General features: G+C 60.8%; 57 protein-coding genes and 1 pseudogene (2 of these 58 running past the window's edge). 32 read left to right on the top strand and 26 right to left on the bottom strand.

From position 1 onward, the window contains the following. Positions 1-1,146: the 5' portion of an ABC transporter substrate-binding protein gene (locus OKW98_RS01320; RefSeq protein ID WP_265387659.1), read on the bottom strand. It extends 444 nt beyond the left edge of the window; only the first 1,146 of its 1,590 coding nucleotides appear in the window; its start codon is at positions 1,144-1,146; its stop codon lies off the left edge, out of view. A 363-nt stretch (positions 1,147-1,509) separates the two neighbouring features. On the opposite strand from OKW98_RS01320, the gene rpmB reads away from it, so the two are divergent. Both rpmB and rpmG read left to right on the top strand, forming a co-directional pair. After that, positions 1,510-1,746, top strand: coding sequence for a 50S ribosomal protein L28 (gene rpmB, locus OKW98_RS01315; RefSeq protein WP_265387658.1), 237 nt, complete (start codon positions 1,510-1,512; stop codon positions 1,744-1,746). 11 nt (positions 1,747-1,757) lie between these two features. Further along, the gene (rpmG, locus tag OKW98_RS01310) at positions 1,758-1,913 is read left to right on the top strand and encodes a 50S ribosomal protein L33 (RefSeq protein WP_062379766.1); all 156 of its coding nucleotides are present in this window, start codon (positions 1,758-1,760) and stop codon (positions 1,911-1,913) included. A 78-nt stretch (positions 1,914-1,991) separates the two neighbouring features. On the opposite strand, the gene OKW98_RS01305 is transcribed toward rpmG, so the two are convergent. Next, a complete protein-coding gene (locus OKW98_RS01305; RefSeq protein ID WP_265387657.1) occupies positions 1,992-2,354 on the bottom strand; it encodes a cupin domain-containing protein in 363 nt (120 codons plus the stop codon). Positions 2,355-2,612: 258 nt separating this feature from the next. Here OKW98_RS01305 and OKW98_RS01300 point away from each other — a divergent pair, with 258 nt between their 5' ends. Both OKW98_RS01300 and OKW98_RS01295 read left to right on the top strand, forming a co-directional pair. Continuing rightward, entirely contained in the window at positions 2,613-4,106 is a 1,494-nt protein-coding gene (locus OKW98_RS01300; protein WP_265387656.1) for an aldehyde dehydrogenase, read from the top strand. A gap of 109 nt (positions 4,107-4,215) precedes the next feature. Beyond that, entirely contained in the window at positions 4,216-5,361 is a 1,146-nt protein-coding gene (locus OKW98_RS01295) for an MFS transporter (RefSeq protein WP_265387655.1), read from the top strand. On the opposite strand, the gene OKW98_RS01290 is transcribed toward OKW98_RS01295, so the two are convergent. Together OKW98_RS01290 and OKW98_RS01285 are read right to left on the bottom strand one after the other, a co-directional pair. Then, positions 5,358-6,962 (bottom strand): phospholipase D family protein, encoded by a 1,605-nt coding sequence (locus tag OKW98_RS01290; RefSeq protein ID WP_416147848.1) that lies wholly within the window; start codon positions 6,960-6,962, stop codon positions 5,358-5,360. The genes OKW98_RS01295 and OKW98_RS01290 overlap by 4 nt on opposite strands. A 29-nt stretch (positions 6,963-6,991) precedes the next feature. Beyond that, the gene (locus tag OKW98_RS01285; RefSeq protein WP_265387654.1) at positions 6,992-8,419 is read right to left on the bottom strand and encodes a PLP-dependent aminotransferase family protein; all 1,428 of its coding nucleotides are present in this window, start codon (positions 8,417-8,419) and stop codon (positions 6,992-6,994) included. A 178-nt stretch (positions 8,420-8,597) separates the two neighbouring features. Here OKW98_RS01285 and OKW98_RS01280 point away from each other — a divergent pair, with 178 nt between their 5' ends. Beyond that, on the top strand, positions 8,598-8,831 hold the full coding sequence (locus tag OKW98_RS01280) for a DUF1127 domain-containing protein (RefSeq protein WP_265387653.1): 234 nt from the start codon (positions 8,598-8,600) through the stop codon (positions 8,829-8,831). Between the two features lie 37 nt (positions 8,832-8,868). On the opposite strand, the gene OKW98_RS01275 is transcribed toward OKW98_RS01280, so the two are convergent. Next, on the bottom strand, positions 8,869-10,179 hold the full coding sequence (locus OKW98_RS01275) for an NAD(P)/FAD-dependent oxidoreductase (RefSeq protein ID WP_265387652.1): 1,311 nt from the start codon (positions 10,177-10,179) through the stop codon (positions 8,869-8,871). Between the two features lie 153 nt (positions 10,180-10,332). On the opposite strand from OKW98_RS01275, the gene OKW98_RS01270 reads away from it, so the two are divergent. Then, complete coding sequence (locus tag OKW98_RS01270; protein WP_265387651.1) at positions 10,333-10,686, top strand: YkgJ family cysteine cluster protein; 354 nt, start codon at positions 10,333-10,335, stop codon at positions 10,684-10,686. Positions 10,687-10,720: 34 nt separating this feature from the next. Here the strand turns inward: OKW98_RS01270 and dadR are convergent, their stop codons facing one another. Continuing rightward, a complete protein-coding gene (dadR, locus tag OKW98_RS01265) occupies positions 10,721-11,209 on the bottom strand; it encodes a transcriptional regulator DadR (RefSeq protein ID WP_065988245.1) in 489 nt (162 codons plus the stop codon). A gap of 154 nt (positions 11,210-11,363) precedes the next feature. Here dadR and dadA point away from each other — a divergent pair, with 154 nt between their 5' ends. The 6 genes from dadA to OKW98_RS01235 all read left to right on the top strand — a co-directional run bounded on the left by dadA (position 11,364) and on the right by OKW98_RS01235 (position 17,283). Beyond that, positions 11,364-12,665: a D-amino acid dehydrogenase gene (gene dadA, locus OKW98_RS01260; RefSeq protein ID WP_265387650.1), complete on the top strand. Its 1,302-nt coding sequence runs from the start codon at positions 11,364-11,366 to the stop codon at positions 12,663-12,665. After that, positions 12,637-12,990, top strand: a complete 354-nt coding sequence (locus tag OKW98_RS01255) for a RidA family protein (RefSeq protein ID WP_265387649.1) — start codon at positions 12,637-12,639, stop codon at positions 12,988-12,990. Before dadA ends, OKW98_RS01255 begins: the two co-directional genes overlap by 29 nt. 170 nt (positions 12,991-13,160) lie before the next feature. Continuing rightward, the gene (gene alr, locus OKW98_RS01250) at positions 13,161-14,234 is read left to right on the top strand and encodes an alanine racemase (RefSeq protein WP_265387648.1); all 1,074 of its coding nucleotides are present in this window, start codon (positions 13,161-13,163) and stop codon (positions 14,232-14,234) included. Positions 14,235-14,394: 160 nt separating this feature from the next. Further along, positions 14,395-14,943 (top strand): cupin domain-containing protein, encoded by a 549-nt coding sequence (locus tag OKW98_RS01245; protein ID WP_265387647.1) that lies wholly within the window; start codon positions 14,395-14,397, stop codon positions 14,941-14,943. Between the two features lie 8 nt (positions 14,944-14,951). Then, complete coding sequence (locus OKW98_RS01240) at positions 14,952-15,254, top strand: DUF2845 domain-containing protein (RefSeq protein ID WP_265387646.1); 303 nt, start codon at positions 14,952-14,954, stop codon at positions 15,252-15,254. Positions 15,255-15,360: 106 nt separating this feature from the next. Continuing rightward, a complete protein-coding gene (locus tag OKW98_RS01235; protein ID WP_265387645.1) occupies positions 15,361-17,283 on the top strand; it encodes an acetyl-CoA hydrolase/transferase C-terminal domain-containing protein in 1,923 nt (640 codons plus the stop codon). Positions 17,284-17,739: 456 nt separating this feature from the next. On the opposite strand, the gene OKW98_RS01230 is transcribed toward OKW98_RS01235, so the two are convergent. The 4 genes from OKW98_RS01230 to rep form a co-directional block, all read right to left on the bottom strand. Continuing rightward, the gene (locus OKW98_RS01230) at positions 17,740-18,555 is read right to left on the bottom strand and encodes a sulfite exporter TauE/SafE family protein (protein ID WP_265387644.1); all 816 of its coding nucleotides are present in this window, start codon (positions 18,553-18,555) and stop codon (positions 17,740-17,742) included. An 82-nt stretch (positions 18,556-18,637) separates the two neighbouring features. After that, entirely contained in the window at positions 18,638-19,522 is an 885-nt protein-coding gene (locus OKW98_RS01225; RefSeq protein ID WP_265387643.1) for an MBL fold metallo-hydrolase, read from the bottom strand. Positions 19,523-19,653: 131 nt separating this feature from the next. Beyond that, positions 19,654-20,223: a xanthine phosphoribosyltransferase gene (locus OKW98_RS01220; RefSeq protein ID WP_065988254.1), complete on the bottom strand. Its 570-nt coding sequence runs from the start codon at positions 20,221-20,223 to the stop codon at positions 19,654-19,656. A 39-nt stretch (positions 20,224-20,262) separates the two neighbouring features. Next, on the bottom strand, positions 20,263-22,272 hold the full coding sequence (rep, locus tag OKW98_RS01215) for a DNA helicase Rep (protein ID WP_237250076.1): 2,010 nt from the start codon (positions 22,270-22,272) through the stop codon (positions 20,263-20,265). A 201-nt stretch (positions 22,273-22,473) separates the two neighbouring features. On the opposite strand from rep, the gene OKW98_RS01210 reads away from it, so the two are divergent. Continuing rightward, the gene (locus tag OKW98_RS01210; protein ID WP_265387642.1) at positions 22,474-24,144 is read left to right on the top strand and encodes a putative bifunctional diguanylate cyclase/phosphodiesterase; all 1,671 of its coding nucleotides are present in this window, start codon (positions 22,474-22,476) and stop codon (positions 24,142-24,144) included. A gap of 175 nt (positions 24,145-24,319) precedes the next feature. Here the strand turns inward: OKW98_RS01210 and OKW98_RS01205 are convergent, their stop codons facing one another. Next, positions 24,320-25,702 (bottom strand): NorM family multidrug efflux MATE transporter, encoded by a 1,383-nt coding sequence (locus OKW98_RS01205; RefSeq protein ID WP_265389619.1) that lies wholly within the window; start codon positions 25,700-25,702, stop codon positions 24,320-24,322. Between the two features lie 165 nt (positions 25,703-25,867). On the opposite strand from OKW98_RS01205, the gene OKW98_RS01200 reads away from it, so the two are divergent. Both OKW98_RS01200 and OKW98_RS01195 read left to right on the top strand, forming a co-directional pair. Further along, positions 25,868-26,788 (top strand): LysR substrate-binding domain-containing protein, encoded by a 921-nt coding sequence (locus OKW98_RS01200; protein ID WP_133773820.1) that lies wholly within the window; start codon positions 25,868-25,870, stop codon positions 26,786-26,788. 218 nt (positions 26,789-27,006) lie between these two features. After that, positions 27,007-28,983 carry a methyl-accepting chemotaxis protein gene (locus tag OKW98_RS01195; RefSeq protein WP_265387641.1) on the top strand — a complete coding sequence of 659 codons (1,977 nt, stop codon included), beginning with the start codon at positions 27,007-27,009 and terminating at the stop codon, positions 28,981-28,983. Positions 28,984-29,018: 35 nt separating this feature from the next. Here OKW98_RS01195 and OKW98_RS01190 read toward each other — a convergent pair whose 3' ends face one another. The 3 genes from OKW98_RS01190 to OKW98_RS01180 form a co-directional block, all read right to left on the bottom strand. Then, positions 29,019-29,303 carry a type II toxin-antitoxin system RelE/ParE family toxin gene (locus tag OKW98_RS01190; RefSeq protein ID WP_265387640.1) on the bottom strand — a complete coding sequence of 95 codons (285 nt, stop codon included), beginning with the start codon at positions 29,301-29,303 and terminating at the stop codon, positions 29,019-29,021. Beyond that, complete coding sequence (locus OKW98_RS01185; RefSeq protein ID WP_265387639.1) at positions 29,290-29,589, bottom strand: type II toxin-antitoxin system RelB/DinJ family antitoxin; 300 nt, start codon at positions 29,587-29,589, stop codon at positions 29,290-29,292. The genes OKW98_RS01190 and OKW98_RS01185 overlap by 14 nt, the downstream gene beginning before the upstream one ends. Before the next feature lie 61 nt (positions 29,590-29,650). Further along, complete coding sequence (locus OKW98_RS01180; RefSeq protein WP_265387638.1) at positions 29,651-31,144, bottom strand: YifB family Mg chelatase-like AAA ATPase; 1,494 nt, start codon at positions 31,142-31,144, stop codon at positions 29,651-29,653. Positions 31,145-31,260: 116 nt separating this feature from the next. On the opposite strand from OKW98_RS01180, the gene OKW98_RS01175 reads away from it, so the two are divergent. Both OKW98_RS01175 and OKW98_RS01170 read left to right on the top strand, forming a co-directional pair. Then, positions 31,261-31,794 (top strand): GNAT family N-acetyltransferase, encoded by a 534-nt coding sequence (locus OKW98_RS01175; RefSeq protein WP_265387637.1) that lies wholly within the window; start codon positions 31,261-31,263, stop codon positions 31,792-31,794. 18 nt (positions 31,795-31,812) lie between these two features. Beyond that, positions 31,813-31,965: pseudogene (locus OKW98_RS01170) on the top strand (helix-turn-helix transcriptional regulator); the annotation flags it as partial. Positions 31,966-31,985: 20 nt separating this feature from the next. Here OKW98_RS01170 and OKW98_RS01165 read toward each other — a convergent pair. Next, positions 31,986-32,270: an accessory factor UbiK family protein gene (locus tag OKW98_RS01165; protein ID WP_265387636.1), complete on the bottom strand. Its 285-nt coding sequence runs from the start codon at positions 32,268-32,270 to the stop codon at positions 31,986-31,988. 417 nt (positions 32,271-32,687) lie between these two features. On the opposite strand from OKW98_RS01165, the gene glnK reads away from it, so the two are divergent. From glnK to OKW98_RS01145, 4 genes are all read left to right on the top strand, one after another. Continuing rightward, positions 32,688-33,026, top strand: coding sequence for a P-II family nitrogen regulator (glnK, locus tag OKW98_RS01160; protein ID WP_002555808.1), 339 nt, complete (start codon positions 32,688-32,690; stop codon positions 33,024-33,026). A 34-nt stretch (positions 33,027-33,060) separates the two neighbouring features. Continuing rightward, positions 33,061-34,398 (top strand): ammonium transporter, encoded by a 1,338-nt coding sequence (locus tag OKW98_RS01155; protein WP_037016614.1) that lies wholly within the window; start codon positions 33,061-33,063, stop codon positions 34,396-34,398. A gap of 249 nt (positions 34,399-34,647) precedes the next feature. Further along, a complete protein-coding gene (locus OKW98_RS01150) occupies positions 34,648-35,079 on the top strand; it encodes a secondary thiamine-phosphate synthase enzyme YjbQ (RefSeq protein WP_265387635.1) in 432 nt (143 codons plus the stop codon). Positions 35,080-35,172: 93 nt separating this feature from the next. Continuing rightward, positions 35,173-35,502, top strand: coding sequence for a hypothetical protein (locus OKW98_RS01145; protein WP_265387634.1), 330 nt, complete (start codon positions 35,173-35,175; stop codon positions 35,500-35,502). A gap of 136 nt (positions 35,503-35,638) precedes the next feature. Here the strand turns inward: OKW98_RS01145 and OKW98_RS01140 are convergent, their stop codons facing one another. Genes OKW98_RS01140 through lptM form a run of 6 tightly spaced genes read right to left on the bottom strand, consistent with a single transcriptional unit; the run spans position 35,639 to position 40,239 of the window. Then, a complete protein-coding gene (locus OKW98_RS01140; RefSeq protein WP_265387633.1) occupies positions 35,639-36,334 on the bottom strand; it encodes an HAD family hydrolase in 696 nt (231 codons plus the stop codon). Continuing rightward, a complete protein-coding gene (gene xerC / locus OKW98_RS01135) occupies positions 36,324-37,229 on the bottom strand; it encodes a tyrosine recombinase XerC (RefSeq protein WP_265387632.1) in 906 nt (301 codons plus the stop codon). The genes OKW98_RS01140 and xerC overlap by 11 nt, the downstream gene beginning before the upstream one ends. Positions 37,230-37,231: 2 nt before the next feature. Next, positions 37,232-37,969: a DUF484 family protein gene (locus OKW98_RS01130; protein ID WP_265387631.1), complete on the bottom strand. Its 738-nt coding sequence runs from the start codon at positions 37,967-37,969 to the stop codon at positions 37,232-37,234. A 13-nt stretch (positions 37,970-37,982) separates the two neighbouring features. After that, positions 37,983-38,813, bottom strand: coding sequence for a diaminopimelate epimerase (dapF, locus tag OKW98_RS01125; protein WP_265387630.1), 831 nt, complete (start codon positions 38,811-38,813; stop codon positions 37,983-37,985). 4 nt (positions 38,814-38,817) lie between these two features. After that, positions 38,818-40,065, bottom strand: a complete 1,248-nt coding sequence (gene lysA / locus OKW98_RS01120) for a diaminopimelate decarboxylase (RefSeq protein ID WP_265387629.1) — start codon at positions 40,063-40,065, stop codon at positions 38,818-38,820. 9 nt (positions 40,066-40,074) lie between these two features. Further along, positions 40,075-40,239: an LPS translocon maturation chaperone LptM gene (gene lptM / locus OKW98_RS01115; protein WP_133773796.1), complete on the bottom strand. Its 165-nt coding sequence runs from the start codon at positions 40,237-40,239 to the stop codon at positions 40,075-40,077. Between the two features lie 288 nt (positions 40,240-40,527). Between lptM and cyaY the strand changes: the two genes are divergently transcribed. Both cyaY and OKW98_RS01105 read left to right on the top strand, forming a co-directional pair. Further along, positions 40,528-40,884 (top strand): iron donor protein CyaY, encoded by a 357-nt coding sequence (gene cyaY / locus OKW98_RS01110; protein ID WP_237250061.1) that lies wholly within the window; start codon positions 40,528-40,530, stop codon positions 40,882-40,884. After that, the gene (locus tag OKW98_RS01105; RefSeq protein ID WP_265387628.1) at positions 40,881-41,114 is read left to right on the top strand and encodes a DUF1289 domain-containing protein; all 234 of its coding nucleotides are present in this window, start codon (positions 40,881-40,883) and stop codon (positions 41,112-41,114) included. The genes cyaY and OKW98_RS01105 overlap by 4 nt, the downstream gene beginning before the upstream one ends. A gap of 1 nt (position 41,115) precedes the next feature. Here OKW98_RS01105 and OKW98_RS01100 read toward each other — a convergent pair whose 3' ends face one another. The 4 genes from OKW98_RS01100 to argH form a co-directional block, all read right to left on the bottom strand. Further along, positions 41,116-43,965 carry a class I adenylate cyclase gene (locus OKW98_RS01100; RefSeq protein WP_265387627.1) on the bottom strand — a complete coding sequence of 950 codons (2,850 nt, stop codon included), beginning with the start codon at positions 43,963-43,965 and terminating at the stop codon, positions 41,116-41,118. Between the two features lie 199 nt (positions 43,966-44,164). Then, on the bottom strand, positions 44,165-44,416 hold the full coding sequence (locus OKW98_RS01095; RefSeq protein WP_133773789.1) for a TIGR02647 family protein: 252 nt from the start codon (positions 44,414-44,416) through the stop codon (positions 44,165-44,167). A 170-nt stretch (positions 44,417-44,586) separates the two neighbouring features. Then, positions 44,587-44,880, bottom strand: a complete 294-nt coding sequence (locus OKW98_RS01090) for a hypothetical protein (protein ID WP_265387626.1) — start codon at positions 44,878-44,880, stop codon at positions 44,587-44,589. Between the two features lie 63 nt (positions 44,881-44,943). Further along, on the bottom strand, positions 44,944-46,338 hold the full coding sequence (gene argH, locus OKW98_RS01085) for an argininosuccinate lyase (RefSeq protein WP_265387625.1): 1,395 nt from the start codon (positions 46,336-46,338) through the stop codon (positions 44,944-44,946). A 146-nt stretch (positions 46,339-46,484) separates the two neighbouring features. Here argH and OKW98_RS01080 point away from each other — a divergent pair, with 146 nt between their 5' ends. The 8 genes from OKW98_RS01080 to rsd all read left to right on the top strand — a co-directional run bounded on the left by OKW98_RS01080 (position 46,485) and on the right by rsd (position 54,034). Then, positions 46,485-47,567: a sensor histidine kinase gene (locus tag OKW98_RS01080; protein WP_265387624.1), complete on the top strand. Its 1,083-nt coding sequence runs from the start codon at positions 46,485-46,487 to the stop codon at positions 47,565-47,567. Next, positions 47,564-48,310, top strand: coding sequence for a LytR/AlgR family response regulator transcription factor (locus OKW98_RS01075; protein WP_133773782.1), 747 nt, complete (start codon positions 47,564-47,566; stop codon positions 48,308-48,310). The genes OKW98_RS01080 and OKW98_RS01075 overlap by 4 nt, the downstream gene beginning before the upstream one ends. Before the next feature lie 157 nt (positions 48,311-48,467). Then, entirely contained in the window at positions 48,468-49,409 is a 942-nt protein-coding gene (gene hemC, locus OKW98_RS01070) for a hydroxymethylbilane synthase (protein WP_265387623.1), read from the top strand. Next, complete coding sequence (locus OKW98_RS01065) at positions 49,406-50,179, top strand: uroporphyrinogen-III synthase (protein WP_265387622.1); 774 nt, start codon at positions 49,406-49,408, stop codon at positions 50,177-50,179. The genes hemC and OKW98_RS01065 overlap by 4 nt, the downstream gene beginning before the upstream one ends. A gap of 49 nt (positions 50,180-50,228) precedes the next feature. Beyond that, positions 50,229-51,371 (top strand): uroporphyrinogen-III C-methyltransferase, encoded by a 1,143-nt coding sequence (locus OKW98_RS01060; RefSeq protein WP_265387621.1) that lies wholly within the window; start codon positions 50,229-50,231, stop codon positions 51,369-51,371. Further along, a complete protein-coding gene (locus tag OKW98_RS01055; RefSeq protein ID WP_265387620.1) occupies positions 51,368-52,615 on the top strand; it encodes a heme biosynthesis protein HemY in 1,248 nt (415 codons plus the stop codon). The genes OKW98_RS01060 and OKW98_RS01055 overlap by 4 nt, the downstream gene beginning before the upstream one ends. A gap of 251 nt (positions 52,616-52,866) precedes the next feature. Further along, a complete protein-coding gene (locus tag OKW98_RS01050; protein WP_265387619.1) occupies positions 52,867-53,394 on the top strand; it encodes a disulfide bond formation protein B in 528 nt (175 codons plus the stop codon). Between the two features lie 181 nt (positions 53,395-53,575). After that, on the top strand, positions 53,576-54,034 hold the full coding sequence (gene rsd, locus OKW98_RS01045) for a sigma D regulator (protein ID WP_265387618.1): 459 nt from the start codon (positions 53,576-53,578) through the stop codon (positions 54,032-54,034). Positions 54,035-54,129: 95 nt separating this feature from the next. Here rsd and OKW98_RS01040 read toward each other — a convergent pair whose 3' ends face one another. Further along, positions 54,130-54,807, bottom strand: a complete 678-nt coding sequence (locus OKW98_RS01040; protein ID WP_265387617.1) for an FKBP-type peptidyl-prolyl cis-trans isomerase — start codon at positions 54,805-54,807, stop codon at positions 54,130-54,132. A gap of 179 nt (positions 54,808-54,986) precedes the next feature. Here OKW98_RS01040 and OKW98_RS01035 point away from each other — a divergent pair, with 179 nt between their 5' ends. After that, positions 54,987-55,153, top strand: partial view of an AlgP family protein gene (locus tag OKW98_RS01035; protein WP_265387616.1) — the beginning only. Its footprint extends 823 nt past the window's final position; the window shows 167 of its 990 coding nt (coding positions 1-167); the start codon lies at positions 54,987-54,989; its stop codon lies off the right edge, out of view.

Below are 55,153 nucleotides of genomic sequence, written 5' to 3'. Positions count from 1 at the left end.
GTTGGGATTGAGCAAGCTGCCCGATGGCCGAGTCCAGATCGTCGTCTTGAATCCGTCTTTCAGACCGGCCTTGGCCAGCAGGTCCTTGGCTTTCGCCACATCATGTTTGTAGCCGGGCAAGTCGCTGGCGTAACCCCACGTGGTAGGCGGGTATGGTCCGTTGGCCGGGCTCGCCGAGCCTTCGAACACCGCTTTCAGGTACGTGTCTTTGTCGAATGCCAGGTTGATTGCCTGGCGCACTTGCGGCTTGTCCAGCGGCGGATGCTGGCTGTTGATCGCCAGGAAAGCGGTCATGAATGCGGGCGTTTTTTCGACTTTCAGGTTCGAATCTTTCTCGGCTTCTGCAACGTCAAGAGGCTTCGGCGACAGGGCTACCTGGCACTCATTGCGGCGAATACGTTGCAGGCGAACGTTGGCGTCCGGCGTGATCGCGTAGACCAGCGCGTCGACGGCGGGCTTGCCGGCAAAGTAATCCGGATTGGCCTCGTAACGCACCACCGAGTCTTTCTGGAAGCGCTTGAAGACGAAAGGACCGGTGCCGATCGGCTGGCTATTGAGCTTCTCCGGAGTGCCGGCCTTCATCAGCTGCGCGGTGTACTCGGCCGAATAAATAGAAGCGAAGCCCATGCTGAGCGTCGCCAGAAATGTAGCGTCCGGGTGGTTCAGGGTGATGCGCACCGTAGCCGGGTCGGTCGCCTCGACGTTCTTGATAAGCGATGGCCATTGCATCGACTGCGCGTGGGGGAAGCCTTGTGCAGCAACCTTATTCCATGGATTGGCCGGATCGAGCATGCGCTGGAAGCTGAACACCACGTCGTCAGCGTTCAGCTCGCGCGTCGGGGTGAAGTAATCGGTGTGATGGAATTTCACGTCGGCGCGCAGTTTGAAGTCATAGGTCAGCCCGTCAGGCGACACACTCCAGCTCTGCGCCAGGCTCGGCACCAGCTTGGCGTCCTTGGCGTCATAATCCACCAGGCGATTCATCAGCACGTCGGCCGAAGCATTGGTGGTGGTCAGCGAGTTGTACTGCACCACGTCAAAGCCTTCAGGGCTGGCTTCCGTACAGACGCTCAGCGTCGTTGCCGCCTGGGCCAGTAATGGCGTGGACAGGGACGCGAGCAAGAGGGGTAAAACGGCTAGGCGCATGGCGATTTTCCTTTCAGAGAGAGCCCATCTGCCGGCGCAGTCTGGAGAGTCAATAACCCTAGACCATCGATTGGCGCAGAACAATCGCTGCGGCGCGACGAGTGGTATATTTCCCGCCGCGCCTAACGCCGCTGGCCTTGCCGGGTTGAAAGCCTTGGCTTTCTGGCAGGCAATTCGTGGTTTGTGTTGTTGCACCGGGGGCTTTCTGGTATAAAGCAGCGCTCTTTTCTAGGGGCCCGCTGCCTTCACCTTAGGTGTGGCCGGTAAGACCCCTGAAGAAACGCGGCGCCTGGCGCCAAATGACTGAGAGATTAAGCGGCCAACCCATGCCGGGTTGGGCATGTGGTTTTAGAGGGCTGAGGCATGTCGAGAGTATGTCAAGTTACCGGTAAGGGTCCGGTAACCGGGAATAACATTTCCCACGCAAACAACAAAACCCGTCGTCGTTTCCTGCCAAACCTGCAGCATCACCGCTTCTGGGTTGAAGAAGAGAAACGCTTCGTACGTCTGCGCGTATCTGCTAAAGGCATGCGCATCATCGACAAGCGTGGTATCACGATTGTTCTGGCCGAAATCCGCCGTGCTGGCGCTAAGGTTTAAGGGAGAAAATCATGCGTGAATTGATCCGTTTGGTGTCGACCGCTAACACCGGCCACTTCTACACCACCGACAAGAACAAGCGCACGACTCCGGACAAAATCGAAATTAAAAAATTCGATCCGGTTGCTCGTAAGCACGTGATCTACAAAGAAGCCAAAATCAAGTAATTGATTTTTGCGTCTTACGAAAAAGCCCGCAGCGATGCGGGCTTTTTTGTGGCCTAAAGAAAGTAGGTCACATAACGCTCAAGCCTTCTGTTCGAACACCACATAGATCTTGCGGCATGCCTCCAGCACCTCCCACGTGCCTTTGAACCCTGCGGGAATCACGAAACGGTCACCCGCGCGCAAGGTTTTCGATTTGCCTTGTTCGTCACGAAGGACCGAGACGCCCTGCACGATTTCACAGTACTCATGCTCGGTGTAATTCACTTTCCACTGGCCGACTTCCCCTTCCCAGACGCCTGCATTCAGCTGCGCGCACGGGCTGTTGTAATGGTTGTAGACCGTCTGGTTCGGCTCGCCCTTGAGAATCTTTTCAGCAGCAGGCGTGAAACGCTCCGCTGCAGTAGTGGCTTCGCTGAAGTCGACGATGCTTTCGATGCTCATATCTGATTCCTGAAGTGGGCGCTGCGTGATTGTTGCTTGCCGAGGGCCGGATGGAAAGCGCAGCGAGCCCGGGCGGCTGTTGAATAAAATGCACGATCCGGCCGGATTTCGCCCACTTATGTCCAATATATTGGAAATCCGCCCAATGCTGGTTTAGGGTGGCGAATGCCTTCGGCCGATCCGATGACGCGTCAGGCCCTGTCCTGAAGCTCGATTCGAGTGCGAAGAGGCGCCTATTTCATAAGAGGAGGACGTTTCATGACCACCCTGACTCATGCTGACTGGGAACAACGCGCCCAGGATTTGAAAATCGAAGGCCGTGCTTTCATCAACGGTGAATACACAGACGCCGCATCCGGCTCGACGTTCGACTGCATCAGTCCGGTCGATGGCCGCTTCCTCGCCCACGTCGCCAGTTGTGACGCCGCTGATGCGCAACGCGCCGTCGAAAACGCCCGGGCTACGTTCAATTCCGGCGTCTGGTCGCGGTTGGCGCCGGCCAAGCGCAAGGCAGCCATGCTCCGTCTGGCCGCGCTGATCAACGAGAATGTCGAAGAGCTCGCGCTGCTTGAAACCCTCGATATGGGCAAGCCCATCAGTGACTCCTACGGCATCGACATTCCCGGCTCCGCTCAGGCGTTGAGCTGGAGCGGCGAGGCCATCGACAAGCTGTACGACGAAGTGGCGCCGACCCCGCACGATCAACTGGGCCTGGTCACCCGCGAGCCGATTGGCGTGGTGGCGGCCATCGTGCCGTGGAATTTCCCGCTGCTGATGGCTTCCTGGAAGCTCGGTCCTGCGCTGTCGAGCGGCAACTCGGTGATCCTCAAGCCGTCGGAAAAATCCCCGCTGACAGCCATCCGCGTCGCTCAGCTCGCCATCGAAGCCGGTATTCCGGCTGGCGTGCTGAACGTGCTGCCGGGTTACGGCCACACGGTGGGTAAGGCACTGGCGCTGCACATGGACGTCGACACAGCGGTGTTCACCGGTTCGACGAAGATTGCCAAGCAATTGCTGATCTATTCGGGTGAATCGAACATGAAGCGCGTCTGGCTGGAAGCCGGCGGCAAGAGCCCGAACATCGTCTTCGCCGATGCGCCGGATCTGCAGGCTGCGGCCGAATCGGCGGCCAGTGCCATTGCTTTCAACCAGGGCGAGGTCTGCACGGCCGGTTCCCGTCTATTGGTCGAGCGCTCTATCAAAGAGAAATTCCTGCCGATGGTGATCGAAGCCCTGAAAGCCTGGAAGCCGGGCAATCCGCTTGATCCGGCAACCACGGTCGGCGCGCTGGTCGATACCCAGCAGATGAATACCGTGCTGTCTTACATCGAAGCCGGCCACTCCGACGGCGCCAAGCTGGTCGTCGGTGGCAAGCGCATCCTTCAGGAAACCGGCGGCACTTACGTTGAGCCGACGATTTTCGACGGCGTGACCAACGCCATGAAGATCGCGCAGGAAGAGATCTTCGGGCCGGTCCTCTCTGTGCTGACCTTCGATACTGCTGAGGAAGCCATTCAGATTGCCAACGACACGCCTTATGGCCTGGCCGCAGCGGTGTGGACGGCTGACTTGTCCAAGGCGCATCTGACCGCGAAGGCGTTGCGCGCGGGCAGCGTGTGGGTCAATCAGTACGATGGCGGCGACATGACCGCGCCGTTTGGTGGCTTCAAGCAGTCTGGCAACGGGCGCGACAAGTCGCTGCATGCGTTCGATAAATACACCGAGCTGAAGGCGACGTGGATCAAGCTGTAAGAGGCCGCGCGCGCTTCACAACGCAGTCGCTGTAAAAAACCAACGCAGCCGGGCTTCCCTCAAAGCCCGGCTGTTTTGTTTCGTCCTTTTGAGCCACAGGAGCGTGGTGATGCGTTGGGGTACTTATTTCGCTGTGCTGGCGTCGGTACTGAGCGTCGGCCTGGCGCTGGGCGTGAGCATGCCGCTGGTGTCGCTGCGACTGGAAGCCTGGGGTTACGGCGCGTTTGCCATCGGCGTCATGGCTGCGATGCCTGCGATCGGCGTGTTGCTGGGTGCCAGCCTTGCCAGCCGACTCGCTTCAAGACTCGGCACCGCCAACCTGATGAGGCTGTGCCTCTGGGCCGGGTCATTTTCAGTGGGTTTGCTGGCGTTACTGCCCAATTACTGGATCTGGTTGGTCCTGCGCCTGATGCTCGGGACAATCCTCACTATTGTGTTCGTGCTCGGCGAAAGCTGGATCAACCAGTTGGTGATCGAACGGCTGCGCGGCAAGCTGGTGGCGCTGTACGGCAGTTCCTATGCGCTGAGTCAGCTCGGCGGGCCCGTACTGCTGGGCTTCATTGGCACTGAAGCAGATTACGGGTTCTGGGTCGGGACCCTGTTGCTGGCGGTATCGCCGTTTCTATTGCTGGGCAGAACCGGTGCGCCGAGCGCGGAATCCAGCCATGTGACGCTGCGCGACCTTGGCGGCTTCTGTCGGGGTATGCCGGCAATCGCGTGGGCCATCGCGCTGTTCGCCGCGTTTGAAGCGATGATCCTGACCTTGCTGCCCGTGTATTGCCTGGAGCAAGGTTTCACGCCTGAAGTGGCCCTGGCGATGGTCAGCACTGTGGTGGTGGGCGATGCGCTTCTGCAGCTGCCGATTGGCGCGCTGGCCGACAGGGTGTCGCGTCGGCGGCTGTTTTCCGGGTGTGCGCTGGTGCTGATGGTCTCAAGCCTGGCGATCCCGCTGCTGGTCGACACGATCGCCATCTGGCCGCTGTGGGTGCTGTTTGGCGCGAGTGCGGGCGGGCTGTTCACGCTGTCGCTGATTCTGATTGGCGAGCGCTACCGTGATGACGCCCTGGTGCGCGCCAATGCCCATGTCGCTCAGCTGTGGGGGATCGGTTGCCTGCTAGGCCCTTTGGCGGCTGGCGCTGGCAGTCAGTGGGTCAGCGGTCAGGCGCTGCCGTTGCTGATGGCGGCGGGCGCGCTGGGGCTGGTGATTCTGTCGCAGAGACCCAAGGCATTTGGCGCGCAAGCGTTGGCGGCTTAGAGCATCTTTTCCAGGCCCACCGCCGTGCTGAACCAGGCGTTCATCCGGCGCCACCAGTCGCCAGGCTCTTTGGACAGCGTGTGGATTTTGCCGTTGTCTTCGGTCACCCACACCAGTCGGTCGTTCTCCAGCTTGACCTGATAACTAATGGCCGGCGCCATACCTTGAAGCGCCAGTTCGCGCAGGTATTCAGTCAGCTCGGGGCTGTCCACCAGCACGCCGACTTCAGTGTTCCACAGCACTGAGCGTGGGTCGAAATTGAACGAACCCACAAACATCTTCTGCCGGTCAAAGATCATCGCCTTGCTGTGCAGGCTTGATTCCGAGCCGCCCTTGATCAGGTTTGTGTGCAGAAATGCAGGTCCGCTGCCCTTGGCGTTGCTCGGGTCGCCTGGCTGACGGCGCAGTTCGAACAGCTTCACGCCATGCTCCAGCAGCGCACGGCGGTAAGGCGCATAACCGCCATGCACCGCTGGCACATCGGTGGCCTCCAGCGAGTTCGTCAACAGGTTCACTGACACACCTTTATCAGAGAGCCCGGTCAGATAGACCAGGCCTTCCTGCCCGGGCACGAAGTAGGCCGAGATCAGCATCAGTTCCTTATGCACGCTGCCGAGGTCAGGGCTCAGTTGGGTCGCCAGCAGCAGGTGCGGGTCAGGCTCGCCGCGTGACAGCACCTTGGTGGGCGCGTCCCACAGGGCCTGGTTGTGTGCCCATATGAGCTCATTGAGCCAGGTCTTCAGGCGCGGGTGAGTCCGATAGTCCATCAGCCGTTCATACAGGGCCTTTTTGTCCACGTGCGCCTGATCCAGCGACTCGGCCAGACGCACCCGCGCCTTGGCCAGATCCTTGCGGTCGGGCGGCCAGTAGAGGAAGTCGTTGATCGGCTTGCTGAGGGTGCTGTTCCAGTACTGATCGAAACTGTGACCCAGCTGTTCGGCAACCGGGCCCACGCTGAGCATGTCGATGTCGGTGAAATTCAGATTGGGTTCGGCGTCGAAATACTCGTCGCCCAGATTGCGCCCGCCGACGATGGCCACGGCGCCGTCGGCCAGCCACAGCTTGTTGTGCATGCGTCGATGCTGCCGGGACAAATTGAACAGCCGGCCCAGATTACGGGTGGCGCCCATGCTGCGGCCCAGATTGAGCGGATTGAACAGGCGGATCTGAATGTTCGGGTGCGCCGCAAGTGTGGCGATGACTTCATCCAGCCCGTCGCTGGTGGTGTCGTCCAGCAGGATGCGCACGCGGACGCCGCGATCTGCGGCTTTGAGCAACTCCTCAACCAGTGCCCGGGTGCTCAGGCCGTCGTGAACGATGTAGTACTGCAGGTCCAGGCTGGTTTTCGCATTGCGAATCAGCTCGGCGCGGGCCATGAAGGCTTCGGTGCTGTTGGGCAGCAGGCGGAAACCCGAGCGGCCTTCGTGAGGTGCCGCCTGGGCCATGATTGAGCGCCCGAACGAAGATTGCGCCGCCGGCAGTGCCTGACTTGGACCTTCGGGTGCGGGCGAGTGTGCGCAACCGCTGAGGCCGAGGGCGAGAGCCAGCAGGAGGGGCACCGCCCGTAAATTCGTCAACGCGATCATCCGAAAGTCAGTCATGGCGATATGACCGCCTTTTCTTCAAAAGGTTATGCAGGGTCCGCGCGCTGCATGAGCAGTGCCGTGGCCGCGCCCACCTTGCGCACCGCGTCTTCGATTTGCGTGGTCGGTTTGGCGGCAAAGTTCATGCGCAGGCAATTTCTGTATTTGCCGGACGCCGAAAAAATACTGCCAACGGCAATCTGTACGCCTTGTCCCTGCAACGCGCGGTTCAGTCGTAACGAGTCGAAGTCTTCCGGCAGCTCGATCCACAGCATGAAGCCGCCTTGGGGACGGCTCACGCGGGTGCCTTCCGGGAAGTAGCGCGTTACCCAGCCGGTCATCAGGTCGCGACTGCGCTGGTACTGGCCGCGCATCCGACGCATGTGCGGCTCGTAGTGCCCGGCCTTGAGAAAATCGGAAATCGCCAGCTGCGGCTGGGTCGCGGTCGAACCGGTGCTGATGTATTTCATGTGCAGCGCGCGATCAAGGTATCGACCGGGCGCGACCCAACCGACGCGCAAGCCCGGCGCCAACGTTTTGGAAAACGAGCTGCAGAGCAGGACGCGGCCGTCTTCGTCGAAGGATTTGATCGTGCGCGGGCGAGGGTAGGTGTAAGCCAGATCGCCATACACATCGTCTTCGATGATCGCCACATCGAAGCGTTGCGCGAGGGTCAGCAGTGCGCGTTTGCGGTCCTCCGGCATGATGTAGCCCAGCGGGTTGTTGCAGCTCGGCGTCAGCTGTATGGCTTTGATCGGCCACTGTTCCAGTGCCAACTCCAATGCGTCGAGGCTGATGCCGGTAAGCGGGTCGGTGGGGATTTCCAGGGCTTTCATGCCCAGCCCTTTGAGCGCCTGCATGGCGCCGTGAAAGCTGGGCGAGTCGACGGCGACGATGTCGCCCGGCTCGCAGACCGAACGGATGCAGATGGCCAGTGCTTCCTGGGCGCCTGTGGTAATCACCAGATCGTCCGGATCGATGTTGGTGCCGGAATCCAGCAGCAGCCGCGCGATTTGTTCCCTCAGGCAGCGCCGACCGTGGATGTTGTCGTAGTACAGCCCGGGCATGTCCGAACGGCGGCTGATTCTGCCCAGCGCCTGAGTCAGTGGGCGCAAGGTCGGGCTGGTGACGTCGGGCATGCCGCGAGCCAGTTGAACCACGTCAGGGCTGGGAGCCGCTCGGGCCAGTTCCAGCACCTGATCCCACTGAGAGATTTCCACCGGGCGCTGCGCGGGGCGGCCTATCGCAGGCAGGGCGGGCGTCTTGCGCCCAGCCGGTACGAAATACCCGGACTTGGGCCGTGGTAGCGCGAGGCCGTTGTCTTCCAGCAATCGATACGCCTGCTGCACCGTGCTCAGGCTGACGCCATGCTCAAGACTCAACGCACGCACCGAGGGCAGCCGGTCGCCGGGGCGATAAAAGCCGTTTTCGATGCGCGTGCCGAGTAATTCGGCGAGGTTAACGTAGAGGGTCATGGCGTACTCCCACAAGGTGATGCAATCGGTGGACCGATACAGATGTTGGGAAAATACAGCATTCAGCGCGGGATTGAGCCGATCTGTATGCAAAGAATAATAATTCTTTGGATCTGTAATGGTTTTCCATACAGACACATCATGAACTCACTCGAAACCCACCCTGAGGTGTCTGGAAATGAGCGGGATAAGTGATGTTCGGTTAACGCTGTATGCAGGTGAGCTGGTCCGTGACCATGAAGCGGGCTCTCGCATCAACGCGCCGGAAGGGCTTGGGATGTGGGGGCTGCTTCAGCATCGCCGAGCCAGTCGGCGCGCGTTGTTGAAACTGACTGACGAGCAGTTGCGGGATATTGGCTTGAGCAGTGAGCAGGCGCGCCATGAAGGGCTCAAGCCTTTCTGGCGCGAATGAGGCCTGTTACGCAGTCGGCCGCACAGGGCGAGTCCGGTTACACCAGCTCTTTGAAGCGGTGCCACAACATCCCCAGCGCCAGCAGCGGCGAGCGCAAGTGTTTGCCGCCCGGGAAGGTGATGTGAGGGACTTTGGCGAAGAGCTCGAACCCGCCGCTGTGTTGGCCGCTGATGGCTTCAGCCAATAGTTTGCCGGCCAGATGCGTTGCGTTCAGCCCGTGCCCCGCATACGCCTGGGCATAAAACACGTTTGGATGCTTGTGCAGTCGCCCGATCTGCGGCAGGCGGTTGGCGCCGATGCCGATCATTCCACCCCACTGAAAATCGATCTTCGCGTCTTTGAGCTGAGGGAACACCTTGAGCATCTTCGGCTGCATGTACGCAGCGATGTCGCTCGGGTCCCGGCCTGAATAGTGACAGGCGCCGCCGAACAGCAGGCGCCGATCAGCCGACAGCCGAAAATAATCCACCGCCACGCGCTGATCGCACATCGCGGTATTGCGTGGAATCAGCTGGCTGGCAAGTTCTTCACTCAGCGGCTCGGTGGCGATGACGTAACTGCCGGCGGGCAATATCTTGCCGCTCAACTCCCCATCGAGCTCATTGAGATAAGCGTTACAGCCCAGCACCAGCGTGCTGGCGCGCACTCCCCCGTGGGCTGTATGAATGTTGACCTCTGCGCCGTATTCCAGCCGAGTCGCCGCCGAGTGTTCGAACACCTGCACGCCCAATGACCGGGCGATGGCGGCTTCTGCCAGCGCCAGGTTCAGCGGATGCAGATGGCCCGAGCCCATGTCCAGCATGGCGCCGGCATAGTTGGGTGAGCCGATGACGCTGCTGAGGTTGCCCGCTTCAATCAACTCAAGCGTGTGTCGGTAACCCAGGCTGCGCAGCTCTTCGGCGTCTTTGGCAAAGCTCTCGAATTCCTTGGGCTTGTTCGCCAGATCGCAGTAACCCCAGGTCAGGTCGCAGTCGATCTGGTATTTGTCTACGCGCTCACGAACGATTTCCACCGCCTCAAGGCCCATCAGCTTGAGCTGACGAACGCCGTCCTCGCCGATGACATTGCTGAACTGGTCCACGTCATGGCCGACACCGCGGATCAGTTGCCCGCCGTTGCGCCCACTCGCGCCCCAGCCGATCTTGTGCGCTTCTAGCAGCACCACTTTCAAACCGCGTTCAGCCAGCTCGATCGCTGTGTTCAGCCCGGAAAACCCGGCGCCGATGATGCAGACGTCGGTTTTGATCTCGCCGTGCAGGGCAGGGGAGTCAGGCTGGGAATGGCGGGTGGCGGCGTAGTAAGAGGCCGCGTGATCAGACAATCCGGGCTGGGGAGACCGAGCATTCATGTTGAATATCCCGAGAGCGCTGTTTGGAAAATTTTACGGAGGGTAGCGGGGTGAGGATATTCGGGCAAGGTCAGGGCTGCAGGCGATCACCTGTGTATAAGTGACAGCGCTGCTGGGGCACAATCAGCATCTTTCACAGGGGAAACTGCCGCGATGGCTTGCAACAGCGAGAAAATCCGCGATCTGCGGCGGCAGATTCCGTCTTTCGAATGCGTGCCGGGATGCCACGATTGCTGTGGGCCGGTGACCACGTCGTCCGAAGAAATGTCGCGTTTGCCACGCAAGACACCGGCCGAGCAAGAAGCAGCGCTCAACGAGCTGAACTGCGTACACCTGGGGCCTAATGGCTGCACCGTCTACGATGAGCGCCCGCTGATTTGCCGTCTGTTTGGCACCACGAAAACCTTGCCGTGCCCCAACGGCCGCCGCCCTGACGTCTTGATTCACCCTCGCGCCGAGAAACAGGTGCATGAGTTCATCGCCTCGACGCGGCAGGTGCTGGTTTAGCCGGAGCCGGTCGCGGTGAGCCAGTTACGGATGCTTATTCCGGAATCGGCAGGCACAAACTCTCCTTCACCTCTTCCATCACGATGTAGCTCTTGGACTCCCGCACATGGGGCAACTTGAGCAGAATGTCGCCCAGCAACTTACGGTACGACGCCATTTCGGAAATCCGCGCTTTCACCAGATAGTCGAAATCCCCTGACACCAGATGGCATTCCAGCACATGGGGCAGCTTGAGCACCGCGCGGCGGAATTCTTCAAAGGTGTCGCCGGACTTGTAGTCCAGGCTGATCTCGACGAACACCAGCAAGCTGGCTTTGAGGTTCTGCGGATTGAGGCGGGCGTTGTAGCCCATGATGATGCCTTCACGTTCCAGGCGCCGGACCCGTTCTGTACACGGCGTGGTAGACAGCCCCACCCGTTCGCCCAGTTCAGTGAATGAGATCCGGCCGTCGTTTTGCAGGATGCGCAGGATGTTGCGGTCGATCTTGTCCAGCTCACGTTTGGACTGGTGCTGGGTGCGCATCGAAGAGCCCTCTGCCAAAGCGTCGGTTGCCGAGAAGAAATGCCGAATATAGGCGTTTATATAGTCAAAAGCACTGCTCGGGCCTTTTTATACTGCGCACATCCATGCTTAAAACTTGAAAACGTCAGCGGATATCCGCGATGAGGGAATCAACATGCGCGTTCTGGTCCTTGGAAGTGGCGTAATCGGTACCACCAGTGCGTATTACCTGGCCCGTGCGGGCTTCGAGGTGACTGTCGTGGACCGTCAACCGGCCGCGGCCATGGAAACCAGCTTCGCCAACGCCGGGCAGGTCTCGCCGGGTTACGCCTCGCCATGGGCCGCGCCGGGTGTGCCGCTCAAGGCCCTCAAATGGTTGCTGCAGCGCCATGCGCCGCTGGCCATCAAAGCAACAGCCGATATCGATCAATACTTGTGGATGGCGCAGATGCTGCGCAACTGCACCCAGAACCGTTATGCGGTGAACAAAGAGCGCATGGTCCGCCTCTCCGAATACAGCCGCGACTGCCTCGATGAGCTGCGTGCCGAGACCGGCATTGCCTACGAAAGCCGCAGCCTCGGCACGACCCAGTTGTTCCGCACGCAGGAACAACTGGATAACGCCGCCAAGGACATCGCCGTGCTCGAACAAGCCGGCGTGCCCTATGAAGTGCTCGACCGCGAAGGCATTGCCCGGGTCGAGCCGGCGTTGGCCAGCGTCAGCAATATCCTCAGCGGCGCGCTGCGCCTTCCGAACGATCAAACCGGCGACTGCCAGCTGTTCACCACGCGTCTGGCCGAGATGTGCGTGAAGCTGGGCGTGGAATTCCGCTTCGGCCAGTCCATCGAGTCCATTGATTTCGCGGGCGACACCATCAACGGCGTGCGCATCAACGGCAAGCTCGAAACCGCCGACCGCTATGTGCTGGCCCTCGGCAGCTACTCGCCGCAACTGCTCAAGCCGCTTGGCATCAAGGCGCCGGTTTATCCGCTCAAGGGCTACTCGCTGACGGTGCCGATCACCAACCCGGCGATGGCGCCGACGTCGACCATCCTCGACGAGACCTACAAGGTCGCGATTACCCGCTTCGACAACCGTATTCGCGTAGGCGGCATGGCCGAGATCGCCGGCTTCGACCTGTCGCTCAATCCGCGTCGCCGCGAGACCCTGGAGATGATCGTCAACGACCTTTATCCTCACGGCGGCGATCTGCAGCAGGCCAGCTTCTGGACCGGCCTGCGCCCGACCACGCCGGACGGGACGCCGATCGTGGGCGCAACGCCTTACCGCAATCTGTTTCTCAACACCGGCCACGGCACGTTGGGTTGGACGATGGCCTGCGGTTCAGGCAGATTGCTGGCTGACCTGATCGCTCGCAAAACGCCACAGATCAGCGCTGAAGGCCTCGATATTTCCCGTTACGGCAGTTCCAAGGAGATCGCAAAACATGTCCATCCAGCGCCAGCTCACCAATGAGCGCATGAGCCAGTTGGTCGTCCATAACGGCACCGTTTACCTTGCCGGGCAAGTGGCCGACGACATGGCAGCGGGGATCGAGCAACAGACCCGCGAGACGCTTCACAACATCGAGCGACTGCTGGACCTGGCCGGTACCGACAAGACCCGCATCCTGTCGGTAACGATTTACCTGAAAGACATCGATGCGCACTTTGCCGGCATGAACAGCGTCTGGGACACCTGGCTGCCGAAAGGCCAGGCCCCTGCGCGTGCGACGGTTGAAGCCAAGCTCTGCGAGCCGGAGATTCTGGTTGAACTGTCGGTGGTTGCGGCGCTGCCGTAGCATTTGCACGCTGCACGCCCGTGTGCCGCTGAAACCTTACGCAACATCGTTCTTGTGGGAGCGCGCTTGCCCGCGATTGCGGTGTATCAAGCGACGTGATGCAGCTGACCCATCTTTCGCGGGCAAGCGCGCTCCTACAGATTCCGAAACCCTGACCAAGAAGCCCCGCCATGCGTCCAGCCCGCGCCCTTATTGACCTTCAAGCCCTGCGCCACAATTACCAACTGGCCCGTGACACAGCCGGTGCCAGAGCGCTTGCCGTGATCAAGGCGGATGCTTACGGCCACGGCGCGGCGCAGGTTGCGCAGGCGCTGGAATCCGACGCCGACGGCTTTGCCGTGGCGTGCATCGAAGAAGCGCTGGAGCTGCGTCAGGCCGGGATCAACGCTCCGATTCTGCTGCTGGAAGGCTTTTTCGAGGCCGACGAACTGGCGCTGATCGTCGAGCATGATTTCTGGTGCGTGGTGCATTCCCTCTGGCAACTCGATGCCATCGAACAAACCGCCCTCGGCAAGCCGCTGAATGTGTGGCTGAAGATGGATTCGGGCATGCACCGCGTCGGCATTTATCCCGCGGATTTTCAGGCGGCGCATCAGCGGCTGCTGAACAGCGGCAAGGCCGCAAAGATCGTCCTGATGACCCACTTCGCCCGCGCCGACGAACTCGACAGCGTGCGCACCGACGAGCAAGTGGCGATTTTTCAATCGGCGCGTGCCGGGCTGGCCGCTGAAGTCAGCCTGCGCAATTCCCCCGCCGTCATGGGCTGGCCCAGCGTGCCGAGTGACTGGGTGCGTCCGGGCATCATGCTCTACGGCGCGACGCCGTTTGATCAGTCGCAATCGGTCGCCGATCGTTTGCAGCCGGTCATGACCCTCGAGTCCCGGGTGATCTGCGTGCGTGACCTTCCCGTCGGTGAGCCAGTGGGCTACGGCGGTACATTCGTTGCCGAGAGCAACATGCGCATCGGTGTGGTCGCGATGGGTTACGCCGACGGCTATCCGCGTCAAGCGCCCACCGGCACCCCCGTGATGGTCGACGGTCATCGCAGCCAGTTGCTCGGGCGTGTGTCGATGGACATGCTCTGCGTCGACCTCACCGGCGTGCCGGGCGCAGGGCTGGGCAGCCGCGTCGAACTGTGGGGCAAGAACATCCTCATCAGTGACGTTGCGTCGAGCGCGGACATGATTCCGTACCAGATTTTGTGCAACCTGAAACGCGTGCCAAGGCTCTATTCCGGAACCTGAAGGCCACTCGCCTATCCCCTGCAAATCACCCCTTCGCGGCCCGTGATGGCCGCCAGTCCCTTTGCTGATTCGGCCATGGGCTCAAGTGTTGTAAATACTGAACGCTGTTGCCATGATGACGGCCACTTGACCCAACTTGATCATCAGGAGGACTTCCGCATTGGACGTCGGTGAACGACTGCAATCCATTCGTAAACTCAAAGGTCTGTCCCAGCGTGAACTCGCCAAACGAGCGGGCGTGACCAACAGCACCATCTCCATGATCGAGAAGAACAGCGTGAGCCCCTCGATCAGCTCCTTGCGCAAGGTGCTGGGCGGCATACCGATGTCCATGGTGGAGTTCTTTTCCGAAGAGCTCGAACCCGAAAACCCGACCCAAGTGGTCTATAAAGCCAGTGAACTGATCGATATCTCGGACGGTGCAGTGACCATGAAACTGGTCGGCAAATCCCATCCCAGCCGTGCCATTGCGTTTCTTTCCGAGGTCTACCCGCCGGGTGCCGACACCGGCGTCGAGATGCTCGTGCACGAGGGCGAGGAGACCGGAATTCTAGTCGAGGGCCGTCTTGAACTAGTGGTCGGTCTTGATACCTACGTGCTGGAAGAGGGCGACAGTTACTACTTCGAGAGCTCCCGACCGCATCGCTTTCGCAACCCCTACGACGTTCCTGCGCGGCTCATCAGCGCTGCCACGCCGGCGAATTTCTGATCAGCGATATGATTAAGCGAAAACTGATCTTCCTCGGGCTGGCCGGATTGCTCTTCGCCGATACTGCTGACGCCACCATGCGCTGCGGCACGGCGCTTATCAGTCTGGGCGACACCGCCGATGTGGTCCGCCAGAAGTGCGGCGCGCCTGACAGCAGTGTTGATCAAATGCCTGCGCTCAGGAGCAACGGCGTTCCCAAACTTGGCACTGCGAAGGTCAGTTTGTGGATATACGGCCCCCGCAACGGCGCAAAACAACACCTGCGGTTTGTCGAGGACAAGCTGGTAGAAATCGAGACTAAGCGGGATTGAGTCGGCGACTGGCAGTCGTTTTTTGAGGGCGCAAGCGGCGTAATGCAGCAAATTCCCGGAAGGCCCGGTCCAACCGCTATCAAATAACAAAATCAGGAGAGGCCGGATGCCGTATTCCTGCTCGATCGAGCAAGCTGTCGATCACGTGCTGGCCGAGTTGCCGGCGCATGTTCATATGGGTATGCCGCTGGGGTTGGGCAAGCCCAATCGTTTCGCCAACGCGTTGTATGCCCGAATCAAGTCGCTGCCCGATCGGCATCTGACCATCTACACCGCGCTGTGCCTCGGGCGGCCCGATGGCGGCGACGGTTTGCAGGGTCGGTTTCTGGAGCCGTTTCTGGAGCGCGTCTTCGACGATTACCCGGAACTGGATTTCCTCTCCGATCTGCGCCGGGACGACCTTCCGCCCAATATTCACGTCCAGCAGTTCTTCATGCAGCCCGGCAGCCTGCTCGGCAGCGTCGAAGCGCAGCAGGATTACGTCAGCAGCAACTACAGCCACGCTGCGCGGGACATCAACGCCAATGGCCTGAACCTGATCGCGCAACTGATCGCCCGCGACCCGCAACGGCCCGATCACCTAAGCCTGAGCTGCAACCCGGACATCACCCTCGACCTGCTGCCCCTGGTGGAAAAACGCCGCGCGGCAGGCGAGCGCATTCTGATGCTTGGCCATGTCCACTCGGATCTGCCGTACATGCAGGGTGATGCCGAAGTCAGCGCCGACACCTTCGACCTGCTGATTGAGCACGAAGAGCGCAGCACGCTGTTCTCGACGCCAAACATGCCGGTCGGTGTTCAGGATCACTTCATTGGCCTGTACGCGAGCACGCTGGTGCGCGACGGCGGCACGTTGCAGATCGGCATTGGTTCGATGGGCGACGCCCTCACCGCCGCCTTGCTTGCGCGCCAGGCCGATAACGAAACCTACCGCGCGTGCCTGGCCGAGCTAGACGGTATCTCTACCTGGAAGCCGCTGATTGAGGCGCAAGGCGGGGTAATGCCCTTTGCCACCGGGCTTTATGGCTGCAGCGAAATGCTGGTCAACGGCCTGCTGGTGCTGCTGGATGCGGGGATCATCCGCCGCAAGGTGTATGCCAACATCGAGCTGCAGGAAATGGCCAACGCCGGGGTGCTCGACGAGTCGGTCCACGGCGACGGCGTGCTGATTCACGGCGGCTTCTTTCTTGGGCCACGCAGCTTCTATGAGCGATTGCGGGAATTCACGCCGGCGCAGATCGCGCAGATCAACATGACCGCCATCAGCTACATCAACGAGCTCTACGGCAACGAGACGCTCAAGCGCCTGCAACGGCGGGATGCGCGATTCATCAACAGTTGTTTCACCGTCACCTTGATGGGCGCAGCGATCTCCGATCAGTTGGCCGATGGCCGGGTGGTCAGCGGTGTTGGCGGGCAGTACAACTTCGTCGCTCAGGGCCATGCGCTCGAAGGCGCGCGTTCAGTGCTGATCCTGCGCAGCTGGCGTGAGTCGGGCGGGGAGGTCAGTTCCAACATCGTCTGGGACTATGCGCACGCGACGATCCCCAGGCACCTGCGCGACATCGTCGTCACCGAATACGGTATCGCTGATCTGCGCGGCAAGACCGATTCCGCAGTGATCGAGGCGCTGCTCAACATCAGCGATTCACGCTTCCAGCCGGGCCTGATGGATCAAGCGCTAAAGGCCGGCAAGCTGCCCAAGGATTTCCGCCTCGATCCGCTGTTCAGCCAGAACACGCCCGAGCGGTTGAAGGACATCCGCGACCAGTTCCCGTCCCTGTTCATCGAGTACCCACTGGGCAGCGATTTCACCGCTGAAGAGCGCGATTTATTGCGCGCGCTGAACTGGTTGAAGAGCAAATTCAAACTCACGGAAATCATCGAGCTGGGTAAAGCCACGCTGGAAGCGCCTGACGCGAGCGCGTATCCGGAGCACTTGCAGCGCATGGGCCTTGATCATCCGCAGGGACTGCGCGACGAGCTGTATCAGCGGCTGGTATTGGCGGGATTGCAGGCAACTGCCTAGGGCCGATGTTTCATGGGAATGTAGGAGTGACCGGGGTGGCGCTCCACCTTGCTCGCGATTGCGGTGTGTCAGCCAACATCGATGTCACAGACCCACCGCGTTCGTCCGGATGCGGCCCAGACCAAGCGCGCTCCTACCCCGATCTATGTCAGTCGCAGCACGTCCGGCGTATGCAAATAATCGGTAGGAGCGTGGCTTGTCCCGCGATCTGGCGCGCAGCGGCAGCAGGCCTGCCACCGATTTTTTCCTGATCCACCGCGTGCACAGATTCCACGACCGTTTCCCGGCCGATCGCGGGACAAGCCACGCTCCTACACTGGGATTTGTGTCCAACCCAGATGTTTGGCACGCCGCGAACCTGTAGGAGCGCGCTTGGTCTGGGCCGCATCCGGACGAACCCAGTGGGTCAGCCGACATGGATGTCCTAGACCCACCGCCTTCACGAACTGCACCCACTCAACCGAGGGTTTTGATCACCAGCAGCACGGCGGCAAAGAAGCCACTGACCGCAAACAACTGCTGCAATCTCGGGCCGGCCAGGTAACGGCTGACCTGCCTGCCGGCCATCAGTCCGGCGACGGCCCCGGCGGCGAATGGCAGACCCACCGTCCAGTGCATCGCGCCGCTGACGCTGGCGGTGATCACGCTGCCGGTCGAGACCAGTGCGATCACCGCCAGCGACGTGGCGACGATGCTCTTCATCTCGAGGTCGGTGTACCGGGTCAATGCCGGCACGATGACAAAGCCGCCACCCACACCGAGTAAACCCGATAACAGCCCGGCCAATGCGCCGGTTGCCGCCAGTGAGCGGGCGCATGGCAGCGTCCAACGCAGGCGACCCACCAGCGGATTGACCACGCAGGGCCTGAACGCGCCCCGCTCTGGCGGCTTGCCATGGCGCAGTTCGTGAGCGGCTTTGCGGTAGATCCGCCCGCACACATAAAACAGGATCACCGCAAACCCCAACGCCAGCGGCGTATTGGGCAGTTGGTGCGCCAGCCACAACCCTACCGGCGACAGCGCAATGCCTATGATCGCGATGAAAATGGCCGCGCGGTAACGGACGATGCCTTGACGCAACCCAAGCGCTGCGCCGACCGCCGAAGCCAGCCCTACGGCCAGAAGACCCACCGGCGCAGCTTCGATCATCGTCAGGCCCAGCCCGAATACCAGCAACGGCACCGCAAGAATGCCGCCACCCGCGCCTGTCAACGCCAATACAGCTCCAATGATCGTACCGAGGCCGGCTCCGATCAGTTCGTGTTCATTCATGTTAAGTGAGCAAGTCCCGTGGGTCTGTCCGGAGGTGGCTGTTCAGTATGTGAGCGCGCTGGATCGGCGCGCTCGGCGGGATTTACAGCGCATTGATCGGAACCTTCAGGTAGCGCACGCCGTTGTCTTCTGCTTCCGGCAGATTGCCGCCGCGCATGTTGATCTGCACCGAAGGCAGTATCAGCATGGGCATGTCGAGGGTGGCATCGCGCTTCTCGCGCATTTCGACAAACGCGTCCTCGTCGATGCCTTCGCGCACGTGGATGTTGCTGGCGCGTTGCTCGGCGACGGTGGTCATGAACATCAGCTCACGGCCGTTGGGCAGGTAGTCGTGGCACATGAACAGGCGTGTCTGCGGCGGCAGGCTGAGAATCCGGCCGACCGAGCGATACAGCGTGCGCGCATCGGCACCAGGGAAGTCGCAACGCGCTGTGCCGTAGTCGGGCATGAACAGCGTATCGCCGACAAACGCGACGGCTTCGTCGCCCGCTTTGATCACATACGTCATGCACGCCGGCGTATGGCCGGGGGTGTGCATCGCGCGGGCCTGCAGGGTGCCAATCTGAAAATGCGCGTCGTCTTCCAGCAGCCGGTCGAACTGGCTGCCGTCACGGGCGAAGTCGCCTTTGGCGTTAAACAGCGTGCCGAAGACTTTCTGCACGCGGGTAATGTGGCTGCCAATGGCGACGGTGCCGCCGAGCTGTTCTTTCAGGTAGGCCGCCGCCGAGACGTGATCGGCGTGGACGTGGGTTTCCAGAATCCACTGCACCGACACGCCCAGCTCGCGGACCCTGTCGACCAGCTTGTCCGCAGACTGCGTGCTGGTGCGCCCGGATTTCGGGTCGTAATCCAGCACGCTGTCGATCAGCGCAGCCTGAAGCGTGGAGAGGTCAGTGACCAGGTAACTGATGGTCGAGGTCTGCGGGTCGAAGAACGCCTCTACGCTCAGTTTTTCGCCAATGATCATGGTGCTCTCCTTTGTTGCCGGTACAGGAATGCTGCGGTGTGTCTGTGATGCGGAGGTCGACGGTTACGGCGTCTTCGCGGGCAAGCGCGCTCCTACAGGAAGTGCGGCGTACCAAATGCAGGCGTTGGGTATCAAACGAACGTCACAACGCCATCTTTCAACGACTGCACGCGTGCCAGTGACTCTACACGATAGCCCTGGCCGTCCAGCTCGGCGCGGCCGCCCTGGAACGACTTCTCGATCACGATACCCAGGCCGGCGACGGTTGCGCCCGCTTGCTTGATGATCGAGATCAGCGCCTGGGACGCCTTACCGTTCGCCAGGAAGTCGTCGATGATCAGCACCCGATCGCTGCTGTTCAGGTGACGGGTGGAGATGGCGATGGTGCTTTCGGTCTGCTTGGTAAACGAGTACACCGACGCGGAAAACATGTTTTCAGTGAGGGTCAGCGACTGATGCTTGCGCGCGAAGATCACCGGAACGCCCATCTTCAAACCGGTCATGACCGCAGGCGCGATGCCCGACGCCTCAATGGTGACGATTTTGGTGATGCCCGAGTCGGCGAACAGCGCGGCGAATTCGTCGCCGATCTGCTGCATCAGCACCGGGTCGATCTGATGGTTGAGAAACGCGTCGACCTTCAATACCTGGTCGGAAAGCACAATGCCTTCATCGCGAATTTTCTTGTGCAGTGCTTCCACGTGGGTGGTCCTCAGAGCGCAATGTGCGCGAAATGAACGTTATCTTTTCAGCATGGCGCGTATGTCCGCCAGGGCTGTATTGCCGCGTACGGCTTTGACTTCAACGGGCGTGTCATCGTTGCCTTCCCAGGCAAGATCGTCCGGCGGCAGTTCGTCGAGGAACCGGCTTGGCAGGCAATCGATGATTTCGCCGTACTGTTTGCGTTTGGCCGCAAAGGTGAACGCCAGCGTCTGCCGCGCGCGGGTAATGCCCACGTAGGCCAGGCGGCGTTCTTCTTCGATGGTGTCGGCCTCAATGCTGGAGCGGTGCGGGAGGATTTCCTCTTCCATGCCCATGATGAACACGTACGGAAACTCCAGGCCCTTGGAGGCGTGCAGCGTCATCATCTGCACGCCTTCGGCGCCGTCTTCCTCTTCCTGCTGACGTTCGAGCATGTCGCGCAGGACCAGCTTGCCGATGGCCTCCTCGATAGTCATGCCGCCTTCTTCATCCTTTTCCAGCGTGTTTTTCAACGCCTCGATCAGGAACCACACGTTGCCCATGCGGTAGTCGGCGGCCTTGTCGCTGGAGCTGTTCTGACGAATCCAGTTTTCGTAATCGATGTCCATGACCATGCTGCGCAAAGCGGCAATCGGGTCCTGCGTCGCGCATTGCTGGCGCACGCCGTCCATCCAGTGCTTGAAGCGTCTGAGGCGGTCGGTGAAGCGGGCATCCAGATGCTCGCCCAGGCCGATCTCGTCGGTCGCGGCGTACATCGACACCTTGCGCTCGGTCGAGTAGTTGCCCAGCTTTTCAAGGGTGGTCGAGCCGATTTCCCGGCGCGGGACGTTGATCACGCGCAGGAAAGCGTTGTCGTCATCCGGGTTCACCAGCAGGCGGAAGTAGGCCATCAGGTCTTTCACTTCCTGGCGTCCGAAGAAGCTGTTGCCCCCGGACAAACGATACGGAATCTGGTGGTGCTGCAGCTTCAGCTCGATCAGTTTGGCCTGATAGTTACCGCGATAGAGGATCGCAAAATCGCTGTACGGCCGGTCGGTGCGCAGGTGCAGGCTGAGGATTTCGATAGCGACGCGCTCAGCTTCGGCGTCCTCGTTCTTGCAGCGAATCACACGGATTTCGTCACCGTGGCCCATCTCGCTCCACAGCTGTTTTTCGAACGCATGGGGGTTGTTGGCGATCAGCACGTTGGCGCAGCGCAAGATGCGGCTGGTGGAGCGGTAGTTCTGCTCCAGCATCACCACTTTCAACGACGGGTAGTCGTCCTTGAGCAGCATCAGGTTTTCAGGTCGCGCGCCGCGCCAGGCGTAGATCGACTGGTCGTCGTCGCCCACGACCGTGAACTGGCAGCGCGTGCCGATGAGCATCTTCACCAGCAGGTACTGGCTGGCGTTGGTGTCCTGGTATTCGTCGACGAGCAGGTAGCGCACCTTGTGCTGCCACTTTTCAAGAATGTCGGCGTGCTCCTCGAACAGCTTCACCGGCAGCAGAATCAAGTCGTCGAAATCCACCGCGTTGTACGCCTTCAGCGTGCGCTGGTAGTGGCTGTAGACGATGGCGGCGGTCTGCTCCTTGGGATTGCGCGAATTGGCGAGGGCCTCGGGCGGCAGAATCAGTTCGTTTTTCCAGGCGCCGATCATGTTCTTGATCTCGTCGACGCCGTCGTCGCCCGAGTATTCCTTCTGCATGATGTCCGTCATCAGCGCTTTGACGTCGGTCTCGTCGAAGATCGAGAAACCGGGCTTGTAGCCCAACCGGGTGTGTTCCTTGCGGATGATGTTCAGGCCCAGGTTGTGGAACGTCGAAACGGTCAGGCCCCGCCCTTCGCCGCTGCGCAGAAGCGTCCCGACGCGCTCTTTCATCTCCCGCGCCGCCTTGTTGGTAAAGGTCATGGCGACGATGTACTGGGCACGGATGCCGCAGTTCTGGATGAGGTGGGCAATCTTGCGTGTGATCACGCTGGTCTTGCCGGAGCCAGCGCCAGCGAGCACCAAAAGAGGGCCGCCGACGTAGTTCACGGCTTCCTGTTGCCGGGGATTGAGTCGGGACATGGGGAAAAATGGGGTCGCCTGGAAAAGGGCGGGCATTTTAACAGGGTCAGCGGATTGTGCAGCCACCGTCCGACACTGTGATTCGCCGCGCTATCTATATTTCGCCGTTTTGTTACATTTGCGTATTGCGGATGATTCTCGCGTTTGACCACCCTCATTCGGGGGTGCGCCAAGGTCTTTACGTTTGTGTGGGGAGTTAGCTTGTCTACGCCTGTCGAACCCTTGCGTTTGCTGCTTCTGGCGGACTCGCCCGAATGGCCGGCATCGTTGCGCGAGTGCCTGGCACCGATCGGAGACGCCGCCGTCCTTGACTGCGCGCCCAGCTGGGCTGCCGCTGGCGATCAAATAGACCTCGCCGTCCCCGGAATCCTTTTCACCACCGAAGCCCTTCAGCCCGCCGCCGGCCAATGCCGCTGGCCCACCGTATTGCTTTTCGAGACAGAGCCGGACGAAGAGCCTGTCGGCGTCAGCGATTGGCTGGTGCGCGACGCCCTTACCCCGCAAGCCTTGCGCCGCTGTCTACGTCATGTGCGCGAACGGGGCGTGCTGGAAACCACGCTCAATCGCCTCGCCGAGCAGGATCCTCTCACCGGCATCGCCAATCGACAGGGCTTTCAGACGCTGTTGGCCGCCCGGCTGGCCGAGTTCGATGGTCGTGGCCTGGCGCTTGGGCATCTGGATCTGGACAACTTCCGGCGCGCCAACGACGCGCTGGGTCATCAGGCGGGCGATCGACTGATTCTGCAAGTGGTCGCCCGGCTGAGAGGTCAACTGGAGGCGTGCGATCAACTGGCGCGATTGGGCAGCGATGAATTCGCCCTGCTGATCGACACTCGACGCGCCCCTGAACGCGCAGAGTCCATTGCCGAGCGCATCACCGAAGCCTTGTCCGAGCCGTATTGGATCGATGGTGAAAGCCTGTTGATCGGGTGCAGTCTGGGCATCGCCTATGCGCGCCTCAACGGCGGCGCCGATCCGTTGATGTGGCATGCACACATCGCCATGCAACAGGCCAAGGGCACCCATGGCTGTACCTTTCACGTCTTCAACGAACGCATCAACCGCAACGCCCGCAGCCTCGCCGACCTGGAAAGTGAATTGCGCAGGGCCTTGCGTCGCGACGAGTTTGAGCTGCATTACCAGCCGCGCCTGTGTCTGAACACCGGGCACATTCTGGGGCTGGAAGCACTGGTGCGCTGGCGTCACGCCGAGCGCGGGCTGTTGCCGCCGAGTGAGTTCGTGCCGCTGGCCGAGCAAAGCGGGCTGATCGTGCCGCTGGGTTATTGGGTTATTGCCCGGGCCCTTCGTGACATGCAGACGCTGCGCGAGAAAGGCGTGCCACCGCTGCACATGGCGATCAACCTTTCATTCCGTCAATTCCAGGACAACCAGTTGCTCGCAACGCTCAGCCGCTTGATCGCCGATCGCGGCATTGACGCGCAGTGGCTGGAATTTGAACTGACCGAAACAGCCGTCATGCGCCGCAGTGATCTGGTCAAGCAGACCATGGACGCCCTGGGCCGGCTGGGTGTGCGCTTCTCGCTGGATGATTTCGGCACCGGTTTTTCATCTTTCGTGCACCTCAACAGCCTGCCCATCACGCTGCTGAAGATCGACAAGAGCTTTGTCGGTGAAATGGAGCAGCGCGAGGAAAACCGCAAGCTGGTCCACGCGATGATCAACCTGGCCCACAACCTCAGCCTCGAAGTGGTGGCCGAAGGCGTCGAAACCCCCGAGCAACTGGCTTTGCTGCGCAGCTTCAACTGCGATCAGGCTCAGGGCTTTCTCATCAGCCACCCGCTGGCGCTGCCGGAGCTGATGAATTATCTGGCGATGGATCAGGTGCAGAGAAAGGGATTGCAGGGGATTTAAAGAGTGGTAGTGCAAAACCCGTAGGAGCGTGGCTTGTCCCGCGATCGGCTGCGCAGCAGTCGTAAATCTGACGACTCCGTTTGTCCTGATGCACCGCGTTCGCTTGTTTGCTGCCGCTGCGCGGCAGATCGCGGGACAAGCCACGCTCCTACCATTTGACCAACGCCATCACTGCCTATCCCATCACCACAACGCCCGTCGCCTCTTTGCGTAACAGCCGCGCAGTCTTGCGCTCGAACGCCCAGGTCAGTGCCACCGCTGAGCAGAGCAGGCCGATCGCCAATCCCCACCAGACGCCTACCGCCCCCTGGTTCGCCAGAAACCCGAGGCCCCACGCCAAGGGCGCGCCGACCACCCAGTAACTCGCCAAGCCGATCAGGAACGTGGTTTTCGCGTCCTTGAATCCCCGAATCGCACCCATGGCGATGGTCTGCGTGCCATCGAGAATCTCGAACCAGGCGGCGATGGCCAGCAGCTTCACCGCCAGCTCGACGACGCCTTGGTATTTCGGATCGTTGACGTCCACGAACAGGCCGATGACGGCGTGGGGCGCGACCCAGAACAGAATGCCGAACGACAGCATCAGCAGTCCGCCGAAACCAATCCCCATGCGTCCGGCGGTGCGCGCCAGCAGCAGGTTGCCGGCCCCGTAATGCAAACCGATTCGCATGGTCACTGCGTAGGAAATCCCGACCGGCACCATGAACGCCATCGACACCGATTGCAGGGCGATCTGATGCGCGGCCATCTGGGTGCTGCCCATGGCGCCCATGCAGAACGCCGCAAAGGTGAACAGCCCGACTTCCACCGCATACGTGCCGCCAATGGGCAGGCCCAGACGCCACAGCTCTTTCAGGCAACTGCGCGAGAGCTTCATCAGTTCTTTGTGAAGGGGATACGCCGCGTAGGCGCTGTGATAACGAATGTGCAGGGCCAGGGCAAAGGCCATGGCATTGGTAACAATGGCCGTGACCAGACCAATCCCCATCAGGCCCCAGTGCGGCAGGCCGAACAGCCCGTGGATAAACGCATAATTGAGTCCGAAGTTCAGCGCCACTCCGACCAGGCTGATCACCATTACCGGGGTCGCACGCCCCAATGCGCTGGTGAATCCGCGCAGTGCCATGAAGCTCAACAGGCCGGGCAGCGCCAATGGCAGGGTGATCAGGAATTCACTGGCCATGTGCACGTTGGCTTCGTCCTGCCCGAATTGCAGAAGGATTGGCTCCAGGTTCCACAGGATCAGCGCGGCAATCAGCGCCATGCCCCATGCCAGCCACAAACCGGCCTGGGTCAGACGGGTGACGCCAGCGTGATCATTCGCGCCCTTGCGGATCGCGACCAATGTACCGACCGCTGCCATGACACCGACGCAGAAGAACGACACGAAGTTGTAGCTCGCCGCGCCCAGCCCGCCACCGGCGAGGGATTCCGGTCCCAGCTTGCCCATCATCACGGTGTCGGTGAACACCATCAGCATGTGCGCCATCTGCGAAGCTATCAGCGGCGCGGCCAGACGCAGGATGATCCACAGTTCTTTGAAGGCGTACTGGTGCATGGTCTTTGCGCTCGGGTTTTCGGGTGTTGGCAGGCCGGTCATTGTGGGGATTCAGGCGGGGATGCACAAAGGGATAAATCCGATCATTGGCATGAGTAAAACTCATTCTGGGGTTTCTGAAGTAGAGTGACGGCAGTTGTCCGACTGCTTGAGGAATTCCCGCCGATGTCTCGCACGCTTCCGCCTCTGTATGCCCTGCGCGCGTTCGAAGCCGCTGCGCGACACAGCTCGTTCACGCGCGCCGCTGAAGAGCTGTCGATCACCCAAAGCGCGGTCAGTCGGCATATCCGCACGCTGGAAGAGCATTTTGCCTGCCGTCTGTTTCGCCGCAACGGTCGCAATCTGCAGCTCACCGAGGCCGCGCGGGAATTACTGCCGGGCGTGCGTGAAGGCTTTTCAGCCCTGGAGCGAGCGTGCAGCGCGTTGATGGCGGAGGAGGGCATCTTGCGCATGAAGGCCCCTTCGACCCTGACCATGCGCTGGTTGCTGGCGCGGCTGAGTCGTTTTCGCCACCTGCAGGTGGGCAACGAGGTGCAACTGACCAGTGCGTGGATGGACATCGACAGCGTGGACTTCACCCAGGAGCCGTTCGATTGCGCGGTGCTGCTCAGCCATGGGCACTTTCCGCCGGAGTGGGAGGCGACGTACTTGTTCCCGGAATGGCTGATTCCCGTGGGCGCGCCGACGCTGCTGGATGACGCGCCGTGGGATGCCGAGCGCCTGGCCGGCGCCGAACTGTTGCACCCCACGCCCGACCGTCGCGACTGGCGCCGATGGCTGGAGCGCATGGACTTGTCTGATCGGGTCTCGCTCAAGGGCGGGCAGGTCTTCGACACGCTGGAGCTGGGCATGATCGCTGCGGCCCGGGGTTACGGCGTTTCCATGGGCGATCTGCTGATGGTGGCCGAGGACGTCGCTCAGGGCCGACTCAGCCTGCCGTGGCGCACGGCGGTGGTCAGTGGCGAAAACTACTACCTCGTCTGGCCCAAGACCCGTCCGGGCGGCGAGCGTATGCGCCGGCTGAGCGACTTTTTGCAGGGCGAAGTGCAGGCGATGGAATTGCCGGACGTGACGATTCTGGAGTGAGCCGTAGAACGCTGCATCACCGAAGGAGGACGCGAGACCGCCAAAAAGAGAATTAATTCCGTCCTGAAACGGCGTAGGACTTAAGTTTTTCGTTTGCCGGCCGAATTGGTATTGCAGAGCCGTTTCACCTCAATCGGTTCATCGATTCCCTCTATTAAAATTCGTCCGAATGGTGTCCTGAGATCCAGGACGGCCCAGTCGTTCGGCAAGGAGCCCCAATGCCTCAGCCTCGCGCCCGAATTGCTTCGCAACTCGGCATTGCCCTGGCCGTTATTCTGGCCGTCGTCATCAGCGGCAGCACCCTGTTCGCCCTGCGCTCACTGGACGCGGCAAACCTGGTCATCCGTGAAGAGCACATGGGCAGCGAAGCTCGTTTGCTCGCCGACCAGTTGAACACTTTTCACAGCACGTTGCGTGACAGCACCCTGCGTCTGAGCGGCCTGTTCGAGAAGCGCTTTTCGGGCGGCCTGAGCCTGCAGGGCGATCAGCAGGTTGCGGTCGCGGGCGTGCAGACCCCTGCGTTGCTGCTCAACGGCAACGCGCTGAACAACGACTTCACTGAAGTCGACGACTTCAAAAACATGACTGCCGGCGTGGCGACGGTCTTCGTGCGCAGCGGCGACGACTTCGTGCGCGTCAGCACTTCCCTGAGCAAGCAGGACGGCTCGCGGGCCCTCGGGACCTCGCTGGATCACAAGCATCCGGCTTATGAAAAGCTCCTCGCCGGTCAGGGATACGTCGGTCGCGCGCTGTTGTTTGATCGTCTGTACATGACTCAATACAGCCCCGTGCGTGACGCCAGCGGCAAGGTCATCGCCGTGCTGTTTGTTGGCTTCGACTACACCGACGCGCAGAAGGCGCAGTTCGACAACCTGAAGAACTTCCGCATCGGTTCCACCGGCTCGCTGGCCCTGCTCGATGAGCAGAACAAATGGCTGGTGCCGCCTGCGGGCGTGAAGGACCTGGATCAGGCGAGCACCACGCTGGCCGAGTTCGCCAAGACGCCGAGCGTTGGCCGTTTCTGGCAGGACGCCGGTGAAGATTTCTACACCGTCGGCGAGAAGTTTGCCGGCGGCCCGTGGACGGTTCTGGCGACGATGCCCAAGGATGAAATCAGCGCAGTGACCTGGAGCGTCGGCACGCAACTGGCTATCGGCAGCCTGCTGGCAATGCTGATTGCTGTCGGCGCCGCGATCTGGCTGTTGCGCAGCAAGCTGCGGCCGCTGTCGGCGTTGGTCAGTCAGGCAGAAGCCCTCGGCGCAGGTGATCTGAGCGTGCGTCTGAACATTTCCAGCCATGATGAAATTGGTCAGTTGGCAGGCAGTTTCAACAAGATGGGCCAGGCGCTGGAAACCATGGTGTCCCACATCCGCACGGCCGCGCTGGAAGTGAGTAGCCGTGCGAACGCACTTTCCGGCTTGTCGGGCGGCGCTTATGACGGGATGGAGCAGCAATCCGGCGAAATCACCAGTATGGCTGGTGCAGTGGAGGAGTTCAGCGCCACGGCCCTGACCATCGCCGACAACATGGGCACCACACAGCGCATGGCGCAGGGCAATGCCCAGCAGACGCGCATCGGCCGTACGTCGATGGAGGAGGCGTCGGCCTCGCTGGAGCAAATCGCAGGCTCGCTGAGCAGCACTGCGACGGTGATCGATACCTTGGGCCAGCGCTCGCAAGAGATCGGCGGGATCGTCAGCGTCATCACCTCGATCGCCGAGCAGACCAACCTCCTGGCGCTCAACGCAGCGATCGAAGCCGCACGCGCCGGGGAGCAAGGCCGAGGTTTTGCGGTGGTAGCAGATGAAGTCCGCAGCTTGGCATCACGTACGCGTCAGGCCACCGATGAAATTTCCGGCATGATCAGCAGCATCCAGCAAGAGACCAGCAATGCCATCAACACCATGCAGCAAGGCAACGCGCTGATGCAGGAAGGCCTGTCGCGCAACGCCAAAGTCGCGGCAGCGCTGGCCCAGATCGACGAACAGAGCCGCTCGGCCGGCGAGCAATTCACGTCGATCACCACCGCGACCCAAGAGCAGAGCAACACCGCAACGCTGCTCAGCGCCAACCTGCAAAGCATCGCCCTGGCGAACAGCGAGCAACGCGAAGTCGTGTCCAACCTGGCGATTACGGCTCAAGAGCTGAACGCCGTGGCGGCTGACTTGCAGAAGGAAGTCGATCGGTTTCGGTGAGGCGGGAGGACTGGTGGCGCTTGAGGGTGCACCGATCAGGCATTCGGGGGCCACTGTTGTGCGGCATGTAAAACCCGAAGAATGAGAAGGGTCGTGGGGGTTTCGGCATACACCACCAAGTAGTTCGGAGCCACTACGATCTCCCTGGTTCCCGCTTCCCGCCCGGCTTTATAAAGCCTTGGATGGCGAGGGAGGTGGCCGATGCGAACATCGATCTCCTCCTTCAAGCGCCACGCTGCTTTGGCGTCATGGCCGGCGACGTATTCAAGGATCGCCAGCAAATCGTCCCTGGCATACTTGCTCCATTCAATTGTCAGCACCGCGCTTCCTATCAAGTAATTCGGTGGCGGCAGCCATGACATCCTCGTGCGAGTGCGTCGGCCCCGAGTCCTCCATGGCTTCACGCACCTTGGCCCTGAACCATTGATCGTAAGCGTCCGGGTGTGCGCCGAGGCCTGCAGGTAAACCACCTTCGCGGACTACCCGAGTGAGCAAAATACGCACTGCATCGGAAATGGTGAGGCCGAAGTTGGCCAAGGTCTCCGATGCCTGGTTTTTAAGTGCCTGATCAATCCTCACATGTAGCATTGAAGTTTGGGTTGTCATGAGGACTACTCCTGAAAAAGATCACTATGTATCTCATTTGAGATACGCGCAACGGAGATCTTTAATTCGACGAAGGCCGATACTGCAAAGCCTCAGCAATGTGGCATCGGGCGATTGCGTCCACCTTCTCCAGATCAGCCAGCGTGCGCGCGACTTTCAGCAGGCGGTGGGCGGCGCGCAGAGACAAGTTCAGGCGTTCGCAGGCGTTCTCGAGCCAGGCTTCGTCTTCCGGCAACAGCGCGCAGTGCTGACGCAGCGCAGGAAGATCAAGAAATGCATTGGCGCAGCCCTGACGTCGTTGTTGGCGCTGGCGTGCATCGGATACCACCTCCGCTGCGCTGGCGCTTTCACCCTTGCAGTCGGGCGTGGCCGCTAAAGACGTGGTTTCGCGGGCGACCGTCAGGTGCAGGTCAATCCGGTCGAGCAATGGGCCGGACAGCTTGTTGCGGTAACGCTGAATCTGATCGGTTGAGCAACGGCAGCGCCCGGTTGGCTCGCCGTGATAACCGCACGGGCAGGGGTTCATCGCCGCGACCAGTTGAAAGCGCGCCGGAAAGCGCACCCGATCCCGCGCCCGGGAAATCACGATGTGGCCAGACTCGAGGGGCTCGCGCAGGACCTCCAGCACACGTCGATCAAACTCCGGAAGCTCGTCCAGAAACAGCACGCCGTGGTGCGCGAGGGTGATTTCTCCAGGTTGCGGGCGACTGCCACCCCCAACCAGCGCAGGACCTGATGCCGAGTGATGAGGCTGGCGGAAAGGGCGCTGGGGCCAACTGGTCAGCGGCGCGTGACTGGCGACCGACTGAATCGCCGCCACCTCCAGCGCTTCGAGCTCATCCAGCGGCGGCAATAGCCCGGGCAAACGGCTCGCGAGCAGCGTTTTACCGGTGCCGGGAGGACCGCTGAAAAGCAGGTTATGCGCGCCAGCTGCGGCCACCAGCAACGCGCGTTTGGCAGCGATCTGGCCTTGCACCTCACTCAAGTCGGGATAAGGCTGCGTCTGCAGGATCAGGCCATTGGATTTATAGGGCGAGATAACCGTGTGTCCATTCAGGTGCGACACCAGCTCCAGCAGATGACTGACCGCGATCACCTTCAGGCCTGACGCCAGACACGCTTCCTCGGCATTCACCGCCGGCACGATCAGCGTGTGGCCCGCCTCACGCGCAGCCAGTGCCGCCGGGAGCACCCCCTGCACGGGCCGAATCGCTCCCGACAACGCCAGCTCCCCCAGGCATTCGATGCCCTCCAGCGCAAGGGTCGGCACCTGCGCGCTGGCGGCCAGCAAGCCAAGCGCGATGGCAAGATCGAAGCGTCCGCCGTCCTTGGGCAAATCGGCAGGCGCCAGATTCAAGGTGATGCGCCGCGCCGGGAATTCCAGCCGACAGTTGAGGATCGCACTGCGCACCCGATCCTTGCTTTCCTTCACCGCACCTTCCGGCAGACCCACCAGCGTCAGGCTGGGCAACCCATTGGCGAGATGGGTTTCGACGGTCACGGCAGGCGCTTCAACGCCAACTTGGGCACGGCTCAGAACGATCGCGAGGGACATGTCTTTCCTTGAAGGCAGCACCGCTTCCTGCGGCGAGCTTAAGGATAGTCATTGCTCCAACGCGTGCCCCCATGCATGTTCTACGGCATGTGTATGAATGGAAGGAGGGAGGAGTGATGACCAGTAATGGAGAAGGGCCCGTGCATCCAGGGGAAATTCCAAGCGAGGAGTTTCTCGAGCCGTTGGCCACTAAGGTGACGTTCGCCGGGGCCCGAGCCTGTGACTTCGAGGCGCTTGTTGCCATCCGGATCGACGCCATGCGTGAGAGTCTTGAGCGCATTGGTCGATTTGATCCCGTGCGCGCCCGAAAGCGTTTTCGTGAAGGCTTTTCCCCCGAGTTTACTCGTCACGTTTTGGTTGCCGGAAAGCGGGTGGGTTTTGTCGTGGTCAAGCCGCGTATCGACGGACTGTTGCTCGATCACCTCTACATCAAGCCAGGCGCACAAGGATCAGGAATAGGTTCGATTGTCCTTCGTCAGATCTTTACGGAAACAGATGCGGCGGCACTGACGTTATACGTTGGGGCTCTGAAGGAAAGCGCTTCAAATCGGTTCTACACTCGTCATGGTTTTCAGTTCGTCGAAGCTGGCGAATTTGATAATTATTATGCTCGGCACGCTGCTCAAGGCTGCCCGTCAGTGGGTAACTGAACAAATCCTTCATAGGACAGCGCCGACATGGCGTTACGGCTGGCGCCCGGTTTTGAGATCACTCCGGAGTTCTGGCTGAACTTGCAACTTACCTACGACCTGCGCAAAGCAGAGATCGAGCGAGGGCAGGCCATCAAGGCCCAGGTTCAGCGCATTGCGCACTGCGCCTGAGCACCGTCAGGGTTCAACGCTCAATCGTGTTGCTCAGCCCCTGACGCTTTTGATTGCGTGGCCAACTGCGCTTCCATTTCCGCCATCTTCGCTTCCAGTGCCTCAAGTCGGGCGCGGGTGCGGGCGAGGACGATCATCTGGCTGTCGAATTCTTCCCGGCTGACCAAGTCCAGCTTGCTGAAGCCGCTCTGCAGCAGCGCCTTGAACTGGGTTTCGAATTCGCTGCGGGGAACCGGGGTTTCGCCGTTGAACAGGCGGGAAGCGTGACCGCTCAGGGCATCGAGAAAAGCTTTGGGGGCGAGCATGATGAAATTCCGGAATCAGATGGGACGAGTGTAGCACGCAGCTTTTGGGCGCTTGGAGCTAGGTATGCGCTGCACGCTTTTCGCGCATGGCCCCGGGCGCGCGCGCACCGTTGTTGTGCGGTGATGGCAATCGACGACTACGCTGAAGCATGAATCATCGGTAGAAGTGCCGAAATTCACGCCGATCGATGAGATGGCAAGCTTTCTGCTTAGTGGCTTGTAACCCATGCACTGATGCAGTCGCTGTAGACGAATGCAGTGCGGCAGGCGGAGCGGGGAATGTTTCGTCAGAAGCGGTTTTCTGGAGTTGGTCAGGTCTGATTCGGACCACGACGCGTTACAAAGCCAGGCACTGCGCTTAGACTTGAGTCGGGTTTGTTTTCCTGGGGCAAGTCCACCAATTCGGGAGAAAGTTTCATGAAGCTAGTCACTGCCATCATCAAGCCGTTCAAGCTGGACGACGTACGCGAGTCGCTGTCCGAAATCGGCGTGCAGGGCATCACGGTCACTGAAGTCAAAGGCTTCGGCCGTCAGAAAGGCCACACCGAGCTGTATCGCGGTGCGGAGTATGTAGTCGACTTCCTCCCCAAAGTGAAGATCGATGTTGCGATCGACGACAAGGATCTGGACCGCGTTATCGAAGCGATAACCAAAGCGGCCAACACCGGCAAGATCGGTGACGGCAAGATCTTCGTGGTCAATCTGGAACAGGCCATCCGCATCCGTACCGGCGAAACCGATACCGACGCAATCTAAGCCGCCAAACCCCAACGCCCCAGGAGAAAACAATATGACTCTGCGTCAATTCGCAGGGCTAGGAGCCCTGTTGTCCCTCGTAACCCCTGGCTTGGCCATGGCGGCAGACGAAGTGGCAGCCCCTGTACTCAATTCCGGCGACACCGCCTGGATGCTGACCTCCACCGCGCTGGTGCTGTTCATGACCATCCCCGGTCTGGCGCTGTTCTACGGCGGCATGGTCCGCTCGAAAAACATTCTTTCCGTGATGATGCAGTGCTTCGCCATTACCGGCCTGATCAGCATCCTGTGGGTCGTTTACGGCTACAGCATGGCGTTCGACACCACCGGGATGGAAGCCAACGTCGTCAACTTCAACTCCTTCGTCGGCGGTTTGTCGAAGGCGTTCCTGGCAGGCATCACCCCAGCGAGCATTACTGGTCCTGCGGCGCTGTTCCCGGAAGCCGTCTTCGTGACCTTCCAGATGACCTTCGCCATCATCACCCCGGCCCTGATCGTCGGCGCTTTCGCAGAACGCATGAAGTTCTCCGCGATGCTGATCTTCATGGCGATCTGGTTCACCCTGGTTTACGCGCCAATCGCGCACATGGTCTGGAGCGGCGTCGGTGGTCTGTTGTGGGACTGGGGCGTTCTCGACTTCGCGGGCGGCACCGTTGTTCACATCAACGCCGGTGTGGCTGGCCTCGTAGCGTGCCTGGTACTCGGCAAGCGTAAAGGTTTCCCGACCACTCCGATGGCTCCGCACAATCTGGGTTACACCCTGGTAGGCGCGGCCATGCTCTGGGTGGGCTGGTTCGGCTTCAACGCAGGTTCCGCGGCTGCGGCCAACGGCACCGCCGGTATGGCCATGCTGGTCACCCAGATCGCTACCGCTGCTGCAGCGCTGGGCTGGATGTTCGCCGAGTGGCTGACCCACGGTAAGCCAAGCGCTCTGGGCATCGCCTCGGGTGTGGTTGCCGGTCTGGTTGCGGTTACGCCGGCTGCCGGTACTGTTGGCCCAATGGGCGGCCTGATCATCGGTCTGGCGGCAGGCGTGGTCTGCTTCTTCTGCGCCACCAGCCTGAAACGCAAACTGGGCTACGACGACTCCCTGGATGCCTTCGGCGTTCACGGTATCGGCGGTATCCTCGGCGCGATCCTGACCGGCGTGTTCGCGGCACCTTCGCTGGGCGGCTTCGGCACCGTGACCGACATCGCGGCACAAGTCTGGATTCAGTGCAAAGGCGTCGGCTTCACGGTCATCTACACCGCGATCGTGACCTTCATCATTCTCAAGGTGCTCGACATGGTCATGGGCCTGCGTGTCACCGAAGAAGAAGAAGCGGTCGGCCTGGATCTGGCGCAACACAACGAACGTGGCTACAACTTGTAATCCACCCATCAAAAAATGCCCGGGTCTCCGGGCATTTTTTTGTCTGGCGTTTGTCGATAGGGATGTCGGCACAGGGGGCAGGGGTTCCAGGCAGGAGCATCCGCTGCCATGTCCGGACAAACCTGACGATTCTGGACGCTTGTAAGGGCATAAATGCCCTTGTTCAGCGCTCGTGAAAATCGTCGCTCATTACCCACTTTGTTTTTTTTTCCAGCGCGTTAGAATGCGCGCCGAAGGGCGGAGAACGGTATGTGGCAACAGACCTTGATCACGCTGCGGGCAAGGCCTCGCGGTTTCCATCTGGTGACTGACGAGATCGTCGCGGGCCTTCGCGAATTACGCGAATGCCGCATCGGCCTGCTGCATATCTGGTTGCAACACACCTCGGCCTCGCTGACCGTCAACGAGAACGCCGACCCGGCGGTACGTCGCGACTTCGAGCGTTTCTTCAGCCGTCTGGTGCCTCAGGGGCGCGACGGCTATGAGCATGACGACGAAGGGCCCGATGATCTGCCTGCGCATTTCAAAGCCAGTCTACTTGGCTGCCAGCTGACATTGCCGGTAACAAATGGACAGCTGGCGTTGGGCACATGGCAAGGTATTTATCTGGGCGAGCACCGCGATGCTGGCGGTGCCAGTAAGGTGCTCGTCACGCTTCAGGGTGAGGGGCACGACCGCTAAGGGTACGCGGTAGTTGAATTTTTTCCGGCTGCCCAAGAAATCAAGCCCGGCTGGGCTATAACTAATCTGCTTTCGCAAGTCATGAGGTAGAACATGAGCGACGACGACATCGAAGAAGGTCTGGAAGACGAGCTGGAAGACGAGGAGGGCGGCGAGGGCCTCGCTGCGGCTTCCGATGAAGATGCAGTGGAGGTCGACGACAGCGCTGAAGCCTCTGCGACTCCGGCCAAAGGCAAGGCCAAGGCCGCCGTCTCGGTTGACGAATTGCCCAGCGTGGAAGCCAAAAATAAAGAGCGTGATGCTCTGGCTCGCGCGATGGAAGAATTCCTCTCTCGCGGTGGGAAGGTCGTGGAAGTGGAGGCCAATGTGGTCGCCGACCCGCCCAAGAAGCCCGACAACAAGTACGGCAGCCGTCCTATCTAACGGATTGGCTGTTCGCTTGATGAAAAACCCGCTGTCGCTGCGGGTTTTTTGTTGCCTGCGATTCGGGTCGTTTAGTGGGTCAGGCACTGGCGTCGGGCAATGCTGCAGGAGCGGCGTTCCCTCCGCAGGAAGCGGATCAATCCCAGCGCGCCAGCACCTCTGGCAACTGCGCCAGGCTGTTGATCTCGGCATCCGGCGCTTTTTCAGCCTCCCAGACTTTGCCGCCGGGGTTGTACCAGATCGCCCGCATGCCGGCCTGCTGAGCACCGGCGATGTCGTCACCGGGATGGTCGCCGACATGCACGGCCTGGCTGGCATCGGCATTGCCGCGCTTCAGCGCTTCGACAAAGGGCGCAGGGTCAGGCTTGCCGATGCCCAAATCTTCGGCGCACAGCGCGAAGGCGAAATGATCGGCCAGGCCCAGGCGGCGTACGTCGGCATTGCCGTTGGTCACGACGCCCAAGGTGTAGGACTTTGCCAGGATCTCCAGTGTCGGAACCACTTCAGGGAAGATATCCAGCTGGTGCCGTCCCTGAAGGAACACTTCAAAGCTCTGGTCCGCCAGCTCATGGGCTTCGGCATGACCATAGCCGGCATCCTCCAGGGCGTGAAAAAGCACCGTGCGGCGCAACGCACTGATCCGGTGCTTGAACGTGGGATCCTCTTCGATGAGTCGCGAGCGGATTTCCCAGAGATGCTCGACCGGAACCGGCCCGAGTTTTGGCGCGTTGGCAGCCAGCCACTCACGCAGCTTGGCCTCGGCACTGACAATCGCCGGTGCGGTTTCCCACAGCGTGTCGTCCAGATCGAAGGTGATCAGCTTAATGTTCATTATCGGCGTTACCTTTGCGCTTGGCCCGTGGATGGGCGCTGTCATACACCGTTGCCAGATGCTGGAAATCCAGATGGGTGTAGATCTGAGTGGTGGCGATGTCGGCGTGGCCCAGCAGTTCCTGCACGGCGCGCAGGTCCTGGGACGACTCCAGCAAGTGGCTGGCGAATGAATGCCGAAGCATGTGCGGGTGCAGGTTCTGGCCCAACTCGCGTTCACCGGCAGCTTTGACTCGCAGCTGTATCGAGCGCGGCCCCAGACGGCGGCCTTGCTGGCTGACAAACACCGCATCGTCCTGCGGATTGGCCAGCGCCCGTTGTTTGAGCCATTCCTCCAGCGCTTCCCGGGCCTTTCTGCCAACCGGTAAAACGCGGGATTTGCTGCCTTTGCCGAGGACCTGCACAAGTCCGTCCGCCAGATCCAGGTCTGCACAGTTCAGCCCGGTCAGCTCGGACAGGCGCAGGCCTGACGAATAGAACAGCTCGAGGATGGCCTGATCACGCCGAGCCAGAAAATCGTCTTCGACGCCGCCTTCTAGCAGTTGCAGGGCACGGTCGGCATCAAGGGTTTTCGGCAAGCGTCGCTCGCCCTTGGGCGGTGACAGGCCATTGGCCGGGTCGTGATCGCAAAGGCCTTCGCGGTTGAGATAGTGATAGAAGCCGCGAACGGCCGACAGCAGCCTGGCGAGGCTGCGTGATGACTGACCCTGCTGGTGAAGGCGAGCGACAAGGCTGCGCATGGCCCGAATATCCAGCGCTTTCCAGCTGTCGATGTGCTGCTTTTCGCAGAACGCCAGAACCTTGTTCAGGTCGCGGCGATAGGCTTCAAGCGTATGGCTCGACACTTGGCGCTCACTGCGCAGGTGCGTGCAGTAAGCGTCCAATTGCCGCTCCATGACTAGCGAACCGACCGCAGCGAATGGGTGAAGCGTGGCAGCAGGCGGCTGAGGACGTCGGCGATGTAACTGAGAAACAGCGTGCCGACCGAGCTCTTGTAGTGCTGCGGATCACGGCTGCCGATCGCCAGAACGCCGTGCAGTCCTTGATGGGTGAGGGGGGCAAGGGCCGTGGAGCCGACTTCCTTGCTTTGCTCGCTGCCGAACAGAAACTCGAGTTCATGCTCACGCAGTGCGCCACACAGGGTTTTGCCGCCGGACATCAGCCCGCCGATGGCTTTCTGCGCGTCCGCGGCACTGACCCAGCGGCCGACGGTCATCGGGTTGTCGCTGAAAAGGATAAGGCTGACGAAGGGCACCTGAAATTCCTGGCGCAGGCTGTCTTCCACGCAGATGACTATTTCTTCCAGACTGGTCGCGTCCATCAGATCGAGAATCAGCCGGCGGGTTTTTTCAAACAGCCGGTCGTTGTCCCGAGCAACGTCCATCAGTTGCGACAGCCGGTGGCGCATCTCGATGTTGCGCTCGCGCAGCAGTTTCAGCTGGCGCTCGACCAGCGAGACGGTATCGCCCCGTTGGTGCGGGACGCGCATCATTGCCAGCAGTTCGTCGTGCTCGGCGAAGAAATCAGGGTGTTGTTGCAGCCACGCCGCAACCGCCTCGGCTTCAAGGGCAGGCACTGCGTTCTCGGCAGGGGACTGGCCGGGCGTGTCGTTTGAAGTCTGAGGCTGGTCGGTCATTGGATACTCTCACTCATAGACGTACTTGGCCTTCATACACCCGGACAGCCGGGCCAGTCATCACCACGGAATGGCCGGGGCCGGCCCACTCGATGGACAGGCGCCCGCCCGGCAGGTCGATCAGCATCGGCGAATCCATCCAGCCCTGAGTAATGGCCGCGACCGCTGCCGCGCAGGCACCGGTGCCGCAGGCCTGGGTTTCCCCGGCACCACGCTCCCACACTCGCAGTTGCGCGCGCTGGCGGTCGACGACGTGGAGAAAGCCCACGTTCACCCGAGCCGGAAAGCGCGGATGGTGTTCGATCTTCGGTCCCAGCACATGAACGGGCGCGTTGTTGATGTCATAGACGCGCAGCACAGCGTGGGGGTTGCCCATGGACACGGCCGCGAGCTCTACGGTCTCGCCATCGACATCAAGGGAATAACTGACGGCCTGCTCTGGCGCCTCGAACGGGATGTCCGCCGGCACCAGACGCGGCGCGCCCATATCAACGCTGATCTGGCCGTCGTTGCGGATGTCCAGCTCGATGATGCCGCCCTTGGTCTCGACGCGAATCTGCTTCTTGGCCGTCAGCCGCTTGTCCAGCACGAAGCGGGCGAAGCAGCGCGCACCATTGCCGCATTGCTCCACTTCGGAGCCGTCGGAATTGAAAATCCGGTAGCGGAAGTCCACGTCCGGATTGTTCGGCGCCTCGACCAGCAGCAACTGATCGAAACCGATACCGGTATGGCGATCGCCCCATTGCTTGGCGTGCTTGGGCAAAATGTGCGCGTGTTGGCTGACAAGGTCCAGCACCATGAAATCATTGCCCAGGCCATGCATCTTGGTAAAACGCAGCAGCATGGGATTACTCCGGCAGCAGGCTTTCGCCGGCAAACAGCTCAGTCACGGTTTCACGGCGACGCACTTCGAAGGCTTGCTCAACATCCACAAGCACCTCGGCCGTACGCCCACGGGTGTTGTAGTTGGAGCTCATTACGAAGCCATAGGCGCCGGCCGAATGCACCGCCAGCAGGTCCCCTTCAGCCAGCGCGAGTTCACGCTCCTTGGCCAGGAAATCGCCGGTTTCGCAAATCGGGCCGACGATGTCGTAGGTGCGTTTTGCGCTGTCTCGCGGTTTGACCGCTGTTACGTCCATCCACGCCTGATACAGCGCCGGACGAATCAGGTCGTTCATGGCGGCGTCGACGATGGCGAAGTCTTTGTGTTCGGTGTGCTTGAGGTACTCGACGCGGGTCAGCAGCACGCCGGCATTGGCGACGATGAAGCGGCCGGGCTCGAACATCAGCGCCAGATCGCGGCCATCGAGGCGTTCACGCACAGCCTTGATGTAGTCGCCCGCGAGTGGCGGCTCTTCGTCGCGATAACGCACGCCCAGACCGCCGCCCAGATCGATGTGCTTCAGCAGAATGCCGCAATCGCCCAGCCGGTCGACCAGATCGAGCAAGCGATCCAGTGCATCAACGAAAGGCGAGAGCGTGGTCAGTTGAGAGCCGATGTGGCAGTCGACACCGATGACGTCGAGATTCGGCAGCTGCGCGGCGCGGATGTAAACATCTTCGGCGTCCGCGATGGCGATGCCGAATTTGTTTTCCTTGAGGCCGGTGGAGATGTAAGGGTGGGTGCCGGCGTCGACGTCCGGGTTGACGCGCAACGAAACCGGAGCGCGCACGCCCATCTGGGCGGCGACGACTTGCAGGCGTTCAAGCTCGTCGGTGGATTCGACGTTGAAGCAATGCACGCCGACTTCAAGCGCACGGCGCATGTCATCGCGGGTCTTGCCGACGCCGGAGAAGACAATCTTGTCAGCCTGACCGCCTGCAGCCAGCACGCGCTCCAGTTCGCCACGGGAAACGATGTCGAAACCGGCGCCCAGGCGCGCCAGGACATTGAGAACGCCCAGGTTGGAGTTGGCTTTTACGGCGAAGCAGACCAGATGCGGCATGCCGCTCAGTGCATCGTCGAAAGCGCGGTACTGCGCCTCGATGTGCGCGCGGGAATAGACGTATGTCGGCGTGCCGAAGCGTTCGGCGATGGCAGACAACGCCACTCCTTCCGCGAACAGCTCACCGTCGCGGTAGTTGAAGGCGTCCATGACTGATTCCTAGTAGGTCGAAGTCTGATGCTTGTGCGAGTGCGACTTGGTCTGGCTGGAGCCGTCGGCGGACGAGTCGTCGTCGGGCAGATACAGTGGACCTTTCTGACCGCAGGCAGAGACCAGACACGCAACTGCAAGCAGTGCGGCCAGGGAGGAAATCAGGCGCTTCATGGCGAAATCCTTTGTATAAGCATTAATTGCGCCCGAGTATACCGACCACCCGACAGATTGCCTATGCGCTGGAGTTCCCGTCCGGCGGGGGTTTGACGCCGCTGCGCAATTAGACGGTGCAGCGCGCGCGGATTTCTGACGCAGCCTGCGGTGGAGCGAGACGCTTGATGCCTTTCGGGCCAAAGCCGCTCCCAGTATTGCAGTTGGGCGGGTAGGCTTTGCATTTGCCGTGGAGCGACCGTATCGTGCGTCGCTGCGCCATCCGCTGACACTTTTGAGGTTCATGTAATGAGTTTGACCGAAGCCCGTTTTCACGACCTGGTCGATGCCACCCAAGAAAAGCTCCAGGACATCTTCGACGAGAGCGGTCTGGATCTGGACGTTGAGAGTTCGGCCGGTGTGCTGACCGTTAAGTTCGAAAACGGCTCGCAGTTCATCTTCAGTCGCCAAGAGCCACTGCGTCAGCTATGGCTGGCGGCTGCATCGGGTGGTTTTCACTTTGATTACGACGAAGAAGCGAAGCACTGGATCTGCGACAAGAGCGAAGAGCTGTTGAGCGAGATGCTCTACCGTCTGGCGAAACAACAGGCTGGGGAAGAGATCGACTTCGACGCCCTCGACGGCAGCGATGGCAACCGCCAGTGACCGTTAGCGCAACGCCGGTCAAACCGCCAAAGCCGCTGTTCAGCAACGTCAGCCCGGCTGTGCCGTCGCCGTGCATCAGCATCTGCCGGCTCGACGAGGACAAAGTCTGCACGGGGTGTCAGCGCCACGTCGAAGACATTCGCGAGTGGCGGGCGGCGACCGATGAGCGCCGGCGCGAGATCGTGCGACAGGCGGATCAGCGTCGCAGTGCGACTTCCGATCGCGTGTAGGTCAAGCCTCATCCATCGCGGCATTCAATGACTGTTCCAGCTCGGCTTTGTAGCGCAGGAACAGGATGGTCTGCCCGCGTGTCTCCCCCAGTATCCCGGACAGGTCCAGGTCGGTGATGTAGCAGCGGTAACGTTGCGGCTCGCGGCGCTGCTCGAGAATCCGCTGCGCCACGACGCTGAACAGCCGATCGCCATACTCCAGCTCGGAAAACTCCATCCCGTCGCAATACAGCGTCACGCTGACTTGGCCCGGGGATGCCTCCTCGATGATCGCCTGTACCTCGAAAAACGATTTATCGATAAGCATCGCTGGGGTCGGGCGCTGCTCAACGCGACGGGCCCGCCCGGATCCATCGGGGGTTATGCGGTAATACAAAGCCTCCAGCGAGGTTGATTCCAGCGGGTTGTCCAGCGGCAGCAACGCCACCCGCCGGTATATCAACGATTGAAAAAAGCGCTGCAGCGGCACCAGCAGGCTGGATTCAGTGTGATAAGGCACTTGCTGATGCCATAGCGCATTGCGCTCATCGAGCACGTACAGGTCGGCATTGGGTTCGTTGATCCGGTAAAAAACCTGAATGCACTCGGGCTGCCCGTAAGGGATAAGCAGCGACAAGTCCGAGTCCTCCAGCGCCTGGGGGTCCAGATGAATCGGGCTGTAGGCGCTAAGCTCTTCCCCCAGATAGCTGAAAAGCGCCGGCAAGTGTTCGAGTGTGATGTGACTGACCTGGCTGGGGATCATTTCCAGCACGTGATAGCGCTGCTCGACCTGGATGAGATAGCGATGATTCAGCCGCCGGTCCAGCAGCAGTTGTGCCGTGCCGATGAGCTCCTCCACGCGCTGGGCGATGGCCTGAGCGCGGTTGTGGCAAAAGCAGCGCACGCGGATGACAGGCCTGGCGGACTTTTCCGGCATGCCGTTGAACAATTCTGTCAGGCAGTCCAGCAGCGCATGGGGGCCGTCGAAGCGATTGACCAGCACCTCGTTCCAGCTGTTGAGGGTGATCTGATCGAAGGTCAGCACCAGATTTTCGCGGACACCGGCGTAGCTCAGCGAGTCCGTTCGCTCGGTGGTCATCAGGATGTTCAGGTCTTTGTGGTGCCTGAGCGGGTCGATGCCGACGTTGACCAACAGCAGGATTTCGCGGGGCACGCTCGGGCTCAGCAGTACCTCTTCCTCGACCATGCCCGGCGGCAGGGCAATGCTCTGCTGTAACGCGCCTTGCAGATTGAACAGCTCGAACTCGGTCAGATCGCTGATGCCGGGGTGCAGCGCCAGGCGCGTGCTGCTGTCGATGACGTTGTTGCGCTGGCACCACGTGAGCAGCTCCAGCAACTCGCGGCTGCGTTTTATCGGCGCAAATGTCTCCAGCTCGTGGGCACTCAGACTGCCGTTGTAAAGGCACCACTGATACCTGCCGGGCTCGCGCTTGTTCGGCAGCTGCGCCAGCGTCAGCGTGTCTTCCGCCAGATCCGGCGCGATGCCCGGATTGAGAAATTCCACTTTGCCGGCTTTGCGTTCAAAGGCTGCGTACAGACGGCGCCCGAGCACATTCATGTCGCGCTTGGTGATCGAATTGATCGCCTTTTGCGCGCGAGCGAACTGGGTCAAAAAGCGGTAACTGAAGTTGAGCTCGCCAACCAGTGCGCGGCGCTCGCTGGCAACCTGACGCACTTTCCACTGGCTGCGGCTGTCGAGCAGCGCCAGCTGACGCTCGTCCCAATTCCACTCACTCACCAGCCGCTCCAGTAGCAGGCGTTGCCAGCCGTTGCTGCGGTGGCGAGTGGCACCCGTGAGTTTCTTGTTCACCTTGAGGTACAAGCTTCGACGCACCAGCTCAAGTCGCTCCGGCTCACCCCGCGCCAGCAGGTATTCTTCGATGCGCCGGTACACCATCACGTAAGGGTCCAGTTCGTCGAGGTCGGCGCGGTTGGCGAACACGGCTTCCTTGAAGCGCATGCTCAGGCACTGCACCTGCGGGTGCTCGCTGGCATAGACCTCCGTAAGCAGCAGCTTGAGCACCGATTTGTAGGGCGATTCGATGCCTTTGAACAACTGCCACAGCCCTGCGCCGATGAATTCGCCTGGCGGGATGTGCGACATGTTGCCGAGGTCCAGCACCTCGTCAGCGCGAATAAAACGCTTTGACAGCAGGGTATGGGTGTATTCGGCGTAGCGCGCTTCCTCATAGACCGGCACCAGCCACCACATCGGCGTGCGCCCGGCCAGCCAGATGGCGGTGCGATAAAACTCGTCGAGCAGCAAATAGTGCTGCGTCGTGCCGCAGTCCTCGCCACTCAGCTGCGCGTCGCGCTCGCCGACGACAAAACGCTCCGGGTCGACGAGAAAGAAATGCGCCTCGGCACCCATGCTTGCCGCCCAGCTTTCGAGTGACTGGCATTTCTTGCGCAGTTCCTGGATTTCGTCTGCCGACAGCAGCGGGTCGTGGCAAATCCACACGTCCATGTCGCTTTGGTCGGCCTGGGCGAGGGTGCCAAGGCTGCCCATCAGGAAGATGCCGTGAATCGGCTGCGGTGGATTCACCCGGCGTGGTTTGTAGGAGAACGACCGCGTCAGGCGTTGCGCCTCAGCGAGGGCCTGGGCGTCAGGCTCGTAATGTGAAACGCCCGCAGGGGTTGAGCCCGACACATAGCCCGGCAACAGAGGATGATTGACGTGGAAAAACAGCGGAAGCAGCGAGAGCACGCTTTGCTGACGGGTCGACAGGCCTTCGTACGCGCGCGCCAGTCGACTCTCGCTCAGGGCCAGGAAGCGGCTGCGTAACTGAGCGAGGACCTTGCGATCAATGCCCTCATCCAGATCCGGGCGAATTTCGGAACTACGCGTCATCGCGACTCGAAGCCGGCGGGCGGCACTGCATGATGTGAGGGTGTAGCGATAATCAAGACAGCTGGGCGTCAGGCCGGTACGGCTCGACTGCGCGTCTTTTTTATGGCGCCATTATTTTATCGGCGCAGCATCGTCGAAATGGAGGATTCGCGAAACCTTTATTTGATGCGTCCAGGCAAAGGTTTCGCGAGGGACGAAGTCAGGCAGCTTCCTGGCTTGTGGCAAGAATGATCAGCAGCGATTGCGCGTGGTCGGCGGCATCCAGCCCCAGGCTGGTCAAGTAGCCTCCGTCCCTTTGCGTGGTGAGGCCTTTGTCGAAGAGTCGTTGGGCGGCAGCGACGGCAGTGGGTGCCGCAGTGTGATGGTGAACCTTCAGACCCTCTTTGGTGTTGCTCAGATTGAACAGCGACAGGATTTCCAGCTCGGCAACCAATTCAGGGGTAAACGACATAGGTGCTCCAGACTTTTTCCAGTGGATACACCGCGATCAGAATCGCAGGCGTGACGGCCCCATCGCCATGCGGCAGCGAGGCTGTTGGAGTGTAGTCAGGTCTGGGGATTTTGCAGGAAGTATCTGGCCGGTCGTCAGGTCGGTTGAGCGACCGGCATTTGTGGCGGACTTTACTCGTCTTCCGCCAGTCGCACGCCGGGCGGCATGTCGGGCAGTGCACGCAGGGCCGCTTCGTACCAGACGGTATTGAACGGGCGATCGTCGGCCAGGATCCCGTCGATCTCCAACGCCAGAATGTGGGCCATCATCTGAAGAATCTCATCGCGATCGGTGCCCACCAGCGTCAGCTTGTTGTACGTCGCCCGGGCCGCTGGAGGGTTGTCGCTCTCGATCTGATTTTCGATGGCTTCAATCAGCGTCGCTTCAGCGAACTCTTCTTCGTCGTTTTCGATGTTGTCGCTCATGTCGTTCTCGATGTCCTGCCAATTGGATGGAATCGCCCGCACCGGGCGACCCCGTTTATGCGTTTAGCGGGTGGCGAGCAAATGCTGGCCACGCACGACCGCTGCCTTGACCTGATCCGGCGCCGTGCCGCCGATATGGTTGCGGGCGTTGACCGAACCTTCGAGCGTCAGCACCGCGAAGACGTCCTGTTCAATCTGGTCGCTGAACTGACGCAGCTCGTCCAGCGTCATTTCGGCCAGGTCCTTGCCGGTCTCAACGCCATGCTTCACCGCGTGACCGACGATTTCGTGGCAATCACGGAACGGCAGGCCACGACGGACCAGGTAGTCGGCGAGGTCGGTTGCCGTGGAGAAACCGCGCAACGCGGCCTCGCGCATGATGGCGTGCTTGGGTTTGATCGCCGGGATCATGTCGGCAAAGGCCCGCAGCGAATCGCGCAAGGTGTCGGCAGCGTCGAACAGCGGCTCCTTGTCTTCTTGATTGTCCTTGTTGTAGGCCAGCGGCTGGCCCTTCATCAAGGTCAGCAGGCCCATCAATGCGCCGAATACACGGCCGCTTTTGCCTCGGACCAGTTCGGGTACATCAGGGTTTTTCTTTTGCGGCATGATCGAGCTGCCGGTGCAGAAGCGATCAGGCAGGTCGATGAACTGGAATTGCGCGCTGGTCCACAGCACCAGCTCTTCGGAGAAGCGCGACAGGTGCATCATCGCGATGCTCGCGGCGGAGCAGAGTTCGATGGCGAAGTCGCGATCGGAAACGCTGTCCAGCGAGTTGCCGCCGACCGCTTCGAAACCCAGCAGCTGGCAGGTCAGTTCGCGGTCGATCGGATACGTGGTGCCAGCCAGCGCGGCACTGCCCAGGGGCATGCGGTTGGTGCGTTTGCGGCAATCGACCAGACGCTCGTAATCGCGGCTGAGCATTTCGAACCACGCCAGCATGTGGTGGCCGAAGGTCACTGGTTGTGCGGTTTGCAGGTGAGTGAAGCCCGGCATGATGGTGTCGGCTTCGCGCCCGGCCAGGCCTAGCAGACCTTCTTGCAGGCGAGTGATCTCAGCCAGAATCAGGTCGATTTCGTCACGCAGCCACAGGCGGATGTCGGTAGCGACCTGGTCGTTGCGGCTGCGTCCGGTGTGCAGCTTTTTACCGGTGACGCCGATGCGATCGGTCAGGCGCGCTTCGATGTTCATGTGCACGTCTTCAAGGTCCACGCGCCAGTCGAACGTGCCGGCCTCGATCTCGCCCTGAATGCTCTTCAGCCCGTCGATGATGGTGTCGCGCTCGGCGTCGGTCAGCACGCCGACCTTGGCCAGCATCGTGGCGTGGGCGACGGAGCCCATGATGTCGTGGCGATAAAGGCGCTGATCGAAGGTCACGGAGGCGGTGAAACGTGCGACGAAGGCGTCGACGGGTTCACTGAAGCGGCCGCCCCAGGACTGGTTGGTCTTGTCGGTGCTCATGATTCGCTCGCTGCTTTGCTGGTGGCTGAAACTGATGAAAAACCGGCGCCGGCCGATTCTAAAGACGCGGGCGATGATAACAGCATTGCCGTTTATTTATCCCCGGCGGCTTGCCCGCAACGGTACGAGCGAAGAGACTGGCGGCCATGCAAATCGAGCGCAAACAACCGGGCCAGAGCAGCGCGCCCGGCAAAGAGTTTTTCCTCCCGGAACTGTGCCTGCCCCAAGCGCTACTGATGCTGGTCGTGCTGGCCGAGTTGCTGGTGTTCGTGCTCGTGCTCATCGAACCCATGCGGCCGGATTTCGACTGGGTGCGGCTGGCGCTGATTTCTCTTTTCGTGCAGTGGATCGTGCTGCTGTCCGCCGCGCTGCTGTGCGGCTTGCGTCCCTGGCTGGCGCGCCTGCGTGCTGGCGTGGCCGGCTGCATCGGTTGTCTGCTGGTGGTGGCGGTGACGCTGATGTGCACCGCTGTGACTGACTACTACCAGGTGAATCCCCCGACTTCGTTCGATGGCGTCATCGAACGGTACCTGCGCTACGCTTTGATCGCTTTGATCATGTCCGCGTTAATGCTGCGCTACTTTTACCTGCAGAGTCAGTGGCGCAAGCAGCAGCAGGCCGAACTCCAGGCCAGGATCGAGTCCCTGCAAGCGCGTATCCGTCCGCACTTTCTGTTCAATACACTCAACAGCATCGCCAGCCTGGTCACCAGCGATCCGCTTAAGGCGGAGCAGGCGGTGCTTGATTTGTCCGACCTGTTTCGGGCCAGTCTGGGCAAGCCCGGCAGCCTGACGACATGGCGCGAAGAGCTTGAATTGGCGAAACGCTATTTATCGATTGAGCAATATCGACTTGGCGAGCGTCTACAGTTGGACTGGGCCGTAAGTGCAATTCCCGACGACTTGCCAATTCCCCAGCTAACCTTGCAGCCATTATTGGAAAACGCATTGATTTACGGCATCGCGCCCCGTGTCGAAGGCGGCGTGGTCAGAGTTGAGGCGGACTACGAACGGGGAGTATTTATATTGCGCGTCAGTAATCCTTACGATGAGGCCGTCTTACAGCAAAATCCAGGCGGCACTCAGCAGGCCCTGGTAAACATCGGCGCTCGACTCACGGCACTTTTCGGACCTCACGCCAGTCTGAGCGTGGAGCGCCGAGACGGTCGTCACTTCACCTGTCTACGCTATCCTTGTGCGAGACTCACGCAGGAAGCCAGAGCAATATGAATGTCCTGATCGTTGATGACGAACCCCTAGCCCGAGACCGCCTCAGCCGTATGGTAAGTGAGCTCGAGGGTTACAAGGTTCTGGAACCCAGCGCCACAAATGGCGAAGAAGCATTGCAGCTGATTGAAAATTTGAAGCCCGACGTGGTGTTGCTGGATATCCGCATGCCTGGCCTGGATGGACTTCAGGTCGCGGCAAAACTGTGCGAGCGCGACACCCCGCCTGCCGTCGTCTTCTGCACGGCCCACGATGAATTTGCGCTGGAAGCCTTCCAGGTCAGCGCCGTGGGGTATCTGGTCAAGCCGGTTCGTTCCGAGCATTTGCTCGAGGCGTTGCGCAAAGCCGAGCGGCCGAATCGTGTGCAACTGGCGGCGATGACCCGGCCTGCTGCGGAAAGCGGCACCGGCCCGCGCAGCCACATCAGCGCACGTACCCGAAAGGGCATTGAGCTGATCCCGCTGGCCGAGGTGATCTATTTCATCGCTGATCACAAGTACGTGACCCTGCGCCACGAAGGCGGTGAAGTGCTGCTGGATGAACCGCTTAAAGCCCTGGAAGACGAATTCGGCGACCGCTTCGTACGTATCCACCGCAATGCGCTGGTCGCACGGGAACGCATCGAACGCTTGCAGCGCACGCCGCTGGGTCATTTCCAGTTGTTCCTGAAAGGGCTAAACGGCGATGCGTTGATCGTCAGCCGCCGGCACGTTGCCGGTGTGCGCAAGATGATGCAGCAGTTGTAAGCGAGTGCCGCGAGGAGCATGTCATGTGGGCGACACGCCGTCGCATGGCGTACGCAGGTTGATTGAGATCATGATGCGCGCAGATTGAATACAGTCATTCGGCCCGATCTGGCCGAGCTGTTATTATTCGCCGCATTCACTCAGCACGGACCGGTTCATGTCTTCTCGCGAAATCCGCATCGCCACCCGCAAAAGCGCTCTGGCCCTCTGGCAAGCCGAATACGTCAAGGCGCGTCTGGAGCAGGCGCATCCCGGCCTGATCGTGACGCTGGTGCCGATGGTCAGTCGCGGCGACAAGCTGCTGGACTCGCCGCTGTCGAAAATCGGTGGCAAGGGTCTGTTCGTCAAGGAGCTGGAGACAGCCCTGATGGAGCACAACGCCGATATCGCCGTTCACTCGATGAAAGACGTCCCGATGGACTTCCCTCAGGGGCTCGGGCTGTTCTGCATCTGCGAACGCGAAGACCCGCGAGATGCCTTCGTTTCCAATACCTACGCCAGTCTGGATGATCTGCCCGCCGGCGCTGTGGTGGGGACGTCGAGCCTGCGTCGGCAGGCTCAGTTGCTGGCGCGTCGGCCTGACCTGCAAATCCGGTTTCTGCGCGGCAACGTCAACACGCGCCTCGCCAAGCTGGATGCGGGTGAGTACGACGCGATTATACTTGCCGCCGCCGGCCTGATCCGCCTGGGTTTCGAAGACCGCATTACCGCCCCTATCAGCATCGACCACAGCTTGCCGGCAGGCGGGCAGGGCGCGGTGGGCATTGAATGCCGCAGCGTCGACATCGAACTTCATGCCTTGCTGGCCCCGTTGCACCATGACGACACCGCCGTGCGGGTTACCGCTGAGCGTGCGCTCAACAAACACCTCAACGGGGGCTGCCAGGTGCCGATCGCCTGCTACGCAGTGCTGGAAGGCGAACAACTCTGGCTGCGCGGTCTGGTGGGCGATCCCTCCGGTACCGTGCTGCTGCACGCCGAAGCACGCGCGCCACAAGTCGATGCCCAGACGCTGGGCGTACAAGTGGCCGAAGCGCTGTTGGCTCAGGGTGCGGCGAAAATTCTAAAGGCCGTATACGGCGAGGCGGACGGCGAGTGAAAGCCTGGCGCCTGTTGCTGACGCGTCCCGCCGAGGAATCGCAGGCGCTCGCGCAGACCCTGGCTGAGGTCGGCGTGTACAGCGCCAGCCTTCCGTTGCTGGAGATCGAGCCTCTGCCGGTTTCGGAAGCCAGCCGCTCGATCATCTACGACCTCGCGGCGTACTGCGCCGTCATCGTCGTCAGCAAACCGGCCGCGCGTCTGGGGCTGGCGATGCTCGATGAAGTCTGGCCGCAGCCGCCCATGCAGAAGTGGTTCACTGTCGGCGCGGCCACCGCGCAGATCCTCGATGACTATGGCCTGCACGTTTTCTTCCCCGAGCAGGGCGATGACAGCGAAGCGTTGCTCGACCTGCCACAGTTTCAACAGGCCCTCTCGGGCTACGACCCCAAAGTGCTGATCATGCGTGGCGAAGACGGCCGCGAGCTGCTCGCCGAGCGGTTGCGTGAGCTTGGTGTGGTGGTCGATTACCTACCGTTGTATCGTCGCCACCTGCCGCAATACCCGGCTTTCGCGTTGCCCGATACGGTTAAAGCGGAACGCTTGAATGGGCTGGTGGTCAGCAGTGGACAGGGTTTCGAGCATCTGCGTGAGTTGGCGGGCGACGCCTGGCCTACGCTTGCGCAGGTGCCTTTGTTTGTACCAAGCCCCCGGGTCGCCGAAATGGCGCGTGCCGCCGGGGCTCTTAACGTAGTGGACTGCCGTGGCGCCAGCGCCCCGGCTTTGCTGGCAGCATTGCGCGAATTCCCCGCGCCTGCCTCACAGGCGTAATGCTCGATCAGTCGGATTACGCGACGCCCCAAATGCAAAGGATGGACACGTGAGCGAAACAGTCTTGCCAAAAGATGACGTTGAACCAGTACTGGCCAAACCTGAGCCGCTGCCGGATCCAGCGTACAAAGAACCGTCGAATCGCCGAAGCAGCAACGGGCTCGCTATACTGGCGCTGTTGCTGGGCGCTGCGGGCGTTGCCGTTGGCGGCTGGAGCGTTTGGCAACTGCGCGCCATGCAGGCCGGTCATCAGGAGCAGTCGGGTCAGTTGCAGGACATCGGCTCGCAAACTCAAGCGCTTAAGCAGAGCGAGCAACAGATCGCCGCGCGTCTCGCGCAGTTGCCTCCGGCCCAAGAGCTCGAGGACCGCCGGCGCCTGGTCACGCAGTTGCAGGGTGATCAGCAGCGCCTGAGCCAGCGTGTAGAGACTGTGCTCGGTGCCAGCCGCAAGGATTGGCGTCTCGCCGAGGCGGAGCATTTGCTGCGCCTGGCGAGCTTGAGGCTGTCTGCTCTGCAAGACATCAACAGTGCGGCAGCGCTGGTCCAGGGCGCTGACGAGATCCTGCGCGAGCAGGACGATCCGGCAGCCTTCGCGGCCCGTGAGCAATTGGCCAAGAGCCTGACCGCGCTGCGCAGCGTCGACCAACCGGATCGTACCGGATTGTTCCTGCAGCTGGCGGCCGTGCGTGATCAGGTCGCGCAGTTGAATGAGCTGGCGCCGGAATATGTCGACAAGGGCGATTCGCTGTTCGGTTTGACCGATGGGAGCGAGGACAGCTATTGGGCCAAGTGGTGGGACAAGATCTCCCGGTTCGTGCGGATCGATTTTCACGCAGACAAGAATATTCGTCCGTTGCTGGCAGGCCAGAGCCTGACCCAAGTCCGTCTGGCGCTGAGCCTGGCAATCGAGCAGGCGCAATGGGCCGCGCTTAACGGCCAGGCCCCGGTCTATGAAAAGGCCATGGCCGAAGCCCGAAGCGTTCTGGACAACAATTTCAATCGCGATAACCAACAGAGCAAAGCCCTCGGCCAGCGTCTGGATGAGCTGGGCAAGCAGCCGGTCTCCGTGGCAACCCCTGACCTGACACAAAGTCTGGCTGCGGTTCAGGCGTATCTCGAGCAGCGTCATACGCCTGTTGGCGGTGCGCTGGAGAAACGCACTGACGAGGCGCAGCCCGGGAAACAGCCATGAAGCGCGCTTACGTCATCCTCTTCGTGCTGGTCGTGGCGGCGGCGCTGATAGGCGTCGCGATCTCTCGTCATGCCGGCTACGTGCTGATTTCCTATGACACTTTCCGCTACGAATCGAGCATTTGGGCAGCGCTGGCATTACTTGTCGCCGTCCTCTTCATTCTGTGGCTGGTGCGCGTGCTGATTACCTTGCTGACGACTTCCGGCGGCGTGGTCAATCCGTGGTCGCGCCGCAACCGCAGCCGTCGTGTGCAGAACGCGATCGAGCAAGGGCAGCTGGACCTCGCCGAAGGGCGCTGGGCCAGTGCGCAACGCAACCTGCATCGCGCCGCCGAGGCGGAACGTCAGCCACTGCTGTACTACCTCGGCGCAGCCCGGGCAGCGAACGAACAGGGCCGCTACGAGGAAAGCGATAACCTGCTGGAGCGCGCACTGGAACGTCAGCCGCACGCCGAGCTGGCCATCGCGCTGAGCCACTCGCAATTGCAGGTCGATCGTGGCGACCTCGACGGAGCGCTGGCGACCTTGCAGGCCATGCAAGAACGCCATCCGCATAACCCTCAGGTGTTGCGCCAGTTGCAGCGCCTGTATCGTGAGCGCGGCGAGTGGGCAGAGTTGATTCGTCTGATGCCCGAGCTGCGAAAGGACAAGGTGCTCCCGGCGCAAGAGCTGGCCGAGCTGGAAAGACGCGCCTGGGGCGAAAACCTCTCGCTGGCGGCCCATCGTGAATCCGACAGCGATAGCATCGGTACGGGTCTTCCCTCGCTGGAAAACGCCTGGCAGCAACTGACCTCGGCCCAGCGCCAGGAGCCCGCTCTGGTATTGGCGTATGCCGAACAGCTGCGTCGTCTGGGCGCCGACGTTCAGGCCGAGGAAGTCTTGCGCACGGCCATGAAGCGCGACTACAACACTCATCTTGCGCGGCTTTACGGGCTGGTGCGCGGCGCCGATCCTGCCAAACAACTGCAGACCGCTGAAGGTTGGCTGAAAAGTCATACCGATGACCCAGGCTTGCTATTGACCCTGGGCCGTCTCTGCCTGCAAAGCAGCTTGTGGGGTAAAGCGCGTGATTATCTCGAGTCCAGCTTGAGGTTGCAGCGCAACCCGGAAGCGTGTGCCGAACTGGCTCGTTTGCTTGCGCAACTGGGCGAGACCGATCGCAGCAATCAGCTGTTTCAGGAAGGTCTGGGTCTACTGGATGAGCGCTTGCTCGCCCGTCCGTTGCCAGCGCTGACACGCGTCTAGACTGGCGTCCGACTTGAACATGAAGAGGCCCGATTGCGGGCCTCTTCAGTGTCTGATTCTTTGTTTTGTGTAGGACGTTTCTGTGCTTTGTGTGGCTTGTTGAGAGGATCTTCGAGCTACCGGTATAACGTCTTAAGCACGGCGTCGGGATTTACCTACATCAACAAAGAAATATCCTCCGTTAGGTGCCTTGAAAGCGACTCGCGCTTTCCTCTACCGTAGCCGCCTTCGTCTTTTGTTACGGATTTTCCATGCAGCTGGCTCGTACGCGCTCCTTGTTCTCTCTGGCGTTTCTGGCCTGCGCATCGATTGTGGGAGCGACGCTTTATCTCGGCCCAGTGGTTGATGCGGCGCCATGCCCGATGTGTCTGCTTCAGCGAGTGCTCATGGCGTTATCAGCGGGTGTGTGCCTGCTCGCCGCGCTGCATGCGCCTGGCAAGTCCGGCTGGCGGATCTACGCAGGGATTCTTTTCCTGTTTTCCGCTCTGGGGGCAAGCGTCGCGGCACGTCAGGTCTGGTTGCAGGCTTCGCCGCCCGAGAACATGGCCGCGTGCATTCAAAACCTTCACTACCTGATGGAAACGCAAACCTACGTGAAAGTTTTGATGATGGTGCTGGCGGGAAGTGCAGGGTGTTCCGAGATCAACTGGTCGCTGTTCGGCATCAGCTTGCCGGAGTGGAGCCTGCTCGCGTTTTCCGGCTTGTGCCTGTTCGCGCTCTATTACCTTTTTATCGAGTTTCGCCGATTCAGATCAATGGATGTGGGGACTCCGGATTAAACACTTGTATGAACTTTCTGTCCTGCGTACCTTGAAGGGCTAGTCATGCGGGCATAATGTGGGCCGCACGTACATCGGATCAATGCTGCTGTCGACGCTTTGCCAGGCCGGTTCCGACAACCCTCGGACCGAACCAGAAAGCGCTTGAAGCAGCATGCCCCTGAAGGGAAGAGAGAACATCATGCTGGAAAGTTGTCAGAACGCTCAGGAACGCTGGGGTGGGGTTCACAAGCTGATTGACCGCTGGTTGCTGGAGCGCAACGAGTTGATCACGGCTTATTACGCCTTGAGTGCAGAGCCGGGAGCGTTTTCGGAAAAGCGCGCGCCCTTGCAAGAATTCTGCGGCACGCTGGTCGATTACGTGTCGGCGGGTCATTTCGAAATCTACGAGCAACTGACCAACGAAGCCAAGGCGTTCAATAACCAGCGCGGCCTCGATCTGGCTGACACGATTTATCCTCGCCTCGACGTCATCACCGAGAAGCTGCTGGCGTTCAACGATCTCTGCGATGAAGGCAAGTGCGTGACTGAGAAATTCCAGGAATTGGGCGGCTTGCTGCATGAGCGCTTTGAGCTGGAAGACTGCCTGATCGAAGTGCTGCACAACGCGCACAAGGAACAGGTTGAGGAAGAGGTCTGAGAAGGCCGCTGATGTAAGCAAGGGTGCCCTGGGCACCCTTTTTTTATGATCTGTTTTTGTGATCTGTTGCGCCCGAGCCCTGGCCAGCTCCGGCGTTACTGCGACACCCCGAGCAGCTCGATTTCGAACACCAGCGGCGTGTATGGATCGATCAGATCGCCCGCGCCTTCTGCGCCATACGCTTGAGCCGAGGGGATGACCAGCCGCCATTTGGCACCCACTGGCATGTCGGCAAGGGCGGTGGTCCAGCCGGCGATGACGCTGTCCAGGCGGAACCATTGCGGCTGCTGGCTTTGATCGAAGATCGTGCCGTCCGGCAGACGTCCGACATACTTCACCTGCACACGACCATTGATGTCGGGTTTAGGACCGTTACCCGGCGTCAGCTCGGTCATCAGGATGCCGTCCGCGAGTTGGCGAACGTCCGGTTTGGCTTTCTCGGCGTCCATGAACTTGCGCTCGTCCTTCAGCGCCGCTTCAGTCTGCGGCTCGGTCTGACCGGAGTTTTCAGCCTGGGCAAGGGCGGCGTCGTGGTCGCTGAGAATCTGCTCCATGCGTTCCTGTTTGATCGCCAGCGGCTTGCCTTGGTACGCCGACTGCAGGCCTTCGAGCAGCGCCGGCAACTGCAGGTCAGGTGCTTCCTGGCGCAGACGCTCCCCCAGGCTTGCGCCGAGGCTATAGGAAAGGTCGTGTGTGTTGTCGGACGCCGGAGCATCGGTCGCGTGAGCAAGGGGTACCAAGAGGAACAACGACATAAACAGGTAGCGCGACATGAATGCTCTCCGGCCTGGGAAGTGAGCGATTATGCCAGCGCTGAAGCCCGAGCGTGACGGGTATTGCCGCGTTTTTCGGCGTCTTGCAACAGAGCGGGGATTGTAGTGTCAAGATGCCCTAGCGGCGGTGCGGGCGGAGGTCTAGTATGGCCGCACTCAAATCAGCCAGGAGGTAAGTCATGTCGGCCACCAAGAAGCCAGTAAATACTCCGTTGCATTTGCTTCAACAGCTTTCGGGCAGCCTGCTCGAACATCTCGAAAATGCCTGCTCTCAAGCATTGGCTGACGCTGAAAAACTGCTCGCCAAGCTCGAGAAACAACGTGGCAAGGCGCAGGAAAAACTGCA

This window comes from Pseudomonas sp. KU26590 (assembly GCF_026153515.1).
Taxonomy (GTDB): Bacteria; Pseudomonadota; Gammaproteobacteria; order Pseudomonadales; family Pseudomonadaceae; genus Aquipseudomonas.
This window is presented reverse-complemented; position numbering and strand designations above follow the sequence as displayed.

Bases quoted from the DNA above. Each gene is read 5' to 3' on its own strand.
- OKW98_RS01230 (WP_265387644.1), bottom strand. From the start codon at position 18,555: ATGAATGAACACGAACTGATCGGAGCCGGCCTCGGTACGATCATTGGA.
- OKW98_RS01235 (WP_265387645.1), top strand. From the start codon at position 15,361: ATGCCGTATTCCTGCTCGATCGAGCAAGCTGTCGATCACGTGCTGGCC.
- rpmB (WP_265387658.1), top strand. From the start codon at position 1,510: ATGTCGAGAGTATGTCAAGTTACCGGTAAGGGTCCGGTAACCGGGAAT.
- rsd (WP_265387618.1), top strand. From the start codon at position 53,576: ATGCTGGAAAGTTGTCAGAACGCTCAGGAACGCTGGGGTGGGGTTCAC.
- lysA (WP_265387629.1), bottom strand. From the start codon at position 40,065: ATGGACGCCTTCAACTACCGCGACGGTGAGCTGTTCGCGGAAGGAGTG.
- alr (WP_265387648.1), top strand. From the start codon at position 13,161: ATGCGTCCAGCCCGCGCCCTTATTGACCTTCAAGCCCTGCGCCACAAT.
- glnK (WP_002555808.1), top strand. From the start codon at position 32,688: ATGAAGCTAGTCACTGCCATCATCAAGCCGTTCAAGCTGGACGACGTA.
- OKW98_RS01240 (WP_265387646.1), top strand. From the start codon at position 14,952: ATGATTAAGCGAAAACTGATCTTCCTCGGGCTGGCCGGATTGCTCTTC.
- rep (WP_237250076.1), bottom strand. From the start codon at position 22,272: ATGTCCCGACTCAATCCCCGGCAACAGGAAGCCGTGAACTACGTCGGC.
- dadA (WP_265387650.1), top strand. From the start codon at position 11,364: ATGCGCGTTCTGGTCCTTGGAAGTGGCGTAATCGGTACCACCAGTGCG.
- OKW98_RS01225 (WP_265387643.1), bottom strand. From the start codon at position 19,522: ATGATCATTGGCGAAAAACTGAGCGTAGAGGCGTTCTTCGACCCGCAG.
- xerC (WP_265387632.1), bottom strand. From the start codon at position 37,229: ATGGAGCGGCAATTGGACGCTTACTGCACGCACCTGCGCAGTGAGCGC.
- OKW98_RS01100 (WP_265387627.1), bottom strand. From the start codon at position 43,965: ATGACGCGTAGTTCCGAAATTCGCCCGGATCTGGATGAGGGCATTGAT.
- OKW98_RS01185 (WP_265387639.1), bottom strand. From the start codon at position 29,589: ATGACAACCCAAACTTCAATGCTACATGTGAGGATTGATCAGGCACTT.
- OKW98_RS01080 (WP_265387624.1), top strand. From the start codon at position 46,485: ATGCAAATCGAGCGCAAACAACCGGGCCAGAGCAGCGCGCCCGGCAAA.
- OKW98_RS01150 (WP_265387635.1), top strand. From the start codon at position 34,648: ATGTGGCAACAGACCTTGATCACGCTGCGGGCAAGGCCTCGCGGTTTC.
- OKW98_RS01145 (WP_265387634.1), top strand. From the start codon at position 35,173: ATGAGCGACGACGACATCGAAGAAGGTCTGGAAGACGAGCTGGAAGAC.
- dapF (WP_265387630.1), bottom strand. From the start codon at position 38,813: ATGCTGCTGCGTTTTACCAAGATGCATGGCCTGGGCAATGATTTCATG.
- OKW98_RS01075 (WP_133773782.1), top strand. From the start codon at position 47,564: ATGAATGTCCTGATCGTTGATGACGAACCCCTAGCCCGAGACCGCCTC.
- OKW98_RS01175 (WP_265387637.1), top strand. From the start codon at position 31,261: ATGACCAGTAATGGAGAAGGGCCCGTGCATCCAGGGGAAATTCCAAGC.
- argH (WP_265387625.1), bottom strand. From the start codon at position 46,338: ATGAGCACCGACAAGACCAACCAGTCCTGGGGCGGCCGCTTCAGTGAA.
- OKW98_RS01270 (WP_265387651.1), top strand. From the start codon at position 10,333: ATGGCTTGCAACAGCGAGAAAATCCGCGATCTGCGGCGGCAGATTCCG.
- OKW98_RS01305 (WP_265387657.1), bottom strand. From the start codon at position 2,354: ATGAGCATCGAAAGCATCGTCGACTTCAGCGAAGCCACTACTGCAGCG.
- OKW98_RS01180 (WP_265387638.1), bottom strand. From the start codon at position 31,144: ATGTCCCTCGCGATCGTTCTGAGCCGTGCCCAAGTTGGCGTTGAAGCG.
- OKW98_RS01155 (WP_037016614.1), top strand. From the start codon at position 33,061: ATGACTCTGCGTCAATTCGCAGGGCTAGGAGCCCTGTTGTCCCTCGTA.
- OKW98_RS01140 (WP_265387633.1), bottom strand. From the start codon at position 36,334: ATGAACATTAAGCTGATCACCTTCGATCTGGACGACACGCTGTGGGAA.
- OKW98_RS01200 (WP_133773820.1), top strand. From the start codon at position 25,868: ATGTCTCGCACGCTTCCGCCTCTGTATGCCCTGCGCGCGTTCGAAGCC.
- OKW98_RS01095 (WP_133773789.1), bottom strand. From the start codon at position 44,416: ATGTCGTTTACCCCTGAATTGGTTGCCGAGCTGGAAATCCTGTCGCTG.
- OKW98_RS01285 (WP_265387654.1), bottom strand. From the start codon at position 8,419: ATGACCCTCTACGTTAACCTCGCCGAATTACTCGGCACGCGCATCGAA.
- OKW98_RS01050 (WP_265387619.1), top strand. From the start codon at position 52,867: ATGCAGCTGGCTCGTACGCGCTCCTTGTTCTCTCTGGCGTTTCTGGCC.
- OKW98_RS01040 (WP_265387617.1), bottom strand. From the start codon at position 54,807: ATGTCGCGCTACCTGTTTATGTCGTTGTTCCTCTTGGTACCCCTTGCT.
- OKW98_RS01055 (WP_265387620.1), top strand. From the start codon at position 51,368: ATGAAGCGCGCTTACGTCATCCTCTTCGTGCTGGTCGTGGCGGCGGCG.
- OKW98_RS01130 (WP_265387631.1), bottom strand. From the start codon at position 37,969: ATGACCGACCAGCCTCAGACTTCAAACGACACGCCCGGCCAGTCCCCT.
- OKW98_RS01205 (WP_265389619.1), bottom strand. From the start codon at position 25,702: ATGCACCAGTACGCCTTCAAAGAACTGTGGATCATCCTGCGTCTGGCC.
- OKW98_RS01280 (WP_265387653.1), top strand. From the start codon at position 8,598: ATGAGCGGGATAAGTGATGTTCGGTTAACGCTGTATGCAGGTGAGCTG.
- cyaY (WP_237250061.1), top strand. From the start codon at position 40,528: ATGAGTTTGACCGAAGCCCGTTTTCACGACCTGGTCGATGCCACCCAA.
- dadR (WP_065988245.1), bottom strand. From the start codon at position 11,209: ATGCGCACCCAGCACCAGTCCAAACGTGAGCTGGACAAGATCGACCGC.
- OKW98_RS01300 (WP_265387656.1), top strand. From the start codon at position 2,613: ATGACCACCCTGACTCATGCTGACTGGGAACAACGCGCCCAGGATTTG.
- OKW98_RS01165 (WP_265387636.1), bottom strand. From the start codon at position 32,270: ATGCTCGCCCCCAAAGCTTTTCTCGATGCCCTGAGCGGTCACGCTTCC.
- OKW98_RS01195 (WP_265387641.1), top strand. From the start codon at position 27,007: ATGCCTCAGCCTCGCGCCCGAATTGCTTCGCAACTCGGCATTGCCCTG.
- OKW98_RS01275 (WP_265387652.1), bottom strand. From the start codon at position 10,179: ATGAATGCTCGGTCTCCCCAGCCCGGATTGTCTGATCACGCGGCCTCT.
- hemC (WP_265387623.1), top strand. From the start codon at position 48,468: ATGTCTTCTCGCGAAATCCGCATCGCCACCCGCAAAAGCGCTCTGGCC.
- OKW98_RS01090 (WP_265387626.1), bottom strand. From the start codon at position 44,880: ATGAGCGACAACATCGAAAACGACGAAGAAGAGTTCGCTGAAGCGACG.
- OKW98_RS01290 (WP_416147848.1), bottom strand. From the start codon at position 6,962: ATGACTGACTTTCGGATGATCGCGTTGACGAATTTACGGGCGGTGCCC.
- OKW98_RS01255 (WP_265387649.1), top strand. From the start codon at position 12,637: ATGTCCATCCAGCGCCAGCTCACCAATGAGCGCATGAGCCAGTTGGTC.
- lptM (WP_133773796.1), bottom strand. From the start codon at position 40,239: ATGAAGCGCCTGATTTCCTCCCTGGCCGCACTGCTTGCAGTTGCGTGT.
- rpmG (WP_062379766.1), top strand. From the start codon at position 1,758: ATGCGTGAATTGATCCGTTTGGTGTCGACCGCTAACACCGGCCACTTC.
- OKW98_RS01295 (WP_265387655.1), top strand. From the start codon at position 4,216: ATGCGTTGGGGTACTTATTTCGCTGTGCTGGCGTCGGTACTGAGCGTC.